41 protein-coding genes and 1 pseudogene (1 of these 42 only partly in view) are annotated in these 45838 nt (G+C 73.9%); 27 read left to right on the forward strand and 15 right to left on the reverse strand.

The window, feature by feature from the left end; translation table 11 throughout:
* The 3 genes from ACZ5WK_RS11610 to ACZ5WK_RS11620 form a co-directional block, all read left to right on the forward strand.
* On the forward strand, positions 1-414 hold the 3' portion of the coding sequence (locus ACZ5WK_RS11610) for a thiamine pyrophosphate-dependent dehydrogenase E1 component subunit alpha (protein WP_465547154.1). The gene continues 528 nt to the left of window position 1, outside the view; 414 of the gene's 942 nt are visible here — the last part of the coding sequence; its start codon lies off the left edge, out of view; it ends in the stop codon at positions 412-414.
* On the forward strand, positions 411-1373 hold the full coding sequence (locus ACZ5WK_RS11615; protein ID WP_465547155.1) for an alpha-ketoacid dehydrogenase subunit beta: 963 nt from the start codon (positions 411-413) through the stop codon (positions 1371-1373). The genes ACZ5WK_RS11610 and ACZ5WK_RS11615 overlap by 4 nt, the downstream gene beginning before the upstream one ends.
* 124 nt (positions 1374-1497) lie before the next feature.
* Positions 1498-2289: a DUF3050 domain-containing protein gene (locus ACZ5WK_RS11620; RefSeq protein WP_465547156.1), complete on the forward strand. Its 792-nt coding sequence runs from the start codon at positions 1498-1500 to the stop codon at positions 2287-2289.
* A gap of 168 nt (positions 2290-2457) precedes the next feature.
* On the opposite strand, the gene ACZ5WK_RS11625 is transcribed toward ACZ5WK_RS11620, so the two are convergent.
* Positions 2458-3807 (reverse strand): acyltransferase, encoded by a 1350-nt coding sequence (locus tag ACZ5WK_RS11625; protein ID WP_465547157.1) that lies wholly within the window; start codon positions 3805-3807, stop codon positions 2458-2460.
* A gap of 186 nt (positions 3808-3993) precedes the next feature.
* On the opposite strand from ACZ5WK_RS11625, the gene ACZ5WK_RS11630 reads away from it, so the two are divergent.
* From ACZ5WK_RS11630 to ACZ5WK_RS11645, 4 genes are all read left to right on the forward strand, one after another.
* On the forward strand, positions 3994-6357 hold the full coding sequence (locus ACZ5WK_RS11630) for an ABC transporter ATP-binding protein/permease (protein ID WP_465547158.1): 2364 nt from the start codon (positions 3994-3996) through the stop codon (positions 6355-6357).
* 80 nt (positions 6358-6437) lie between these two features.
* Complete coding sequence (locus ACZ5WK_RS11635; RefSeq protein ID WP_396322231.1) at positions 6438-6980, forward strand: hypothetical protein; 543 nt, start codon at positions 6438-6440, stop codon at positions 6978-6980.
* 257 nt (positions 6981-7237) lie between these two features.
* Positions 7238-8227, forward strand: a complete 990-nt coding sequence (locus tag ACZ5WK_RS11640; RefSeq protein WP_465547159.1) for a serine/threonine-protein kinase — start codon at positions 7238-7240, stop codon at positions 8225-8227.
* A gap of 44 nt (positions 8228-8271) precedes the next feature.
* The gene (locus tag ACZ5WK_RS11645) at positions 8272-8646 is read left to right on the forward strand and encodes a DUF1304 domain-containing protein (protein WP_465547160.1); all 375 of its coding nucleotides are present in this window, start codon (positions 8272-8274) and stop codon (positions 8644-8646) included.
* Between the two features lie 52 nt (positions 8647-8698).
* Here ACZ5WK_RS11645 and ACZ5WK_RS11650 read toward each other — a convergent pair whose 3' ends face one another.
* Together ACZ5WK_RS11650 and ACZ5WK_RS11655 are read right to left on the reverse strand one after the other, a co-directional pair.
* Positions 8699-10036, reverse strand: coding sequence for a streptophobe family protein (locus tag ACZ5WK_RS11650; protein ID WP_465547161.1), 1338 nt, complete (start codon positions 10034-10036; stop codon positions 8699-8701).
* A 119-nt stretch (positions 10037-10155) separates the two neighbouring features.
* Positions 10156-10746, reverse strand: a complete 591-nt coding sequence (locus ACZ5WK_RS11655) for a hypothetical protein (RefSeq protein ID WP_465547247.1) — start codon at positions 10744-10746, stop codon at positions 10156-10158.
* A 64-nt stretch (positions 10747-10810) separates the two neighbouring features.
* On the opposite strand from ACZ5WK_RS11655, the gene ACZ5WK_RS11660 reads away from it, so the two are divergent.
* Positions 10811-11803 carry a DUF6777 domain-containing protein gene (locus ACZ5WK_RS11660; protein ID WP_465547241.1) on the forward strand — a complete coding sequence of 331 codons (993 nt, stop codon included), beginning with the start codon at positions 10811-10813 and terminating at the stop codon, positions 11801-11803.
* A 204-nt stretch (positions 11804-12007) separates the two neighbouring features.
* Positions 12008-13528: an MFS transporter gene (locus ACZ5WK_RS11665; protein WP_465547162.1), complete on the forward strand. Its 1521-nt coding sequence runs from the start codon at positions 12008-12010 to the stop codon at positions 13526-13528.
* A gap of 81 nt (positions 13529-13609) precedes the next feature.
* Here ACZ5WK_RS11665 and ACZ5WK_RS11670 read toward each other — a convergent pair whose 3' ends face one another.
* From ACZ5WK_RS11670 to ACZ5WK_RS11685, 4 genes are all read right to left on the reverse strand, one after another.
* A complete protein-coding gene (locus ACZ5WK_RS11670; protein ID WP_465547163.1) occupies positions 13610-14149 on the reverse strand; it encodes a hypothetical protein in 540 nt (179 codons plus the stop codon).
* Positions 14146-14442 carry an Ada metal-binding domain-containing protein gene (locus tag ACZ5WK_RS11675; protein WP_465547164.1) on the reverse strand — a complete coding sequence of 99 codons (297 nt, stop codon included), beginning with the start codon at positions 14440-14442 and terminating at the stop codon, positions 14146-14148. The genes ACZ5WK_RS11670 and ACZ5WK_RS11675 overlap by 4 nt, the downstream gene beginning before the upstream one ends.
* A gap of 12 nt (positions 14443-14454) precedes the next feature.
* The gene (locus ACZ5WK_RS11680; protein ID WP_465547165.1) at positions 14455-15174 is read right to left on the reverse strand and encodes a 2OG-Fe(II) oxygenase; all 720 of its coding nucleotides are present in this window, start codon (positions 15172-15174) and stop codon (positions 14455-14457) included.
* Positions 15175-15257: 83 nt separating this feature from the next.
* Complete coding sequence (locus ACZ5WK_RS11685) at positions 15258-15764, reverse strand: methylated-DNA--[protein]-cysteine S-methyltransferase (RefSeq protein WP_465547166.1); 507 nt, start codon at positions 15762-15764, stop codon at positions 15258-15260.
* A 314-nt stretch (positions 15765-16078) separates the two neighbouring features.
* On the opposite strand from ACZ5WK_RS11685, the gene ACZ5WK_RS11690 reads away from it, so the two are divergent.
* From ACZ5WK_RS11690 to ACZ5WK_RS11705, 4 genes and pseudogenes are all read left to right on the forward strand, one after another.
* A complete protein-coding gene (locus ACZ5WK_RS11690; RefSeq protein WP_465547167.1) occupies positions 16079-16861 on the forward strand; it encodes a DUF1775 domain-containing protein in 783 nt (260 codons plus the stop codon).
* A 238-nt stretch (positions 16862-17099) separates the two neighbouring features.
* Positions 17100-17705: a DUF5134 domain-containing protein gene (locus tag ACZ5WK_RS11695; protein WP_465547168.1), complete on the forward strand. Its 606-nt coding sequence runs from the start codon at positions 17100-17102 to the stop codon at positions 17703-17705.
* 374 nt (positions 17706-18079) lie between these two features.
* On the forward strand, positions 18080-19552 hold the full coding sequence (locus tag ACZ5WK_RS11700) for a tyrosinase family protein (RefSeq protein ID WP_465547242.1): 1473 nt from the start codon (positions 18080-18082) through the stop codon (positions 19550-19552).
* Between the two features lie 90 nt (positions 19553-19642).
* Positions 19643-19738, forward strand: a pseudogene (locus tag ACZ5WK_RS11705) (NADP-dependent oxidoreductase); the annotation flags it as partial.
* 16 nt (positions 19739-19754) lie between these two features.
* Here ACZ5WK_RS11705 and ACZ5WK_RS11710 read toward each other — a convergent pair.
* Entirely contained in the window at positions 19755-20159 is a 405-nt protein-coding gene (locus ACZ5WK_RS11710) for a hypothetical protein (RefSeq protein ID WP_465547248.1), read from the reverse strand.
* Between the two features lie 452 nt (positions 20160-20611).
* Here ACZ5WK_RS11710 and ACZ5WK_RS11715 point away from each other — a divergent pair, with 452 nt between their 5' ends.
* Positions 20612-21685 carry an ATP-binding cassette domain-containing protein gene (locus ACZ5WK_RS11715; RefSeq protein WP_465547169.1) on the forward strand — a complete coding sequence of 358 codons (1074 nt, stop codon included), beginning with the start codon at positions 20612-20614 and terminating at the stop codon, positions 21683-21685.
* The gene (locus tag ACZ5WK_RS11720) at positions 21682-22494 is read left to right on the forward strand and encodes an ABC transporter permease (RefSeq protein WP_465547170.1); all 813 of its coding nucleotides are present in this window, start codon (positions 21682-21684) and stop codon (positions 22492-22494) included. The genes ACZ5WK_RS11715 and ACZ5WK_RS11720 overlap by 4 nt, the downstream gene beginning before the upstream one ends.
* 89 nt (positions 22495-22583) lie before the next feature.
* Here ACZ5WK_RS11720 and ACZ5WK_RS11725 read toward each other — a convergent pair whose 3' ends face one another.
* Complete coding sequence (locus ACZ5WK_RS11725; RefSeq protein WP_465547171.1) at positions 22584-23810, reverse strand: cytochrome P450 family protein; 1227 nt, start codon at positions 23808-23810, stop codon at positions 22584-22586.
* 592 nt (positions 23811-24402) lie between these two features.
* Between ACZ5WK_RS11725 and ACZ5WK_RS11730 the strand changes: the two genes are divergently transcribed.
* Positions 24403-27915: a S8 family serine peptidase gene (locus tag ACZ5WK_RS11730; protein WP_465547172.1), complete on the forward strand. Its 3513-nt coding sequence runs from the start codon at positions 24403-24405 to the stop codon at positions 27913-27915.
* A gap of 201 nt (positions 27916-28116) precedes the next feature.
* Here ACZ5WK_RS11730 and ACZ5WK_RS11735 read toward each other — a convergent pair whose 3' ends face one another.
* The 3 genes from ACZ5WK_RS11735 to ACZ5WK_RS11745 form a co-directional block, all read right to left on the reverse strand.
* Positions 28117-28461 carry a hypothetical protein gene (locus ACZ5WK_RS11735; protein ID WP_465547173.1) on the reverse strand — a complete coding sequence of 115 codons (345 nt, stop codon included), beginning with the start codon at positions 28459-28461 and terminating at the stop codon, positions 28117-28119.
* A gap of 162 nt (positions 28462-28623) precedes the next feature.
* Entirely contained in the window at positions 28624-29094 is a 471-nt protein-coding gene (locus ACZ5WK_RS11740; protein ID WP_396322213.1) for a hypothetical protein, read from the reverse strand.
* A 226-nt stretch (positions 29095-29320) separates the two neighbouring features.
* Complete coding sequence (locus ACZ5WK_RS11745) at positions 29321-30364, reverse strand: LacI family DNA-binding transcriptional regulator (protein WP_465547174.1); 1044 nt, start codon at positions 30362-30364, stop codon at positions 29321-29323.
* A gap of 158 nt (positions 30365-30522) precedes the next feature.
* Between ACZ5WK_RS11745 and ACZ5WK_RS11750 the strand changes: the two genes are divergently transcribed.
* The 6 genes from ACZ5WK_RS11750 to ACZ5WK_RS11775 are packed head-to-tail and all read left to right on the forward strand — an operon-like array spanning position 30523 to position 37204.
* Positions 30523-32157, forward strand: a complete 1635-nt coding sequence (locus ACZ5WK_RS11750; protein ID WP_465547175.1) for an ABC transporter substrate-binding protein — start codon at positions 30523-30525, stop codon at positions 32155-32157.
* Positions 32154-33107 (forward strand): ABC transporter permease, encoded by a 954-nt coding sequence (locus tag ACZ5WK_RS11755; RefSeq protein WP_465547176.1) that lies wholly within the window; start codon positions 32154-32156, stop codon positions 33105-33107. Before ACZ5WK_RS11750 ends, ACZ5WK_RS11755 begins: the two co-directional genes overlap by 4 nt.
* Positions 33104-33970: an ABC transporter permease gene (locus ACZ5WK_RS11760; RefSeq protein ID WP_465547177.1), complete on the forward strand. Its 867-nt coding sequence runs from the start codon at positions 33104-33106 to the stop codon at positions 33968-33970. The genes ACZ5WK_RS11755 and ACZ5WK_RS11760 overlap by 4 nt, the downstream gene beginning before the upstream one ends.
* Positions 33971-33975: 5 nt before the next feature.
* On the forward strand, positions 33976-34947 hold the full coding sequence (locus tag ACZ5WK_RS11765) for an ABC transporter ATP-binding protein (RefSeq protein ID WP_465547178.1): 972 nt from the start codon (positions 33976-33978) through the stop codon (positions 34945-34947).
* A complete protein-coding gene (locus ACZ5WK_RS11770) occupies positions 34944-35780 on the forward strand; it encodes an ABC transporter ATP-binding protein (RefSeq protein WP_465547179.1) in 837 nt (278 codons plus the stop codon). Before ACZ5WK_RS11765 ends, ACZ5WK_RS11770 begins: the two co-directional genes overlap by 4 nt.
* Positions 35777-37204 carry an amidase gene (locus tag ACZ5WK_RS11775; protein WP_465547180.1) on the forward strand — a complete coding sequence of 476 codons (1428 nt, stop codon included), beginning with the start codon at positions 35777-35779 and terminating at the stop codon, positions 37202-37204. The genes ACZ5WK_RS11770 and ACZ5WK_RS11775 overlap by 4 nt, the downstream gene beginning before the upstream one ends.
* Before the next feature lie 142 nt (positions 37205-37346).
* Here ACZ5WK_RS11775 and ACZ5WK_RS11780 read toward each other — a convergent pair whose 3' ends face one another.
* The gene (locus ACZ5WK_RS11780; RefSeq protein WP_396322205.1) at positions 37347-38054 is read right to left on the reverse strand and encodes a TetR/AcrR family transcriptional regulator; all 708 of its coding nucleotides are present in this window, start codon (positions 38052-38054) and stop codon (positions 37347-37349) included.
* Positions 38055-38235: 181 nt separating this feature from the next.
* Between ACZ5WK_RS11780 and ACZ5WK_RS11785 the strand changes: the two genes are divergently transcribed.
* From ACZ5WK_RS11785 to ACZ5WK_RS11805, 5 genes are all read left to right on the forward strand, one after another.
* Positions 38236-39732: an APC family permease gene (locus ACZ5WK_RS11785; RefSeq protein WP_465547181.1), complete on the forward strand. Its 1497-nt coding sequence runs from the start codon at positions 38236-38238 to the stop codon at positions 39730-39732.
* A gap of 162 nt (positions 39733-39894) precedes the next feature.
* Positions 39895-40188 (forward strand): hypothetical protein, encoded by a 294-nt coding sequence (locus ACZ5WK_RS11790; RefSeq protein ID WP_465547182.1) that lies wholly within the window; start codon positions 39895-39897, stop codon positions 40186-40188.
* Between the two features lie 226 nt (positions 40189-40414).
* On the forward strand, positions 40415-41527 hold the full coding sequence (locus tag ACZ5WK_RS11795; protein ID WP_465547183.1) for a substrate-binding domain-containing protein: 1113 nt from the start codon (positions 40415-40417) through the stop codon (positions 41525-41527).
* 23 nt (positions 41528-41550) lie between these two features.
* Entirely contained in the window at positions 41551-42375 is an 825-nt protein-coding gene (locus ACZ5WK_RS11800; protein WP_405364757.1) for an ATP-binding cassette domain-containing protein, read from the forward strand.
* Between the two features lie 71 nt (positions 42376-42446).
* Entirely contained in the window at positions 42447-43715 is a 1269-nt protein-coding gene (locus ACZ5WK_RS11805) for a sugar ABC transporter permease (protein ID WP_465547243.1), read from the forward strand.
* A gap of 162 nt (positions 43716-43877) precedes the next feature.
* Here the strand turns inward: ACZ5WK_RS11805 and galE are convergent, their stop codons facing one another.
* Entirely contained in the window at positions 43878-44894 is a 1017-nt protein-coding gene (gene galE, locus ACZ5WK_RS11810; RefSeq protein ID WP_465547184.1) for a UDP-glucose 4-epimerase GalE, read from the reverse strand.
* Positions 44895-45010: 116 nt separating this feature from the next.
* On the reverse strand, positions 45011-45694 hold the full coding sequence (locus ACZ5WK_RS11815; RefSeq protein ID WP_465547185.1) for a hypothetical protein: 684 nt from the start codon (positions 45692-45694) through the stop codon (positions 45011-45013).
* Positions 45695-45838: the final 144 nt, after the last annotated feature.

Here is a 45838-nt window from a genome sequence, read left to right on the forward strand (position 1 = left end):
GCGGTCGGCCGGGCGGCCGCCTTCGGCATCCCGGCCGTGACGGTCGACGGGATGGACACCGAGGCCGTCCGGGCCGCCGCCGAGGAGGCCGTGGACCGGGCACGCAGCGGCGGCGGCCCCGGCTTCGTGGAGTGCCGCACCTACCGCTTCGAGGGCCACCACACCATGGAGCGCCGGATGAAGCTGCGCTATCGGACGGCGGAGGAGGTGGACACCTGGCGGGCCCGCGACCCGCTGCTCCGGGCCGCCGCCGCGATCGGCGAGGCCCGGGCCGCCGGCCTGGACGCCGAGGTGGCCGCCGAGTTGGCGGAGGCCGAGCGGTTCGCGCTCGCCTCCGGACATCCGGACCCGGCGGGCGCGTCGGCCTACCTGTACGCCGACGGACGGCAGCCGCGGGCGGGGGCGGTGACATGACCAGGCTCTCGTACACCAAGGCGCTCAACCGGGCGCTGGCCGACGAACTCGCGGCCGACCCGGCGGTCTGCGTCTTCGGCGAGGACATCGGCGCCGGCATGGCCGGTCCGACGCTCGGGCTGCTGGACCGGTTCGGCCCGGAGCGGATCGTCGACACCCCGCTCTCCGAGCAGGCCTTCACGGCGATGGCGATCGGCGCGGCCCTGGCCGGCCGGCGGCCGGTACTGGAGTTCCAGATCCCGTCGCTGCTCTTCCTGGTCTTCGAGCAACTCGCCAACCAGGCCCACAAGTTCTCGCTGATGACCGGCGGCCAGGCGGGTGTCCCGCTGACCTGCCTGGCACCGGGCTCCGGCTCGCGGGACGGCTGGGCGGGCCAGCACTCCGACCACCCGTACAGCCTCTTCGCGCACGCCGGGGTGAAGACCGTCGTGCCCGCCACCCCGACCGATGCCTACGGCCTGCTCCGCTCGGCCGTCCGTGACCCGGACCCGGTGATCGTGTTCGCGCCGGCCGCCGCGCTGCCCGTCCGCGAGACCGTCACCTGGGAGCCGGCGCCGATCCCGCTCGGCTGTGCCCGCGTGCACCGGGCCGGCGGGGACGTCACCCTGGTCGCCGTCGGCCACCTGGTGCACGACGCCCTGGCGGTCGCCGAGGAGCTGGCCGACGAGGTTTCCGTCGAGGTGCTCGACCCGCGCACCCTGTACCCCTTCGACTGGGCGGCGCTGGCCGCCTCGCTGGAGCGCACCGGCCGGCTGGTGGTCGTCGACGACTCCAACCGCAGCTGCGGCATCGGCGCCGAGATACTGGCCACCGCCGCCGAGGAGATGCGGCTCATCGCGCCACCTCGCCGGATCACCCGCCCGGACGGCGCGGTGCTCCCCTTCGCCCCCGCGCTCGACCGCGCCCTCCAGCCCGGCCGCGAGCAGTTGCGGCACGCGCTGCGCGCCGTCATGAAGTAGCGCCGTCATGAAGTAGCGCTGCCGTGGACCCGCGCCGTCAGGAAGTAACTCGGTTGCGGCGCAACCTCTTTGCGATGTGTCTTCAGCGTGACAGAATCCTGCCCCACCCGTGAAGGAGCTTCACATGTCCAACAACCGTTACCACTGGGATCGTTCGCACCCCGGCCTGACCAGCCTCCAGCAGGCGATCGACCCGCTGCGCCGCGAGGTCGTCGGCCACACCGTCTACGGCGGCCTGAACAGCATCGGGCGGGTCCGCACGTTCCTGGACCGCCACGTCTTCGCCGTCTGGGACTTCATGTCGCTGCTGAAGAGCCTCCAGCGCGAGCTCACCAACGTCGACGTGCCCTGGGTCCCGGACGGCCCGACCGCCAGCCGGCGGCTGATCAACGAGATCGTCCTGGTGGAGGAGAGCGACGAGCTCGGCGAGGGCTACACCAGCCACTTCGAGCTCTACGTCGAGGGCATGCGGCAGGCCGGCGCCGACCCGAAGCCGGTCGAGGACTTCCTGGAGCTGCTGCGCGCCGGTACCCCGGTGCCGGAGGCGCTGAAGAGCGCCGGGGTGCCGCAGGCCGCCGTCGACTTCACCTCGACCACCTGGGAGATCATCGAGAACGCGCCGGTGCACTGCCGCGCCGCCGCCTTCGCGTTCGGCCGGGAGGACCTGATCCCCGACATGTTCGCCCAGGTCATCACGATCGAGGACCCGGACGGCGCGCTGACCGTCTTCAAGGACTACCTGGCCCGGCACATCGAGGTCGACGGCGAGCAGCACACGCCGATGGCGATGCAGATGCTGATCGACCTCAACGGCGACGACGACGCCAAGTGGGCCGCCTGCGCGGAGACCGTCCGCCTCGCGCTGAAGGCCCGGGTGCAGCTCTGGACGGCGATCGAGGACGCCTTCCCGGCCTGATCACACCGCGTGAACGAACGGGGGGCGGCCGAACGGGACGGCCGTGCCCCGTTCCGGCGCATCCCGTTCACCGCCTCGCCTTCGGGCGCCTCCCGTTCACCGCGCCGCGTTCACCGCGTCCCGCGTCCAATGCCTCCCGCACTTCCGCACCCCCCTTTTCGGCGCCCCTCAGAGCACCTTGGGCACCATGGCGGCCACCGCGGGCCGCACGTCGGCCGGGCCGCGGTAGCGGTGCAGCGCGGCCCGGCCCTCGGTGCCGCGCAGCCGGGCGGCCAGCCGGGCGGGGAGCACCACGGTGGTGAGCAGACCGGTGCCGTGGAAGCCCTCGACCGTCCAGGAGACCCACGGCAGGGGGTAGTTGGCGGCCGGACTGAAGAAGACCGGACGGTGCCCCTGGAAGGCGATCCGGTACGCACCGAACCTGCTCCAGTTGGAGAAGCTGAACCGGCGCCGCTCCGGATCGAAGCCGATCGGCACGCAGTCGCGCAGCCGCTCGCGCCCGATCGACTCCAGGAAGGCCAGGTTGGAGCGGAGGTTGAGGTGCTCCTCGGTGAAGCCCTCGACCGCGGTCCGCAGGGCTGCCGCGAGCGCGGCCGGGCCGTCCTGCGGCACCTGCGGGAGGTGGATCTCGCTGAGCAGGTTGCCCACCAGGGCCGCCGGCAGGCCGAGCGGGCCACGCGCGTTGACCGGGACGGTCAGCCCGCGCTCCTCCCGGTCACCGTCCAACTCCCGGATCACCGAGGCCACATGGGCGCACAGGACGTCGCCGGAGGAGAGCCTCCGCCCGGTCGCCGCGCCGAACTCGTCCCGCATCCTGGCGAGCTCGTCGTCTCCGAAGTAGACCTGCACGGTCCGGTTGGCTCGTGGACCGGCCGCCACCTCGCGGGCCAGCGCCGCGGCCTCCGCCGGCGAGGGCAGCCGGAATCCGGCGCGGCCGCAGTCTGTGGCAGGCAACACCTTGTCCAGCAGCGCATCCTGATCCTCCGTCAGTTCTGCCTCCGGGAGCTCCTCGCCCTCCACCGCGGCGGACCAGGCGTGCATCAGCAGCATGAAGCTCTGCAGGTCACCGATCGCGTGGTGCCAGGAGCAGCCGAGCACTGTACCGCCGCCCGAGGGCCGGGTGAGCCGGACGGTCAGCAGCGGGACGCCGCCGGCCCGCGCGGCCGGCGCGTCCACCGGGTCGACCAGTTGCGCGCCGGCGGAGGTGACCCGGCCCATCGCCTCGGCGAGGGTGCCGTCCACGTCGTAACTCTCCACCGGAACACCGGAGTCGCCACAGACGGCCTCCAGCGCGCCGCCGACGGTGCGCAGCCGTCCGGCGAACACCGGGACCCGCTCCAGCGCCCGGGCCAGCCCTGCGGCGAGCCGGTCCTCATCCAGGGCCTGTTCGAAGAAGAGGACGACCGAGACGGAGAGGTCGGCCAGCATGGTGTCCATCAGCCCGCAGCGCAGGACCGTTCCGGGAGCCCGTCCGACCCGGACGAGCCGGGAGTCGCGCAACTGCGGCCAGACGCTCATGTGTCCATCCCGGGGCTCGCGAGGAGTCGTGCACGGCAATGACAGGGCGGCACCCCCGAAGGGCGGGGCGGCACCCCGAACGATAGGGCAGCGGCCCGGTACACATCCAGTGGTCCAGTCCAATTCCCCAGCCTGCCGGGCCTGCTCCACCCTGCTGCGCCCGCCCCGCCGGACTAGACTCCAACTATGGGAGAGCGCGCTGGCGCGCCCGTCGCGCCGCCAATGGTTCTTGTCACCGACACGGACTCGCAGCTGATCGACCCGGGCCGGGCGTACCACGTCGGCCGCGACCCGACCAGCGAGATAGTCCTCGACGACCCCCGGGTGTCCTGGCACCACGCCGTGCTGCACACCACCGACGGCCACTGGCAGCTGGAGGACGTCGGCAGCACCAACGGCACCTTCGCCGACGGCCGCCGGATCCAGCAGGAGGACGTCGTCCCCGGCACCCGGCTGCGGTTCGGCGACCCGGCCGAGGGCCCGGCCGCGACCTTCGCCGGCCTGCCCGCGCCCGCCGCCGCCGAGCGGCCCTCGCTGATCGCCCCGCAGGCCTCCGGCGTCTTCCGCCAGCCCAGCGCGATCATCCGGCTGCCGGGCCGGACGGTACGGATCGGCCGAGCGGGCGACAACGACCTCGTCCTGGACGACCTCCTCGTCTCCCGCCACCACGCCGAGCTGCGCACCCTCCCCGACGGCGGCCACGAGATCGTCGACCTCACCAGCCACAACGGCACCTACCTCAACGGCCGCCCGGTGACCCGGGCCCCGGTCGGCCCCGCCGACATCATCGGCATCGGCCACTCCGCGCTCTGCCTCTCCGGCGACGAGCTGGTCGAGTACACCGACACCGGCGAGATCTCGCTCAACGTCCAGGGCCTGGTGGTGCGGGTCGGCCCCGACCACCGGGTACTGCTGGACGACGTCGGCTTCCCGCTCGCCGAGAAGGCCCTGCTCGCGGTGGCCGGCCCGAGCGGCGCCGGGAAGTCCACCCTGCTCAACGCCCTCACCGGCCTGCGCCCGGCCGACGAGGGCACCGTCCTCTACGACGGGCGCGACCTCTACCGCGACTACGCCGAGCTGCGCCGCCGGATCGGCCTGGTGCCGCAGGACGACATCCTGCACACCCAGCTCACCGTCCGCCGCGCGCTCTCCTACGCGGCCGAACTGCGCTTCCCCGGCGACACCACCAAGGAGGAGCGGGAGGCCCGGGTCGACCAGGTGATCCACGAACTCGGTCTGGACGGCCGCGCCGACCTGGTGATCTCCAGTCTCTCCGGCGGCCAGCGCAAGCGCGTCAGCGTCGCCCTGGAGCTGCTCACCAAGCCCTCGCTGCTCTTCCTGGACGAGCCGACCTCCGGCCTGGACCCGGGCATGGAGCGCTCGGTGATGACGATGCTGCGCAGCCTCGCCGACGACGGCCGCACGGTCGTCGTGGTCACCCACAGCGTGCTGAGCCTGTCCGTCTGCGACCGGCTGCTGGTGCTGGCCCCCGGCGGCCGCACCGCCTACTACGGCCCGCCCGGCGAGGCGCTGGAGTTCTTCGGCTACTCCGAGTGGCCGGAGGCCTTCGAGGCGTTCGAGAGCGAGGACCACGCCGCCTGGCAGCGCCGGTACCGGGAGTCCCCGCAATACCAGCGGTACGTGGCCACCGGCTCCGTGCCGGTCGTCCCCGCCGCCCACCCGGCCGAAGCCGGGAGCCCCTTCGGGCGGGAGAAGCCGCAGGGCTGGTTCTCCCAGCTGGCCACGCTGGTCCGCCGCTACACCTCCGTGCTGGCCGCGGACCGGCTCTTCCTCACCGTGATGATCGCCCTGCCGTTCATCATCGGCGTGATGTGCCGGGCGATGGCCGGCTCCCGGATCTCCTCCGACAACGCCATCAACGTCGTCCTCACCCTCTGCATCGGCGGGCTGCTCACGGGCTCCGCCAACGCCGTCCGCGAGGTGGTCAAGGAGCGGCCGATCTACCAGCGCGAACGGGTGGTCGGACTGTCCAGATCGGCGTACCTGGTCTCCAAGGTGGTGGTGCTCGGCACGATCACGGTGGCCCAGGCCGCCGTGCTGACCACCGTCGGCCTGGCCGGGGTGAACCTCAGCCCGACGCTGGCCACCGGGGTCCGGGTGCACAGCGGCGTCGTGCTGCCGCCGCTGGCCGAGCTGATCCTGGCCGTCGCCATGCTCTCCTTCTCGGCCATGATGCTGGGCCTGCTGGTCTCGGCGCTGGTCCGCAAGGAGGAGGCCACCATGCCGATGCTGGTGCTCCTCTCGGTGGTGCAGATCGTCTTCAGCGGCGCCATGCTGAAGCTGCACGGGGTGCCCGGCCTGGAGCAGTTCGCCTGGCTGGTGCCCTCCCGCTGGGGTCTGGCCGCCATGGCCCAGACCGTCGACCTGCACACGATCTTCCCGACCGCCATCACCGCGGACCCGCTGTTCCGCCCCGACCGCGCCCGCTGGCTGCGCTGTATGGGCATCCTGGTGGGCCTCTCGACGGTGCTGTTCTTCGCCGTGCTGGCTCTGCTGCGCCGGCAGGAGCCGGCGATCATGCGGAAATAGCGGGAGCAACGGAAGCAACGAAGTAGCGAGAACACCGGAAGCAGCCCGACGAGAAGCAGCCGGGAGACAGGCAGCCGCCCATGGACGAGTTCGCGTTCCGCCCGACCCACGTCGCCCCGCCCGACGGGATGGCCACCTGGGCGGCGCCGGACCCGGGCATGCCCTCCACCCCGCTGGACCCACTGCTGCCGGTCCGGCTGATCGGCCGGCAGGGCGACTGGGGGCAGGTGCTCTGCTCCAACGGCTGGTCCACCTGGGTGGACGGCCGACTGCTGGTCGCCCTCCCCGACGCGCCGCCCGCCGCCACCGGCCCGCCCGCCCGGACGGCCGACCCGCGCCCGGCGCTGGCCGAGGCCGAGGGGGTGCTGGCCCGCTACCGCTCCCTGCTGGAGGACCTCGCCGCCGGCGGCGCCGACCTGGCGACCTTCCAGGAACGCTCGCGCGGGCTGCGGATCGGGCTGGTGATCGCCGGCGAGGCGCTCTGGGTGTTCGACCCTGTGCACGACCGCTGGTGCTACTGCGACGGCCTCCAGCTCCAGACCTACGCCGTGTCCGGGCACCCGAAGTCGGTGCCGCCAGCCCCGCCCGGCGCGTACGAACCGACCCGGACGGGCGAGCCGTGATCCCCCACGACCGGCCCGGCGGCGCGAAGCCGGACGGACCCGAGCCCAGCGGCCCGAACCCGGCCCGCCCGAACGAGGCCGACCCGGACCACGTCGGCACGGAACCGAACGGGCCAAATGAGCCGAACGGGCCAAATAGGCCGAACGGTCCGAACGGCACGGCACCGAACGGCCGGGACCAGGACGGCCCGGACCGCGACGGAACGGCGTCCGCTCCCCCGCGCGCCACGGAGAGCGCCCCGAGCCTGCCGTCCGGCATGGTCGGCCGCCAGGTGGCCGGCTACCGGCTGGAGGCCGAGATCGGGCGGGGCGGCATGGCGGTCGTCTACCGGGCCAAGGACCTGCGGCTGGGCCGGACGGTCGCGGTCAAGCTGCTGGCGCCCGAACTGGCCCGCAACGAGGTCTTCCGCCAGCGGTTCATGCACGAGTCGGAGGCCGCCGCCGCGATCGACCATCCGCACATCATCCCGGTGTTCGAGGCGGGCGAGGCCGACGGCATCCTGTTCATCGCGATGCGCTACGTCGAGAACGGCGACCTGCGCGGCCTGATGAACCGTGGCGGCCCGTTCCCCGCCGAACGGGCGGCCCGGCTGGCGCTGCAGATCGCCTCGGCGCTCGACGCCGCGCACGACCGCGACCTGGTCCACCGGGACGTGAAGCCCGGCAACGTGCTGGTCGCCGCCGGGACGGACGCCGACCACCCCGAGCACCTCTACCTGGCCGACTTCGGCCTCACCAAGAAGTCGCTCTCGCTCAGCGGGCTGACCAGCGTCGGCCAGATCGTCGGCACCCTGGACTACGCGGCGCCCGAGCAGATCTCCGGCCGGCCGCTGGACGGCCGCTGCGACCAGTACAGCCTGGGCTGCGTGGTGTTCGAGATGCTCGCCGGGGCGCCGCCGTTCCGCCGCGAGAGCGACCTCGCGCTGCTCTGGGCCCACCTCAACGACCCGCCGCCCGCGCTGCGCGACCACCGCCCCGACCTGTCCGCCGCCGTGGACGCCGTGGTGGCCCGGGCGCTCGCCAAGGCCCCCGACCAGCGCTACACCGGCTGCCTGGCGTTCGTCGCCGACCTGCGGGCGGCGATCGCCGGCGGCCCCGCGTCCGGGCCGGACGACGCCTGGCAGTCGGGCGGGCCGCCGACCCAGGTCGTCCCCGTCCAGGGCCCGGCCACGCCCGGCGGACCGTCCGCCGTCCCCGAGCCCCCGTCCTGGGCGTTCCCGGTCGTCCACCCGCCGCCGCGGCGCTGAGCCCCCGCCCGGCCCGAGCCCGTCCCCCTGAACGCGGAGCCCCCATGAACGCCGTCAGCCAGCTCTTCGCCCTGCTCGCCGCCGCGATCCACGTGATCGTGTGGCCGCTGGAGAGCTTCCTCTACGGGCACCCACGGGTCCGCTACCTGCTCACCGGCAGTACGGCGGACGCGCCCGAGGTGCGGCTCTGGCGCTTCAACGTCGGCTTCTACAACCTGTTCCTGGCGCTCGGCCTCGGCGCCGGCGTCACCGCCCTGCACACCCGCCACGAGACGGCCGGCCGCGCGGTGGTCGTCTACGTCAGCGCCTTCATGATCGCCGGCGGGATCACCCTCTTCGTCTCCGAGCCCAGGCTCTGGCGCGGCGCCCTCGGCCAGGCGGTGCCCCCGGCGGTGGTCCTGATCGCCCACCTGGCCTGAGACCGGTCGGGCACCTGGCCCGAGACCGGTCACCCACCTGGCCCGAGACCGGTCAGGTGCCGCCGACCTCGCCGCGCCGCCCCAGCCGCGCCGCCAGCAGGCCGCCCAGCCAGCCCGCCACCAGGCCCCACGCCGCAGCCAGGGGGACGGCCACCCAGAACTGGAGGCTCAGTGTGAGCGCGCCGCCGCCGAGTCCGGCCAGCGGGTTGCTGCCGCCGAGGACGGACCCGAGGAGCCCGCCCAGCCCGTCCTCGCCGACGCCGACGCCCAGCACCGAGAGGCCGTAGTCGGCGGAGACCCGCGTCCAGACGCCGACCAGCAGCATGGTGACGGCCGCCGCCACGCCCAGCCGGACGGCGTGGCGCCAGAGCCGGATGCCACGCGGCGAGCGGTACGCGGTGAGGACGCCGGCGGCGAGCATCAGCGCGGCGGCCAGCGGCAGCAGCCACCAGGCGCGGGCGTCCTGGTCGGCGAGGGTGCCGAGGCTGACGGTGGCCTCCTGGCCGTCCGGCACGCGGAGCACCTCGGCCAGCACCTTGGGAACCGGCAGGCCGACCGCGCCGGTCAGGTGGCCGTGCCACTGCGCGCCGAGCCCGACGCCGAACGCGAGCCAGGCCAGGTTGGGCAGGGCCAGCAGCAGGACGGCCATCGTCTCCCGGGCGTTGCCGTGCACGGCGGCGGTGAGCAGGCCCACGACCACCCCGATCGCCACGTAGACGAGCAGCACCAGCAGCATCGCGAACGCGGCCGGGCGGACGGCCTGTTGGAACGGCACCAGGGCGCGCGGCAGCGGCGCCCGGCGGGAGACCGCGAAGGCGGCCGCCAGGACGACCAGCAGCCAGAGCAGCCCGAGGCCGATGGTGCTCGCCGCCTCGGCGTGGAAGCCGATCTGGGGGGTCAGGCCCAGGGCGCCCCCGAGCTGCTGGGCGAGGTCGTTGCCCACCGCGACGGTGAAGGTGTGCCGGGCACCGAGGGTGAGCAGGACGAGCGCCACCACCCAGACGGCGGCCGTCCGGGCCACCCGGCCGAGCAGCTCACCGCCGTGGGCGACGGCCCGGAAGCGCAGCTGCCGCAGGAACACCTCGGCCATGGCCAGCGCGCCGAGCAGGCCGACGGTCAGCGGCATCGCCGTGATCCCCGCGTCCACCTGGGCGAAGAAACCGGCGCCGCCGTCGAGCTGGACGGACCCGCCCACGGCCAGCGCCAGCGCGGCGGCCAGCACGGACGGGAATCCGCCGCCCGGGAGCTCGTCGGCGCCGGCCGCCCAGAGGCCGAGCGCGGCGACGGCCGCCATCGTGGCGAGCCCGGCGAGGACGACTGCGAGCGCGTCCAGCCAGCCGCGCAGGACGCCGGGCGGACCGGCCGCCGCGGTGGGGGGCTCCGGATGCATACGGGCTCCTGGTGGACTCGGGTACCCCCCTCGCGTCTGCTCCCAGATTGACCCAGGACGGTCCGCCGCGCGCTGCGTACGGACGGTCACGACGACGCCTACCGACGGGTTCGACCGCTTCACCTGCTGTTGCGGCGTCCGGTCGGCGGGGGCAGAAATGGAAGCGGTGGGGGAGCCTGCTGTGCCGGCCGTTTCGCCGGCCGCCTGCGAAACGGAGCCTCGATGAGTTCCCAACCGCCTTCCGGCCCGCCCTCCGGGCCGCCTTCCGGCCCCCCGTCCGGCCCGCTCTCCGGGCCGCCCTCGGGCGGACAGTCGGGCCCGCCGTCCGTTCCCCCGTCCGGGCCTTCCGGGCCTTCCGGTTTCTCGGGCGGCGGCGGCTCGTCCGGTGGTGCGCCGGGTGGGCCGTCCGGCGGGCGTCCGACGCCGTGGTGGCGTTCCGGCAAGAAGCTGGCGCTGGCGGCGGGCACGGCGGCGCTGGCCGTGGTGGCGACGGTGCTGATCGTCAACAGCAACAGCGGCAACAGCGGCCAGGCCAGCGACGCCATCCCGGCCGCCAACGAGGTGGCGCTGCAGGCTCCGAGCGATCCGGGCCCGGCGCCGTTCACTCCGTCGGTGGAGACCGCCGGCGTCTCCGCGCCGGCACCGACCTCCGCCCCCGCCCAGCCGACCGGCACCACGAAGACCACCGCAGCGGCCTCACCGACCGGCATCCACAACGTGCAGGGCTCGTCGGCCGGGCTCTACGCGGGCACCGAGTCCAAGCCGGCCTGTGACGTGGAGCGGCTGATCTCCATGACGTCGACCGGGGACACCGGCCGGGCCTGGGCGTCCGCCCAGGGGATCGAACAGTCCGCCATCCCCAGCTACATGCGCTCGCTGACCTCGGCCTACCTGCGGACGGACACCCGGGTCACCAACCACGGCTACAAGGGCGGCGCTTCGGTCGCCTACCAGTCGGTGCTGCAGGCCGGCACCTCCGTCCTGGTGGACTCCCAGGGCGTGCCCCGGGTGCGCTGCAGCTGCGGCAATCCGCTGACGCCTCCGGCGCTGGTGAGCAACGCCAAGTACACCGGCAAGTCCTGGACGGGCTTCCAGCCGTCCACGCTGGTCATTGTGGTGCCGGCGCCGAAGCCGGTGAGCGAGTTCGTCATGGTGAACGTCTCCACCGGCGGTTGGTTCGCCCGGGTGACGGGGCAGATCAAGGTGGTGGACCGGCCGGTCCAGCCGCCGAAGGAGCTGGCTCCGGGGATTCCGCCGGCCGCGCCGATGAAGCCGGCCTCTCCGTCGGCCTCGATGTCGGGCTCCACCTCGGCCAGTACGTCGGGTTCGGGCTCGCCCTCGACCTCGGGCGCCAGTTCCGGTTCGACCTCGGGTTCGACCGGTCCCTCGACCAAGTCGTCCTCGGCCTCCAGCTCCTCCGGTTCGCCGTCCGGCCCGTCGTCCTCGGCGAGCAAGGGCTCGGCATCGGCCTCGTCGTCGACCTCCTCCGCCGGCCCCACCTCGTCCTCGCCGCCGGGCCCGTCCTCCGCGAGCGTGACGCCGTCCACGGCGACGACGACCGCGAAGACGGCGACGGCGAGCACGGCGACGGGCACGACGACGGCGAGCACGGCGACGGGCACGACGACGGCGAGCACGGCGACGGGCACGACGACGGGCACGACGACGGCGGCCCAGCGGTCGGCCACGGCGACGGCGACCTGCGCGACCGTCTCGCCCTCGACCCTCCCGCCGTGCACCACCCCCACGGGCGGCACACCCAGCTGACCCGGCCGTTCCCACGGCGGCGGGGCGCCCCGGACCCACCGAGGCGCCCCGCCGCCGTTCTGTCGGAACCGACCTGGCGGTTGGATATTCAAACGCACTGACGCTAGGGTGAGTCGCGATTTCAAACCCACTAACCCTCCACCGCCCGGGAGCCCCTCGTGACCCTCCCCCGCCCTGCCACGACCCGCGTCCGGGAGGTGCCCGATGCCGCGCACTGACCGCAGCGGGACCGTCCTGCTGGCCGCCTGCCTCGGCCTGTTCACCGTCTTCGTGCAGACCACCCAGACCATCGGCACCCTCGGCGCCGTCCGCGCCGACCTCGGCCTGGACGCCGCCGAGCTGGTCTGGATCCCGAGCATGTACACCCTGGTGGTGGCATCCGTGGTGCTCGGCGCCGGTGCCTTCGCCGACCGCTGGGGGCGGCGGCGGATCTTCCTGCTGGGCACGGTGGCGATGGCCGCCGGCGGCCTGCTGCTGGTCTCGGCCGACAGCCTCGCCGCCGTACTCGCCGGGCAGGCGGTCGCCGGCCTCGGCGGCGCGCTGATCACCCCCAGCTCGCTCGCCCTCGTCACCCACGCCTTCCCGGACCCGCGCCGCCGGGCCGGGGCGATCTCCGCCTGGGCCGCCGCCTCCGGCCTCGGCCTCGCGCTCGGACCGATCGCCGGTGGGCTGGCGCTGCGCTGGTCGACCTGGCACACCGCCTTCTGGCTCGGCCCGGCGGTCGCCGCAGCCGCCGCGGCAGCCGCCCTGTGGGGCGTGCCGGAGTCCCGGGTCGAGGGCGGCCGGCTGGACTGGCCGGGGCAGCTCCTCGCCACCGCCGGGCTGGCCCTGCTGATCTACTGGCTGATCGACGGCGGCCACCACGGCTACCTCGCGGGCGCACCGCTGGCCGCCGCCGTCGCCGCGGTCGTCCTGCTCGCCGTCTTCGCCGTGGTCGAGCTGCGCCGCGACCACCCGTTGCTCGACCTGCGGCTGATGCGCAACCCCTCGTACAGCGCCGCCCTCCTGCTGGCCGCCACGGTGCTGTTCGGCTTCGTCGGCCTCTCGCTGCTCCAGGTGCTCTGGCTGCAGCAGGTGCGCGGGCTGACCGCGCTGCAGGTGGGCGTCCAACTCCTTGCCGAGTTCGGCATGTTCATCGCCGCCTCGGTGCTGGCCGGGGTGCTCGGACGGCGGGTCGGGGCCACACCGCTGATCTTCACCGGACTGCTGCTGGCGGCGGCCGGCGCCGCACTGTTCGCCGGCGTCGGACCGGCCGACGGATTCGGCGGCTACGCCCCGGCGCTGGTGGTCTTCGGCTTCGGCTGCGGCCTGGCCAACGCGCCGTCCACCGCGCTGGCCGTCGGCCATGTGCCGCGTGGCAAGGAGGGCGTGGCGGCCGGCACGGTCAACGCCGCCCGCCAGGTCGGCGCGGTCCTCGGCACCAGCATCCTCGGCACCCTGATGACCACCCGCTTCGAGGACCGGCTCGGCAGCCTGAAGCGCCCCCGACCCCAGGACGTGGCGCAGGCGTTCACCGGGGCCGTCGGCCACGCGGCCACGGTCGGCGCCGTCGTCCTGCTCGCCGGAGTGGCGGCCGGCGCAGCACTGCCGGCCCTGGCCCGCCGCAACCGGCCCGCTCCGGCCCCGGCGTCGGCTTCGGTCCCGACCCCGGTTCCCGATTCCACTCCCGCTCCCACTCCCACTCCCGCTCCCGCTCCGACGGAGACGGTCGTCGCGCCGAACTGAGCTGCCGTCAACCGGCGTACTGCCAGGCGCCGGTGCTCCGGACCGGCCCTGGATCGCCGCCCGGGAGTCACCACCCGGGAGTCACCGCCCGGCCGGCTCCGGCGGGTAGTAGGCGATGAGTTCGCCGCCGATGCGCCATGAGCCTCCGTCGGCGGCGGCTCCCCGCATGCCCGAGAGGGTTGCGGCACCGGCCGGTTCGATGGCGGTGATACTGCCGGCGGAGGCGAAACCGAAGGTCCGGGCCGGATCCCAGTCGGTGCTGTGGCGCAGCCGCCCGCTCATCTGGGACCAGCCCTGCGGCCCGCCGGCGACGACCCACGCGTCCGGGGTGGCGGCGGTGAAGCGGCGCGCGGGCCGCAGCCAGGAGGCGGCGTCCTCGGGCCAGTCCACGACGGCGAGGACGGTCCTGCCGGCCCCGCGCCAGGCGCCGGCGAATGCGTTCGCGGCGGCCACCGAGGCGGCGTCGCGGCCGTGGCCGATCACGACCATGCCGATCCGCGGCCGAGGCGACGCCAACAGGCCTAGAAGTGCGGAGAGTTCGGCCTCGGTGTGCGGCTCGGGCAGTGGCGGGTGGCCTCCCGGACGCGGGGCGAGGGGCGAACGGCTGCGCGCGGTGCTCATGTTTCCTCCTTCCTCCGGGCCTTCCAGGCCGCGTACTTGGCGGGCAGACAGACCGCGCACGGGCGGTAGCCGGCCGCGACGGCCGCCGGCTCGTCGGCGAAGAACACCCGGTGCCGCACGTACCCGCCGGCGGCGAGGGCGCGCAGCGCGGACGGGCAGTCGAGCCGTCCGTACAGGCGGGCCCGGCGGTGGCCGCCGAGCGTGCCGGGAGTGGTGCTGCGGTAGCTGCGGCCGTCCGCGCCGAGCAGCGTGAACGCCGGTCTGGCGGGCGGGGGCGGGGGTGCTTCGGTCACGGCCACGGCGGGTCAGGCGGCATCGTGGAAGACGAGCCCGAGGGTGTGGCGGCGCCCGCTGCGGACGGTGCTCACCCCGTGGCGCATCGGTGCGGCCGACCATCCGCGCGCGGAGGCCACGGGCCGGTCACGGGTGGTGAAGACCAGGCCGTGGCCCTGGCGGAGAGTGACGGACGTCCCGCGGGACTGGGCGCGCGGGCGCTGCTCGACCATCAGGAACTCCCCTCCGGTGTAGTCGGCCCCGGCGGCGTCGAGGCCGATCACCACCTGGAGCGGGAAGACGAGGTCGCCGTAGAGGTCCCGGTGCAGGGCGTTCCAGTCGCCGCGGCCGTAGCGCAGCAGGATCGGGGTCGGCCTGGTCTGCCCGGCCTCGTGGCACAGGTCCAGCCACTCGGCGAGGCCGTCCGGCCACGGGGCCGGACGGCCGAGCCTGGCGGCCCAGTCACGGGCCACGGGCAGCAGACGTGGGTAGAGCGCCTCGCGCAACTCGGCCAGCAGCGCGGGGAAGGGCTCCTGGAAGTAGCGGTACCGGCCGGAACCGAACCGGTAGCGGGCCATGTCGACGGTGGAGCGGAAGTGCCCCACCTCGTCGTAGAGGCCGGCGATCACGGCGCACTCCTCGGGAGTGAGCAGCGGCCCGGTCGGGGCGCAGCCGAAGGCGTCGAGCTCGCCGGCCAGCGCCGGCCAGTCGGTGGCGGCCAGGCGGTCGGTGGGCTGGGTGGTGAGGGTCATGGGTTCGTCTCGTCCGAGGTCAGGGGCGGGTTCCGAAGGGGGTGGGCGGGCGGCGCCCGTTCGAGGGCCGCCCGGTGCCGCTCTCAGGCCGCCAGGGTCGCGCCCTCGTGGGCGAGGAGCTGCTGCTTGCGGTCGAGGCCACCGGCGTAGCCGGTCAGCGAGCCGTCCGCGCCGATCACCCGGTGGCACGGGCGGACCAGCAGCAGCGGGTTGGCGCCGATCGCCGCCCCGATCGCGCGCACGGCCGAGCGCGGGATGCCGGCCCTTTCGGCCAGGCGGCCGTAGGTGGTGGTCGTGCCGTACGGGATGGTCTCCAGCGCCGCCCAGACCTGTCGCTGGAAGTCGGTGCCGCGAGTGGCGTACTCCAGCTCGAACGTGCTCCGCCCGCCGGCGAAGTACGCCCGGATCTGCCGGGCGATCTCGGCGAAGGCCTCCGGCCGGTGCGTCCAGCCGTCCTGGACGACGGCGGCGTTCCTCTGCCCCGTCATGGACACCGAGACGAGCGCGGTGCCGCCGGTGGCGGTGGCGGAGGGCTCGCCGACCAGCAGCAGCTCCCCCACCGGGGTGTCGATCGTGGTGTAGGCGGTCATCGTGGCGCGCCCCTTTCTCAACTGTCCGTCTTTTCCGTGTCGTTCTGCATCCACTCTGCGGGTCGTCGCGCGTGGTGTCCGGCGGGATTCGGACACGGCGTTGCGGCCGACCGGCGTTGATCACCGGCCGCAAGCGGACCATCGCGGCGACGGCCGGTCTCCCGGGAGCGGAGCGTGAAGCGCGACGTCGGGTGCGCGTGGCCGCTGTGCGACGTGAGGGCCGAGCACCGCGTCCTCGCTGCCACCGCCTCGGTGCCGCTGCGGGGTCAGCACGGCATCGATCCCTCCGCTTCCCCGGTCCGGTCCGGCCCGTCGTGGAGGCGAGCCGGACCCGGCTGGTGCACGATGGCTGCGTCACGGCCGTACTCGGAGCGGCCACCGTCGCCCGGGAGAACGCCGTGTCCGTCCTCTGCTCACGCGCTGTCGCCCGCGCCGCAACCATTGCTGCGTCGACCGCCGCCGCCGTCGCACTGACCGCCACCGCGGCTCTCGCGCACGTCGAGGTCGAGTCGGACAACGCCAGGGCCCTGGCCACGAACGTCACGGTCACCTTCACCGCCGAGGCGGAGTCGAGCACCGCGGGTCTGGCGGACTTCCGGGTCGTCCTTCCGGAGGGCGTCAGCCCGGGCGACGTCACGCTCGCGGACGCCCCCGCCGGCTGGACGTTCGCCGCCACCACCGACGGCTACACGGTGGGCGGACCGGCCCTCGCGGTGGGCCAGGACGCCGTGTACAAGGTCACGATCAGCCGGCTGCCCAACACGGGCGAACTGGTCTTCAAGACCCTGGAGACGTACAGCGACGGCCATGTCGACCGCTGGATCGAACTGCCGCAGAACGGCTCGGAGCCCGCGCACCCGGCCCCCGTCCTGAAGCTCACGCCGGCGTCGCCCGGTACCACGCCGCCGGCCACGTCCACCGCTGTGACAAGCAACGGCCCCACGGGCTCCGTCACGGCCGTCGCGAGCACCGCCGGTGACGGGGACGGCTCCTCACCCGCTGTCCCCATCGCCGTCGGCGTCGGCGTCGCCGTCATCGTCCTAGCCGTCGCCGGCGCCCGGTGGTGGCGGCGCGGACGGGGCCGCTCCACAGGCTGACCGGTTGCCCGAGCGAAGCGGTGTCGCCTTGCACGGTGGGTGAGTTGGGCGCGGAAACGGACGGTCACCGGATCGCCTCCGCACCCGTGCGGTCCCCGCGAGCGTCGAACGGCACCCCGGCCTACCGTGGTGGTAGGAGAGCCGGCAACCCGCGGCCGGCTGCCCCGCAGTGCGAGGGCGGCTCCGCTGCCGGCGGCTCCTCACCGGGCCGGAGTACGGCCATGGAACGGGGGTTCCCGTGCAAGAACCCGTGATAGCCACCGCCCTCCTGATCACCCTGACCTGCTGGTGCGCGGTCCACTGCGTGCTCGTCATCGCAGGGCGTCGCTGCCCGGACCGCCGGCTGGAAGCGACCGAGATCGTGATGGCGCTCGCCATGGTCGCGATGATGGCTCCTGCGTTCGACCCGCTGCCGAACGTCCTGTGGGCGGCCCTGCTCGCCGCCTCTGCGGTCTGGCCGGCACTCCTCCTGGCGGAACGGGTGGGCCACCACTCCGGCTCGGCGTCGGCCGGTACCTGGCACCACTACCCCCACCACGTTCTCAGCGCGGCCGCGATGGCCGCGCTGATGCTCTTCATGGCGCCGGCGCACCATCACGCCGGTGGCGGTGCCGCCCACGTGGGCACCCATGCGGCGGTGCCGGAATGGACGCTGCTCACCCTGGCCGCGTACTTCCTGGGCTACGCCCTCTGTGGGGTCGGCTCACTGCTGCCGCGCCCGGCCGCCGGCGTCCGGCTCATCAGCGCCAGTGAACCGGTCCTCCTGACCTCACCCGGGCCCGTTGCTGCGCGGCGGACGGTGATGGCCATCGGCATGTTCTACATGCTGGTCGGCATGAGCTGACCGCCGAGCAATCCCCGGCACGACCGGCAGGAGGTAAGGCAACGTCGCACCCCACCGGCGGGAAGCGGGACGGCTCCGGCGGTGCGTGGACGCCGTGTGCGAGGGCTCGCCCTTCTCGAACGAGTGGATTCCGCCGGCCTCGCCGCCGCTCGTCCGGATGGTGAGGCAGATTCACTCCCCTGAAGGGTTGTGGACGAATCCTGATGGGTCCGGCCACCGGCCCCGGTAAGGATCTGGGGCGCCCCACTCGGGCTCCCCACACAGAACTTAGGAGCAGCATGGCGAACGGTGTCGCGTTTGTGCGGCAGGACGCTACCAAGACGGACTCCGCCTGGGATCCGGTGCTGTACTGGTACGCCCGGGGCGTGGGAAGGATGCAGCAGCGGCCGGCGACGGACCCGACCAGCTGGGTGTTCCAAGCGTGTATCCACGGCGTTCCGCCCACCATGACGGAGACGAACGAGGCCTTCAACCAGTGCCCGCACGGTGGCTGGTTCTTCCTCCCGTGGCACCGGGGCTACCTCTGGTACTTCGAGCGGATCGTCCGCGCGGCCATCAAGGAGATCGCCGCCGAGGAGAACATCACCCCCGACCCCTCCACCACCTGGGCCCTGCCCTACTGGGACTACGCGCTGGGCGGCCCCGGCCGGGACCCGGCCACCGGCTTCACCCCGCGTGCCCTTCCGGAGGCCTTCCGCCACCCGAAGATGCCGTCCAGCCCGGACGGCGACGACCTGACGCTCGACAACCCCCTCTTCCTTCCGGACGGGCCGGTGCCCGACTCGGAGTTCTGGGACACCCCGCATCGCGGTCTGGGCAAGAACGGGGTCTTCGAGGTGGTCCGCTACACGGACGTCAATCCCTTCACCGCCATGAGCCAGCCGGTCTTCGCCGCCACCCGCAGCCATCAGACGACTCACCAGCCGAGCTTCGGCAGCGAAATCAGCTACACCACCCTGGACCACTTCCGCCGTGGCGGCTTCGGTGAGCTGGAGCACGTTCCGCACAACCAGGTCCACAGTGGTCTCGGCGGTTGGATGGGCATGGTGTCCGGCTCCCCCCGTGATCCGATCTTCTGGCTGCACCACAGCAACATCGACCGGCTCTGGTCGAGCTGGCTGAGCCGGGACAACGTCAACCCGAACCACACGTCCTGGCTGGACAAGCAGTTCATCTTCTTCGACGAGAACGGGCAGATTCAGCAGCCCACGCCCAAGGAGCTCCTGGGCATCGATCCACTCGACTACGCGTACGACTCGCTGACCGACGGGACGGGGACCCCGCGCGCCATCGTGCCGCCCGCTCCGGTCATCCGAGCGGGCGAGCGGGTGCTGGCGACCGCCGCGGCCAACCCCCGGCAGCTTCTCAGCGTCCAGGGGCCGACCGAGGTGAGCCTGGAGCCGGCCGGCGACGCCGGCCGAGCCATGGCGGCCGCGGTCGCCGGCGACGTGCCGGAATCCGGCCTGATCCTCACTGTGCACGGTGTGCGCACGAACGTGCCGCCCGGAACGCCGTTCCACGTCTTCCTCAACGATCCCGGGGGCGAACTCGACCCGGACGGACCCTACTTCGTCGGCTGGATCTCCTTCTTCGGTGCGGCGGACCTCGACGGCCTCCATCACGACCACGGCGGCCACGACGTGAGCTTCGACGTCACCGAGCAGGTCCACCGGCTGCGGGAACAGGGTCTGCTGCCGGACGGGCCGGTCACCGTCTCGATCGTGCCGTCCATCCCCCAGCCGGTGCCGGGTGCCGTCGCGGGCGCCGCCGAAGGCGCGGCTGCTGCGGAGGCCGTCGTGGCCGGCCCGCAGCCCAGCTTCGAACGCATCAGCCTCACCACCCTGTAACCGCTGCACACCCGCGGGCCGTCGACTGACTCGGCATCCGTCGACGGCCCGCGGTCGGCACTGGTGGGAGCGAGTGAGGGTCGGCCCCCGCTGATCGAAGCCGGGCGATGCGCACCCCCGGCCGTGCAGACCTTCCCGCTCACCGGCATCGCCGAGGCGCACCGCGTCGGTGAGGGAGGCCACGTAGCGAGGGAAGCCCGTGCTACCGGTCGGCTGGGCCTGCCGCCGGACCGGCGCAGCCGTCAGGGCCGGCCGGACAGGTCGTGTCCGCGCCCCGGCCGGTCCGTTCGTCCCCGAGGACCGCATCGACCTCGGCGGCGGACTGTTCGGGGCTCTCGTCGAGTCCGTTCCCGGCCCGCACCTTGTCGGGGTAGAACTGCTCGTCGGTGCCGAAGCGGGGGGAGCTGTCGGGGGCCGTTGTGACCGTCGGCTTCTGCCGGCCGACGTCGTCCGGGCTCCACGGATGCCACGACAGCAGGCCGGCGGGCGCGGCGGCGATCACCACCACGGCGAGCGCATCCCTCCAGACCCTCCACTGGCGGATGCGCCCGCTCGCACGGTCCAGCGGGTAGGCATCGCTGCGACAGGATCCGGCGAAGGCCCGCACCGCCCCTTCCCCGGACCGGGGCGACCGGGCGAGCGGCAGGTTCCCCGCCGGTGGGCGGGCAGCGGCACCCGGGACCGCGGGAGGCCGGTGGAGACCGGTCAGGGGCAGCGGGCTGGAGGCCTGGACAGACATGCGGCGCGATGACTCCTGTACGGGGACGGACAAGAACACGGTTGTGTAGGAGATAACGCCCCGGATCCGACCACCGGTTCAGCCGACCGCGGGGGCGGGCAACGGTGGAACCGGCTGTTCGCCGGGCTCCGGCCCTCCTGCGGGCAGCGGACACGTCCGGCGGGATTCGGCGCGGCGTTGCGGCCGGCCGGGGTGGCCGACGGGGCGAACGCGGGGCCGCGGTGCTGCCGTGGGCGTGGAGCGCGGGGGAGGCGACAATGGAGGAAGGTCCGGCCGGGCCGGTCCCGGCGGCAACCGTCATCGCGAGTGGGGACGTGCCCATGGGACAGGCAGCCATCAGCGTCGTCGGTCTCAGCAAGCGGTTCGGGTCGGTGACCGCCCTGCACGGGGTGGACTTCGACGTCCCGGCCGGAACGGTGTTCGGCCTGCTGGGGCCCAACGGCGCGGGGAAGACGACGGCGATCCGGATCCTGACCACCATCCTGCGGCCGAGCGGCGGCCACGCCAGCGTCCTCGGGCACGACGTGGTCCGCGAGGCGGCGACGGTGCGGCGGCTGATCGGCCTGGCCGGCCAGTACGCGGCCGTCGACCCGAACCTCACCGGGCGGGAGAACCTGCGCCTGATCGGGCGCCTCACCCAGCTCCCCCGCGCCCGTCGGCGCCCCCGGGCGGCCGAGCTGCTGGACCGCTTCGACCTCGCCGAGGCCGCCGACCGCCCCGTCCGCACCTACTCGGGCGGAATGCGGCGCCGGCTCGACGTCGCCGCGGCCCTCGTGCCGGAGCCGCCGGTGCTCTTCCTCGACGAACCGACCACCGGCCTGGACCCGCAGAGCCGCACCGCCCTCTGGGAACTGATCCGCGAACTGGTCCGGGACGGTACGACCGTCCTGCTCACCACCCAGTACCTGGAGGAGGCGGACCGGCTCGCCACCCGGGTCGTGGTCGTCAACGAGGGCCGCATCATCGCCGACGACACCCCCGCCGTCCTGAAGACCCGGCTCGGGAACACGGTGATCGAGCTGGGCATGGGCGACGAGGCCCGGGCCGTCCGGGCCGCCTCCCTGATCGCGAACCGCGTCGGCGAACCGCCCGAGCGCGAGGGCGCGCTGCTCCGGCTGGCCTCCCGGGACGGGTCGCGGCTGCTGCTCGACGTCCTGCACTCACTGGAGGCCGGCCGTCTCGTCCCGCACACGGTGACCGTCCGCGAGTCCAGCCTGGACGACGTCTTCCTGGCCCTGACCGGACGCAGGACGCGTGATGCGGGGCCGGCCGGGGCGCCCGCGCCGGGCGAGGCCTCCGCCCCCACCGGCGACCCCGCGTCCGCCGGTTCCCCCGCGCCCACCGGCGACTCCGCACCCGTCGACGGCCCCGCCTCTCCCGGAGGCCCGTCGTGACCGTGATCGACGCCGGGCAGCTCGGGCAGCTCGGCACCCGCATCGCCGCGCCGGTGCGGGACGGCCTCGCGGTGGCCTGGCGCAACCTGATCGCGTTGCGCCGGGTGCCGCGGCTGCTCGTCTTCTCCACCATCCAGCCGCTGGTCTTCGTGCTGATGTTCCGCTACGTCTTCGGCGGAGTGGTCGGGCCCGCGCTGCCGCCCGGGGTCGACTACGTGGACTTCCTGATCCCGGGCATCTTCGTGCAGACCGCCGTCTTCGGCTCGATGAACACGGCGATCGGTCTGGCGACCGACATGCAGACCGGGCTGATGGAGCGGTTCCGTTCGCTGCCGATGGCGCGGTCGGCGGTGCTGTCCGGCCGCACGACGGCCGACCTGGCGCGGAGCGTGTTCGTGGTGACGCTGATGACCGCCGTCGGTTTCGCCCTCGGGTTCCGGATCCACGCGGGCGTGGCCTCGTTCCTCGGCGGGGTCCTGCTGGTGCTGGCGTTCGGCTTCGCGATGTCGTGGATCTTCGCGGTGGTGGGTCTGGCGGTCGGCGATCCGGAGACCGCCCAGGCCGCCGCGTTCCCCGTGCTGGCGCCGCTGGTCTTCGCCTCCGCGGCCTTCGTCCCGGTGAGCACCATGCCCGGCTGGCTCCAGGCCTTCGCCGACCACCAGCCCGTCTCCAAGACCGCCGAGGCGGTCCGGGTCCTGGTGCTCGGCGGACCGGCCGTCTCCGCGGTCTGGGAGGCGCTCGCCTGGGACGCCGGGATCGTCGCGGTCTTCGCGCCGCTCGGCGTCTGGTTCTACCGCCGGGCGGTTTAGGTCCTGTCCGGCCGAGAGCGGCGGGGAGGTACGGGCGGCGGACCCCCGGCCCGGCTGCCGGGGGTGCCCGGAGCGGGGGCGGCTGCGCCTCACCCCCGCAGGCGCACCGGAAGGCTCTGCACGCCGCGCAGGAGTGTGCTCGCCCGCCAGCGGAGGTCGGCGGGCTCGGCGTCGAGGGCGAGGTCGGGGAAGCGTCCGAGGAGGGAGCGCAGGGCGATGGCGGCCTCCGTCCGGGCGAGCGGGGCACCGAGGCAGTGGTGGATGCCGTGGCCGAAGGCGAGGTGCCCGCGGGGTTCGCGGCGGATGTCGAAGCGGTCGGGGTCGGGGAAGTGGCGCGGGTCGCGGGAGGCCGCGGCGAGTGAGACGAGGACGCTGTCGCCGGCGGGGATGGCGGTGCCGCCGATCTCCAGTGGTTCGGCCGCGAAACGGAAGGCGGCGGCGCCGACCGGCCCGTCGTAGCGCAGGGTCTCCTCGATCGCGGCGTCGACCAGGCCGGGATCGGCTCGCAGGGCGGCGAGTTGGCCAGGGTGGGTGAGGAGGGCGAGGGTGGCGCGGGAGATGAGGTTGACGGTCGTCTCGTGCCCCGCGACGAGCAGCAGGAAGGCCATGCCGAGGAGTTCTTCGGCCGACAACTGGGGCACGCGGTCGCCCCCGGGCCCGTCGCCGGTGGCCGGTGCGGCGACCAGTGCGCTCAGCAGGTCCCTGCCGGGGGTGGAGCGCCGGGCCTCGATGAGGGCGCCCAGGTAGTGGGTCATGCCGGCGACCGCCGCACCGGCGGCCTCGGCGGAGCCGGGCGCGACGATCTCCGCCGACCAGGCGTGGAAGTCGCCGTGGTCGGCCGCCGGTACGCCGAGCAGTTCGCAGATGACGGTCATCGGCAGCGGCAGGGCGTAGGAGGCGACGAGGTCGGCGCGGCCGGCCGGCGGCAGGGCGTCGGACAGCGCGTCGAGCAGGCCGTCCGCGATCTCCTGGATGCGGGGGCGCAGCGCCTGGATCCGGCCGGGGGTGAAGTCGCGGGCGACGAGCGTGCGGAGCCGGGTGTGCCGGGGCGCGTCGGTCTGGAGCATGTTGAGGCCGATGGCGTGGCCGCCGTCGTCGTTCCAGGAGGAGGAGTGGCGGATGTCGTTGCGCAGCCGGGGGTCGGTGAGGGCGGCCCGGGCCTCGTCGCGGGCGACGACCAGCCAGACCTCCCCGGACTCCGGCACCAGGACGCGGTGGACGGGCCCCTCGGCGCGGAGTGCGGCGTAGACGGGGTACGGGTCGGTGGTGACGTCGAGGCCTGCGGGGGCGAGGTCCTGAAGCGTTGGAGCGGTCACGGGGGTCCCTCCCGGCGAAGCAAGCGGGGACTGTTCCCCGCTTAACGGTCCGACCGTACCAGGAAACGGGGATCGCTCCCCAGTTCGGATGCCTCGGACCCGCGCCCGCCCGCCGGCGCCGGCCTCGGAGGAGGCGGCCGCGGTCGCGCGTGACGCGCCCCCGGGCCGATCGCCCCGTCACCGTCCTTACGATGACTCCGCGCCAGATGACCGGCAATCCGATCGCCGGAATCCCGCCCGACTTGGCGCCGGGGCTCGCCGCGGGCGAGCCGGCCCACCCCCGGATGGCCCCATGGGGCGACCCGCGACGGACCCGGGTGGCGGGTGTTCGCCGCCGTCCGGAGTCCGCCACTTCTTCCTGCTCGCGACCCGGCGATGCCCCCGGCTCCGCGTGACGAGAACGTCTGCAAATAGCCGGATTTCCTTCTCCTTTCTTTACTTTCCGATGGCATGAGCCCCCTTGTTGCCTTGGTGTTCGATGCGCTGGAATTCGAGCGTTGTCGGGACGCGCGGTCCGGAGGCATCGCGCGTCCTACCGGATCCGCGCGCCCGGGCCATGCAACCTGACGTCTCATCAGACGAAAGGATGTCCATGATCGGCTGGCGGAAATCCCAGCTGGCAACTGCCGTCACGGTCACCGCCGCGTCCATGGTCCTGACCTTCGGGACCAGTGCGAACGGCGCGCCCGTCCCGGACTCCGCGAACGCCCAGGCGGCTCCGGCGGCCTCGGCGGACGGAGCTCCGGCACCGGTGATCGTGATTCTCAGGGACCAGATCACCGAGGCCCCGGCGGACGCCGGGCACCTGGGCGCACGGAAGCAGAAGGCGGCGTCCGCCCAGGCGCCACTGCTGGATCGGGTCAGGGCCGGCGGCGGCACCAACATCAAGAGCTTCGTGGTCGGAAACGCCTTCTCCGCCACGGTCGGCCCGGTACTGCGGGCGGCGTTGCAGGCCGACCCGGAGGTCGCCTCGGTGGTGACGGACGACCAGGTCGCCGTCGCCCCGCCGACCGGGGGCAAGGGCACGGGCAAGGACCGGACGGACGCCCCCGCGGCCGCCCCCGGTGCCCAGGCGCCGAAGGCGGCCGCCGCCGCTCCCGGAGCGGCCGGGGGCGGGAAGGGCGGCGAGGAGAACGCGACCAACACGGTCTGCCCGTCCGACCCGGCCAAGCCGCTGCTGGAGCCGGAGGCGCTGTACTCCACCCGCACGGTCGGCACCGCCGGTTCGCCCGGAGCCGCCGATCTGGCCACCGGCAAGGGCGTGAAGGTCGCGTACATCGCGGACGGGCTCGACCCGGACAACCCGGACTTCATCCGGGCCGACGGCTCGCACGCGGTCGTCGACTACCAGGACTTCTCGGGCGAGGGCACCGACGCACCGACCGGCGGTGCGGAGGCCTTCGGTGACGCCTCGGCGGTGATCGCCCAGGGCCGCCAGGTGTACGACGTCTCGAAGTTCGTCAACCCCGCGCTCCCGCTGCCGGCCGGTTGCAACATCCGGGTCCGGGGCATCGCCCCCGACGCCTCGCTGGTCGCGCTGAGGGCCGGCGGCGAGATCCTGCCGAACTCCGCGATCCTTCAGGCCATCGACTACGCGGTCACCAACCACGTCGACGTCCTGAACGAGTCCTTCGGGGGCAACGTCACCCCCGACAGCGGTGCGCACGACACCATCTCGCTCTTCAACGACCAGGCCGTCAGGGCCGGCGTGACCGTCGCCGTGTCCACCGGCGACGCCGGGATCAGCGGCACCATCGGCACCCCGGCCACCGACCCGAACGTGATCGCGGTCGGTGCCTCCACCGACAACCAGAACTACCAGCAGACCGGGTACGCGGCGGCCCGGTTCTCCAACGGCACGTGGGACGACAACCGGATCTCCGCGCTCTCCTCGGGCGGTTTCACCCAGGCCGGCCGGACGGTCGACCTGGTCGCCCCGGGTGAGTCGGACTGGGCGCTGTGCTCGCCGGACACCGCCAGGTACACCGACTGCAAGGGCTTCAGCGGCGCCGGCTCCCCGATCCAGCCGTTCGGCGGGACCAGCCAGTCCGCGCCGATGGTCACCGGAGCCGCGGCCCTGGTCATCCAGGCGTACCGCGACACCCACAAGGGGGACTCGCCCGCTCCCGCGCTGGTGAAGAAGCTCCTCACCGGCACCGCCCAGGACCTGGGGCTGCCGGCCGAGGAGCAGGGCGCGGGCCTGCTGAACGTCCGCGCGGCGGTCGAGGCCGCCCGGGGCTACCAGAGCGGCGCGGGCGCGAAGGACGGCAACACCGTCGTCGTCACCACCGGCCAGATCGACGTCACCGGTGCCCCCGGCTCAGCCCACACCGCCGACGTGACGGTCACCAACACCGGTTCCACCCCGCAGACGGTGAGCGGAGCCACCCGCAGCTTCGCCCCGCTCTCCGACGACCGGCGGACCGTCCGGCTGGACTCCTCCTCCGACCAGACCTTCCCGTACGCCACCAACGGCGCCACCTGGGTCCAGCAGAAGGTCAGCTTCAGCGTTCCGGCCGGCGCCGACCGCCTGGCCGCGTCGATCGCCTGGCAGGGCGCGGCCGGCCCGGCCGGCAACGGCCCGGTGGTCCGGATGACGCTGCTCGACCCGTCCGGACGGTTCGAGACCAACACCCGTCCACAGGGCGGTGCGACCCCGGCCGACTTCGGCCTGGTGGACGTCCCGCACCCGGTGGCGGGTGACTGGACCGCGGTCCTCTACACCCCGGCCGGCACGAACGGCTACACCGGCCCGGTCCTCCTGGACACCGCCACCCAGCGCGCGGTGCCGGCCGGCGGCGTGAGCCCGCAGGTGGTCGAGCTGGCGCCGGGCGCCAGCAGGACCCTTCACGTCCAGGTCACCACGCCGGCGACCGGCGGCGACTCCAGCGAGTCGGTCACCGTCGCCACCTCCGACGGCCGCACCACCAGCGTGCCGGTGGTCCTGCGCAGCCTGGTCCCGGTCAGCCAGGGCACCGGCAGCTTCACCGGCACCCTCACCGGCGGCAACGCCCGCGGCAGCTCGCCCACCCAGAGCTTCGCCTACGCCTTCGACGTCCCGAAGGGCCGGCACGACCTGCGGGTCGGCGTGACGGTCGCCAAGGACCCGAAGCTGCTCATGCAGGGAGCGCTGATCAGCCCGAACGGCACACCGGTCGACATCGAGGGCAACGCGCTCCTCGACGCGAGCGGCCACCTCACCGGCACCACCGCCGGTGTCTCGGCGACCACGGTCGACCCGGTCGCGGGCCGCTGGCGGTTCGTCCTGACCGTGGTCGGCCCGGTCAGCGGTGCGGAGCTCAGCCAGCAGTTCACCGGTACGATCGGCCTCGACCTCGACCGGGCCACCGCGGCCGGCCTGCCGAACGACCCGCGGACGAAGCTGGCGGCGGGCAAGCCGGTGACGGTGAGCGTGAACTACACCAACAACACCGTCGCCACCCAGAACGTCGCGACCAACGCCCGGCTCGACGGCCGGGTCGACCTTCCGCTGGTGCCGCAGGGCACCTCGGCGACGGTCGGCCTGCCGCTGACCGCCGATTCGACCACCCCGTCGTTCCTGGTCCCGCCGGGCACCGACGCGCTGACGGCCGTGTCGGCGTCCTCCGTGCCGGCCCACCTGGAGATCAGCGGCGCCGCCGGCTCGCCCGACCTGTTCGGCGACCTGAAGAAGGCCCGCAACGGCTCGACCGTCTCGGTCGCCAGGGACGCCGGCAGCCCCGCGCAGCCGGTCGTCCCGGGCAGGTGGAGCACCTTCGTGCAGCAGATCGGCCCGTTCGGCGCCGCCGGCGCCCCGGCCGGTACGGCCACCATCACCGCCACCGCCCACACCCGGGCGTTCGACCCGGCGGTGGCCTCCAGCACCGGCGATCCGTTCGCCGCCGCGGTCAGCGCCACCGCCCCGGCCGCCGTCCCGGTGACCGTCCGGCCCGGCGCCACGGGCACACTGCAGGTCACGCTCACCCCGACCGGCCCGAAGGGCGGCACCGTCCACGGCGTGCTGTACCTGGTCTCCGGCCCGACCACCGTGGCCACCGCCAACAACCAGCTCGGCACCACGGGTTCGGTCCTGGCGGCGATCCCGTACACCTACACGGTGAACTGACACCTCGTCGGACCGGCCGAGGCCGCCCCGGGTTCCGGGGCGGCCTCGGCTGCTCTCCGGCCGCCGGAGATCGGCCGGGGCGGAGAACAGCCGGGGGCCGGGGCCGGCCGCCCGGCACACCGACGCCGGATTGCCGCGGTCTTCGCGCGCTCGGCGTCCGGTACCACCGCCGGGCGGTGGAGCGCTGCAAGGGGGCCCGGTCTACGGGTGCTCCTCGTGGTGGCCGCAGAGCCAGGCCAGCGCCCCGTAAGCGCCCAGGGCGTAGTCGGCGTCCACGCCACGCCCGGCGCCCGCGCGGATCTGGACGGCGGCGGCCTGGAACTCCGCCAGCAGCTGGGCCCGGCACGGCCCGACGGCGCCGACGGCCGCGGACGCGGTCACCGGGGCGCCCACCTGGGCACCCACCGCCCAGCGGTAGGCACCCAGCACGCCGTGCTCGTAACGCGTCCACGGCTGGCGGCGGTTGTTCGCCGCCTCCAGGGCGGCGAACACCTCCGCCGCGGAACGCACCCCCACCGCCACCATCGTCGTCTCGTCGGCAGTCATGCCCCCGACGCTACGACCGCGCCCGCCCCGGCGCCCGGGCACCCTCGCGTTCCGGCCGGCGGACACGCCGTGGAACCGCCCTCCCGCGCGGTCGTACCGGGGCCACCGCGGCCCCCTCGGCATTGACCCGGCCGGGTGAGCCGCTCCGCCGGCGGCGGCCGTTCACCGGCTCTCGATACCCACCGTCCCGTGCAGCAGCCGGCCCGCCGCCCGCGCCTCGTCCAGGCTCCGGGTGAAGGCCGCGACCCGCTCCTGCGGCTCCAGGCTCATCAGGCCCGCCGGCCACGTACCGGGCGGGACCACGATCACCACCACGCCACCGCGCCCCTCGGCGGCCGCCAGCCAGCCGGGCGAGACCGCCACCCCCGCGGCCGGCTCCCAGACCTGCCGGCCGCCCACCAGCACCAGCCGCTCGAACCGCTGCCCGCCCACCTCCACCACGCCGGTGGTCGGCGGCGGCTCCCCCGCCGCGAGGACGAAGCCGCTGTCCACGGCGTCCACCACCAGCTCCCCGTGCAGCCGCACACCGACCTCCACGATCGCCTCGGCGACCAGGGCGCCCGCCGACTCGCGCACCGCGAACGCCCACACCATCGGCGCCCGCCGGGCACCACCATCCGCCTCGTCTGCCACACCCTGACCAACGAGCGGGCCGCCCCTTCGGCTTCCCCGCGGCCAGACCTTTCGCGGGAAGTCCCCCGCCCCGGGGCGTCGGCGGCCCCGCCGCAGGCCCCCGCCGACGGCCGGCCGATCCGGCACGGCGCCCGCGAGCCGGCTCCGGGCGCACCAGGCGCGCCCCGACCGGCGGCGGGGCGGGCCGCGGCGGGCCGTCCGCCGCCACCGCGCCCGGCTGCAACCGCTACGGCCCGGAGCGCCGGGAGGAGGCCCTGATCTCCAGCCTGGTCTCCACCAGCGTGCCCGTCGGCTCCTGGCTGCCGCTCTCCAACGCGGCCACCAGCAGCTCGATCCCGGCCACCGCGACCCGCTCCGGCTGGAGGCTGAGGGTGGTCACCGGCGGGTCGGCGTGCTCGGCCGAAGCGTCCTCGCTGACGCAGACCAGCAGCAGGTCACCGGGCACCGAACGGCCGTGCCGCCGGGCCGCGTCGAGCACCAGCGGCGGGCTCGCCTCGCTGGCGACCAGCAGCGCGTCCGGTGGCTCGGCGCCGCTCAGCGCCTGCTCCACCGCCGCGATCGCCGGGCCGCTGCCGGGCGCGGTGGAGAGCACCACCTGCGGCTCGGCCCCGTGCCGGGCGCACCAGCCGCGGTAGGCGTTCAGCAGTTCGATGTGGAAGCGGATCGCGGTGTCCGGCACGACGGCCGCCACCCGTCGCGCGCCCTCGGCGCGCAGGTGGTCCAGCACCTCGGTCACGGCGGCCTCGGTGTCGATGTCCACCCAGTGCGCGCCGGGGCGGCCCTCGACCGAGCGGTCGGTGAACACCGGGATGCGGGCCGCGATGAAGTCCTCCACCAGCGGGTCGCCGGCCACCGGGTCGGCGACGATCGCGGCCTCCAACGGCAGGTCGGCCCAGGCCTCCGGCGCCGAGCCGGTGGGCAGCATCACCAGTGCGTAGCCGTGCCGCAGCGCCTCCCGCGCGGTGGCACCGGTCAGCTGCGCGTAGTACGGCGAGTCGAGGCAGGCCCACGGCTCGGTGGCGAACTCCCCGACCGCGCAGCCGATCAGCCGGGCGTGCCCGGCGCGCAGCAGGCGCGCGGTGGCGTTCGGCCGGTAGCCGAGCCGGCGGGCGGCCTCGCGGGCGCGCTCGCGCACCGCGTCCGACATCCGGCCGGTGCCGTTGAGCGCGGCCGAGACCGTCGTCTTGGAGAGGCCGGCCTCGCGGGCGACGTCGACGAGGCGGACGCGGGGCACGGCCGCCGGGCCGCCGGGGCGGGGGGTATCGGTCATGTGCTGATGCTGCCAGCCCCGAGGGCTCCGCGTCACCCTCCCGTGACCTGTGGAAAATCGTTCCCGCAAACCCTTGTGCGGGAACGTTCCCGCATCAATACTCGCCACCAACTCCCAGCGCCCCCACAACCCCCTGAAAGGGGTGGGTCTCCTTGCGCATGCCCAGATCCGCCGGCCTGCTCGCCACCGCCGTCCTGGTCGCCTCGGCGGCCACCGGCTGCTCCGGTGCCACCAGGAGCGGCACCGACTCCGCGAGCGGCGCCGCCTACCAGGTCACCCCGGACACCCCCGCCGCCCAGGGCCCGATCCCGTCCTTCACCTGGTCGCTGTACGCGGAACCGCAGACCCTCGACTACGCGCTGGCCTACGACTACCCCCCGAACACCGTGCTGGCCAACGTCTGCGAGCAGCTGTTCCGGGTCACCCCGGACATGAAGACCGTGCCGGCCCTGGCCGCCGGATTCGCCCACCCCGACGCGCTGACCTGGGTGTACACCCTGCGCTCGGGCGTGAAGTTCCACGACGGCTCGACCATGACGGCGGACGACGTGGTCGCCTCCCTGCAGCGTCACCTCGACCCGGACACCGGCTCGGCCTGGGGCACCGCCTTCAAGAACGTCGCCTCGATCGAGAAGTCCGGCCCGCTGGAGGTGACGGTCAGGCTCACCAAGCCCGACGTCCTGCTGAACGAGCTGCTGGCGGCCTCCCCCGGCACCATCGAGAGCGCCGCCTTCCTCGCCAAGGCCGGCAAGGACTACGGCACCCCGAAGGGCGGGGTCGACTGCACCGGCCCGTTCGCGGTCGACAAGTGGGCGCAGGGCGACAGCCTCACCCTGAAGAAGTTCCCCGGCTACTGGGACACCTCGCTCGCCCCCAAGTCGGACAGCGTCAGGTTCGTCTTCATCCAGGACCCGGCCGCCCGCGCCAACGCCTTCCTCTCCGGATCGGTCGACGGCGGCTACATGGTGCCGTCCGCCTCGCTCGCGCAGCTCAAGGCCTCCGCGCAGGGCACGGTGCACTTCGGCCCGAACACCGCCGCCACCGACCTCGCCGTCCTCGACCTCAAGGGCACCCTCGGCGACCCGAAGGTCCGTCAGGCGCTCTCCGAGGCGCTCGACCGGCCCGGCATCATCAAGGCCGCGATCGGCGGGATCGGCACCCCGGCCAAGGCCCCGGCCGCGCAGGCCGCCTGGGGCATCGCGCCGGACCGCACCGCCGGCTACTTCGCCGCTCTGCCGGAACCGGCCTACGACCCGGCGGCGGCCAGGAAACTGGTCCAGGAGGCCGGCGCCGCGGGCAGGAAGGTCGTCATGGCCACCAGCACGCTCGCCCCCGAGATCGGCGTGGTCGCCAACGCCGTGCAGGCGGCCGGCAAGCAGATCGGCCTGGACGTCGAGCTCAGGCCCGTCGCTCCCGACGCGTACACCGCGCTCTTCACCGACCCGGCCGCGCGGGAGGGCATCGACCTGGTGGTCACCAACGGCTACGACAGCACCCCCGACCCGCTGGAGTTCTACCAGTCGCTGCACACCGGCGACTTCGCCAACTACGGCAGCTGGTCGAACGCCGAGTACGACGCGCTCTTCGACCAGGCGATCGCCTCCACCGACCCGGTCACCCGCGCCGACCTGACCGCGAAACTCCAGCAGATCGCCGTGCGCGAACTCCCCGGCATCCCGCTGTACGAGCAGCCGTACTCGGTGTTCCTCAACAAGCGGATCACCGGCGCGCCGACCGGCATCGCCCAGCTGTACTACCCGTGGGCGGCCACGATCGGCGCCGCGAAGCGATGACCCGCTACCTCCTCGGCCGGCTCCTCGGCCTGGCGGGTGTGCTGCTCGCGACCTCCTTCGTGGTCTTCAGCGCCGTGCACCTCGCCCCCGGGGACCCAGTGGCCTTCCTGCTCAAGGGTCATCCGGCGACGCCCGAGGCCCGGGCCGCGATCACCGCCCAGTACCACCTGGACGACCCGTTCCTCACCCAGTACCTGAAGTGGCTCGGCGGGGTCGTGCACGGGGACTTCGGCCGCTCGGTGCAGTTCCGCCAGGACGTCGGCGCGCTGATCTCCTCCCGGCTGCCCGGCACCACCCTGCTGATCGGGTACGCCGCGGCGCTGGTCTGCGTGGTCGGCGTGCCGGCCGGCGTCCTCGCCGCGCTGCGCGGAGGCTGGTTCGACCGGGCCGTGCTGCTGGGCACCGGCGTCACCACCGCGACCCCGCCGTTCGTCTCCGCGATCGCGCTGGTCTCGCTCTTCTCGGTGCAGCTCGGCTGGTTCCCCGGCCCCGGCTCCCAGGGCACCGGCCTCGCGGACCGGCTCTACCACCTGACGCTGCCCGCCGCCGCGCTGGCGGTGACCCTGGCCGGCCTGCTGGCCCGGGTGACCCGCTCGGCGATGCTCGACGAACTCGGCCGCGAACACGTCGAAGTGGCCCGCTCGCGCGGGGTCCCGGAGCGCACGGTGGTCCGCCGCCACGTGCTGCGCAACGCGCTCGGCCCGATCGTCACCGTCGGCGGCACCATGCTGGCCGGCCTGCTGGTCTCCACCTCGATCGTGGAGACCGCCTTCAACGTCCCCGGCATCGGCTCGCTGCTGGTGCAGTCGGTGACGGTCAAGGACTTCCCCGTCGTCCAGGCACTCACCCTGCTCACCGTGACCGGCTTCGTCGTGGTCAACCTGGCCGTGGACCTCCTCGCGCCGCTGGTCGACCCCCGGCTCTCCCTCACCCGCCGAGGTGCCTCATGACCACAGCCACCCTGGCCCCGCCGGGCCGCCCCGGCCTGCGCCGCCTCCGGGCCTTCGGACAGGGCCCGCTGTTCACCGCGGCCGTCGTGGTCCTGGCCGCGCTCGTCCTGGCCGCGGCCCTCGCGCCGCTGCTCGCCCCGTACGAGCCGGACCTGATCGACCTGCAGTCCGGCCTGGCCGGCAGCAGCGCCGACCACCTGCTCGGCACCGACCAGTCCGGCCGCGACATCCTCTCCCGGCTGCTGTACGGCGCACGCACCGGCCTGCTCGGGCCGCTGCTGGTGGTCGGGGTGTCGACCCTGCTGGGCATCCTGCTCGGCGTGGTGGCCGGCTGGCGGGGCGGCTGGGCCGACGCCCTGCTGTCACGCGCGCTGGACGTGGTGTTCTCGTTCCCCGGGCTCCTGCTGGCGATCATGTTCGTCGCGGTCACCGGCCCGGGCATGACCGCACCGGTCATCGCCATGGCGGTCGCCTACACCCCGTACGTGGGGCGGCTGGTGCGCGGGATCGCCCGGCAGGAGAAGAGCCGGCCGTACATCGAGTCCTACCTGGTCCAGGGCTGGTCGGGCCGGACCATCTGCCTGCGGCACCTGCTGCCCAACATCGCCCCGACGGTCCTCGCGCAGTCCGCGGTCAACTTCGGGTACGCGCTGATGGACCTGGCGGCGCTCTCCTTCCTCGGCTTCGGCGTGCAACCGCCGACCGCCGACTGGGGCGCGATGATCAACGAGGGCCAGTCGGCCGTCCAGCAGGGAGCGATGCTGCCCGCGCTGGCGCCGTCCGCGTGCATCGTGATCGCCGTCGTGGCGTTCGGAATCGTCGGCGAGGGCATCGCCGACCGGGTCGCGAAGCGGGAGCGGTGAGAGCCATGACCACACCCCTGTTGGAGATCGAGAACCTCTGCGTACGGCTGCCGGACGGGCGGGCCGCCCGCCCGATCCTGGACGGCGTCTCGCTGCACGTCGGGGCCGGCGAGACGGTCGCGCTGGTGGGCGAGTCCGGCTCCGGGAAGTCGGTCGCCTGTCGCAGCGTCCTCGGCCTGCTGCCCGAACACGCCCGCACCGAGGGACAGGTCCGGGTCGGGGGCCGCGACGTGCTGACCCTGGACCGGGCGGGCCTGCGCGAACTCCGGGCCCGTCAGGTCGCCATGGTGTTCCAGGACCCGCGGGCCTGCGTCAACCCGCTGCGGCGGGTCGGCGACTTCCTCACCGAGGGCCTGCGGGCGGCCGGCACACCCGCCGACCGGGCCGCCGGGCGGGCCGAGGAGCTGCTGGAGGCGGTCGGCATCCGCGATCCGCGCGGCGCCCTGCGGCGTTACCCGCACCAGTTCTCCGGCGGCATGCTGCAACGCGTCGTCATCGCGGCGGCGCTGGCCGGCGAGCCGTCCCTGCTGCTCGCCGACGAGCCGACCACCGCACTCGACGTCACCACCCAGGCCGAGGTCATCGCGATCCTCACCCGGCTGCAGGCCGAGCGCGGCACCGGGATGCTCTTCGTCACCCACGACCTGGAGCTGGCCTCGGCGATCTGCGACCGCGTCTACGTCATGTACGCGGGGCGGATCGTGGAGACCCGGTCAGCCCGGGCCCTCTTCGACCGCCCCCGCCACCCGTACACCGCGGGCCTGCTCGCCTGCACGCCGCGGCTCGGGCCCGACGCCGCACCGCCGCGCCCCGTCCCCGGCCGGCCGGTCTCGCTCGCCGAGTCCCCGCCGGGCTGCGCCTTCGCCCCGCGCTGCGGCTTCGCCGAGGAGCGCTGCACGGCCGCGCGGCCCGTCCTGGAACCGCACGACGACGGCCTCGTCGCGTGCCTGCGCGCCGACGAAGGGATCCTGTCGTGAGCTCCTCCCCCGGCCTGGTCGTGGACGGGTTGCGGAAACGGTTCGGCGATCACCCGGCGGTCGACGGGGTCTCCTTCACCCTGCCGCCGGGCGGCTCGCTCGGCATCGTGGGCGAGTCCGGCTGCGGCAAGACCACCACCGCCCGGATGCTGGTCGGCCTGGAGCGGCCCGACGGCGGCACCGTCCACCTGGACGGGCGCGACCGCTCGGCCCGCGCCCGTGGCCGCACCGAACGGCTGGCCCGCGCCCGGGAGATCCAGATGGTCTTCCAGGACCCGTATCTCTCGCTCGACCCGCGGATCAGCGTCGCCGCCTGCGTCGGCGAGGTGCTGCGGCTGCACACCGCACTGGACGCCTCCGCACGGCGCGCGCGGGTCGCCGAACTCCTCGACCAGGTCGGGCTGGGAGCCCGCGAGGCCGCCGCACTGCCGCGCGGGCTCTCCGGCGGGCAGCGCCAACGGGTCGCCATCGCACGGGCGTTGGCCGCCGAACCCCGGGTGCTGATCCTGGACGAGGCGGTCGCCGCGCTCGACGTCTCCATCCAGGCCCAGATCCTCGACCTACTGGCCGGCATCCGCCGGGAGGCCGGCATCGGCTTCCTCTTCGTCAGCCACGACCTCGCGGTCGTCCGGCACATCACCGACCGGGTCGTGGTGCTCCGGGACGGCCGGGTGGTCGAGTCCGGCCCGACCGCCGACGTGCTCGGCAACCCGCAGCACGCCTACACCCGACTGCTGCTCGACTCGGTCCCGCAGCCCGGCTGGGCCCCGGCCCGCATCGCCGAGGGCCGCCGCGCACTGAACCACCCGTCCGACCGGAAGAGCCTCGCATGACCGACTCCACCGAACTCGCCCACCTGTCCGCCACCGAGGCGCTGCGCCGCTTCCGGGACCGCTCGCTGTCGCCGGTCGAGCTGATGACCGCCGTCATCGAGCGCGCCGAGGCGGTCGAGCCCCGGGTCAACGCGCTCGCCGAGCGCACCTTCGAGCAGGCGCTCGCCGCCGCCCGCACCGCCGAGGCGCGGTACGCGGGCAGGGGTGGGCCGCCGCGCCCCCTGGAGGGCCTGGCCGTCGCCACCAAGGAGGAGCAGCCGATCGCCGGGCGCCGCGCCACCGACGGCTCGCTGGCCCTCGCGCACGAGACCGCCGACCGCACCCACCCGGTGGTCGAGCGCATCCTCGACGCCGGCGGGATCGTGCACGCCCGTACCACCACACCGGAGTTCAGCTGCGCGGCATTCACCCAGTCCCGGCTCTGGGGCGTCACCCGCAATCCGTGGAACCTCGCCTACTCCCCCGGCGGCTCCTCCGGTGGCTCGGCCGCCGCCCTCGCGGCCGGCGAGACCACCCTCGCCACCGGCTCGGACATCGGCGGCTCGATCCGGCTCCCCGCCTCGTGCACCGGCACGGTCGGCTTCAAGCCCCCGTACGGCCGGGTGCCCGCGATGGCGCCGTTCAACCTCGACACCTACTGCCACGACGGCCCGATGGCCCGCACCGTCGCCGACTGCGCGCTGCTGCAGAACGTCATCGCCGGACCGCACCCGCTGGACGGCGTCTCGCTGCGGCCCAAGCTGGTGCTGCCCGAGCGGTTCGAGGGCGTCGCGGGCCTGCGGATCGCCCTCTCCGTCGACCTCGGCGACTGGCCCGTCGACCCCGAGGTCGAGGCCAACACCCGCGCCGTCGCACAGGCGCTGCGCGCGGCGGGCGCCGTGGTGGAGGAGGTGGACGTCAAACTCTCCCGGGCCGAGGTGCGGGAGGCCGCGATGATCCACTTCGGGGCGATCTTCGGCCCGTACGTCTCCTCGGTCGCGGCCGAGCACCGCGAGCTGCTCACCCCCTACGCGCTGGCCTTCGCCGAGGAGGTGAGCGAGGCCTGCCGGGAGCCGGGGATGTTCCTGGCCGGCCTGGAGATCGAGGCGCGGATCCAGGCGGTGCTCGGCGACCTGCTCGACCGCTACGACCTGCTGCTCTGCCCGACCATCGGCACTCCGGCCCTGCCGGCCGACGACGACTACACCGTGACCAGGCTGTCGGTCGGGGGCCAGGAACTGGAGCACTACATGGACGCCGCGCTGACCACGGTGTTCAACATCGCCGGGCGCTGCCCGGTGCTGAGCGTACCGTCCGGGGTGGCCTCGACCGGGGTGCCGACCGGCGTTCAGCTGGTCGGGCGGACGTACGACGACGTGACGGTCTTCCGCGCGGCGGCGGCCCTGGAGGCCGTCCGGCCCTGGCAGCGCATCGCCCGGCTCTGAGCCTGCGCAAGGGCGTCGGGGTCCGGCCGCCCGGCCGGGCCCGCTCCACCCGCCGTCGCCTGCCTCGCCCGCCTCGACCGCTCCACCCGCCGTCGCCCGCCTCGACCGCCTCGACCGCCTCGACCGGGGCCGACCCGGCAGCTCACCCGGCCGGCGGCTCCAGCCGGGCGGCGGCGGCGTCCAGCAGCAGCTCCAGCGCGAACGGGTACCCGCTGCGCCGCATGTCGGCCGCGAGCAGCCGGGCCGTCGCGGCGATGTTCGGGTGGGTGGCGGCCGGCAGCGTCGCGTAACTCGCCCGCCAGACCCCGAGGTCGGCCGCCTGCGCCTGCGACGGGAGGGCCAGTGCGGCCGCGTCCAGGGCGGCGAAGGCGAGCGCCTGGTCCACGAAGGCGTGGTAGATCCGCACCGCCTCACCGTCCGGGAACCCGGCCGTCCGCAACACCCCGAGGATCGCCTCGACCGCCCGCGTCTCGTTCTCCCGGCCCGTCGTCCGGTGTGCCGCCAGCATGGCCGCCTGGGGGTGCGCCTGGTACGCGGCGTGAATGCGCAGCCCGATGTCCCGCAGGTCGGCCCGCCAGTCGCCGGTGGCCTGCCGGCCGTGCTGGGCGCGTCCGATCAGTTCGTCGGCGATGGCCAGCAGCAGGTCGTCGGTGCTGCGGAAGTACCGGTACAGCGAGCTGGGGTCGGCGCCGAGGGCCGCGCCGAGCCTGCGCACGGTGAGGGCGTCCGCGCCGTGCTGCCCGATCAGCTTCAGCGCCGTCTCCACGATCACCTGCGCGGACAGCACCGTGCCGTGGCGGGTCGGTCGTCTGCGCCGCCGCTGCGACTCCGGGACCACTCGTTCGCTCATGCCGCGGAGCTTATGACAACGGCATTGACGTGTGAAGCGCGCGGACGGTTTCATTTCCAGCCACCGGCCGCCCCCGAGTCCGGCCGGTTCCCCCCACACGCGAGGCGGTACACCCTTGGCACCATCGGTCCGGGACCGGGGCCACGCCCGGAGAACCCAGGTCGCGCGCTCCCACGCGACCATGCGCAGGTCGGTCGGCATCCAGGACGGCGTGGTCATCGCCGCCTCGACCACGGCGGCCACCACCAGCATCGGCATCGGCCTGGGGCTGACGGCGGGCGTGGTCGGCCTGCACCTGCCGGCGCTGACGCTGCTGGCGTTCCTGCCGGTGCTCGCGATCGCCGGCGGCTACGGCCGGCTCAGCCGGGTCGAGCCCAACGCCGGAAACAGCTACAGCTGGGTCGGCCGCACCCTCAGCCCCTGGCTGGGCTTCCTGTCGGGCTGGGCGAGCATCGTCGGCACGCTCCTCTTCATGGCCTACACGACGGCGGTCACCGGCTCGGCCGTCCTCCAACTGGCCGGCCAGGCCGGACTGCACCGCCTCGCGGGCCTCGCCCTCGACCCGGACTCCACCCTGCAGACCACCCTGATCGGCCTGGCGGTGCTGGCCGCCGCCACGGTCGTCGCGGTCCGCGGCCTCGACCTCGCCGCCCGGCTGCAGAAGTACCTGCTGGTCTTCGAGTACGCGGTGCTGCTGGGCTTCTGCGGCTACGGCCTGGTCGCCGGCGACCAGCCGTTCTCGCTCGACTGGTACAACCCGTTCGCCATCCCCTCGCTCTCCGCCCTGGCCCAGGGCATGGTGCTGGCGGTGTTCTGCTACTGGGGCTTCGAGTCGGTGTTCTCGATCGGCGAGGAGGTCCGTGACCCGCGCGACGCCTCCCGGGGCGGGTTCATCGCCCTCACGATGATCATGCTGCTGCTCCTCCTCGCCGGCACCGCCTTCCAGCGCGTCCTGCCGCTGGACGAGCTCGCCGGCAACGGCGCCCAGGGCCTCAGCTACTTCGGCGCCAAGCTCGCCGGCCAGCCGCTCGCTGCGCTGCCGCTGGTCGCGCTCACCCTCTCCGCCGCCGCCTCCCTCCAGGCCTCGGTCATCCCGACCGCCCGCGGCATGTTCGCCATGGGCCGCGACGGCACCCTCGGCCCGGTGTGGACCCGGCTCCACCCCCGGTTCGCCACACCCGCCACCGGCACGGTCCTGATCAGCGCGCTGGCGACCGCGATCGCCCTGGCCTCGCTCACCGTCCCGACCGTGAGCGACCTGATCTCCGCCGCGGTCAACGCCAGCGGCATCGTGGTCGCCTTCTCCTACGCGCTGACCGCCGTCGCGGCCGCGGTGCGCTTCCGGCACCTGCTGCGCACCTCCCCGTGGGAGGGCCTGCGGGCGGTGGTGGCACCGCTGCTCGGCGCGGCCGTGCTGCTCGCCGTCGGCGGCTACCTCGCCTGGACGTTCTACCGCTCGGCCGACCACTTCGAGCTCAGCGCCGACAACGGCTGGTTCCAGCTGCTGGTGCCCGCGCTGATGATCGGCTCCGGGCTGCCGGCCGCGGCCTGGGCCCGGTGGGTCCGCAAGTCCCCGTACTTCGCCGGCGGCCACGGCGCCGGGCCCGGCGCACGCGACACGCCCGGGACACCCGACACGCCGGGGGCCGACGTGCAGCGACCCGCCGTAAAGGCCTAGACCATTGACGCCGGCGCCCGGGCCGGTTTAGATGGCGGGACCTCCGGTGCAGCAGGGGGCCGCACCGCCCGAGTCCGGTGCGACGCACCGGAACACGAGACGGCCTCCTGCCGAGCACCCTCGCCGAGGGCGGAAGGAGTCCCCGAACAGGCGGTGCCATCCGTGGACGCTGTTGCCTCCGAAGTGCCCTGGACCTCCGGCCGCACTTCCCCCGCCACCCGTCCGAACCGGGCCGAGCCGGCCGGGCCGCTCTGGATCGTCGAGATCCCGGTGGCCGCCCGCACCGGGAACGGCCGGCAGATCTGCGCCGTCCACGCGCGATCCGAACGGGAGGCCCTCCACGAGGCCCTGCGGCGGGCCCTGGACCCCGCATCCGTGGCCCGCCGCCGCGGCGCCGCCCTGGACCCGGGCAGAGCCACGGTCACCGCGTGGGACTGGCGGCAGACGCTCCTCTGACCGGCGGGCCCGCCATCCGTCCGGTGGTGGACGACGACGCCCGGCCGCGTCCGGCCCGCGGACACGGCGGTCCGCGGGCCGTCGCCGCCGGCGGACGACGGCGGACCCTCCGGCAGCGGCCGTCCGGGGTACACGCCCTACCCGTTCGGCGCAATCCGAATCGTGGGGACGGCCCGGTGTTCACAGACTCGTAGGCGGGGGTGGACTCAACCGGAGAGGCATCCTCATGAGCATCGCTCTTCGCCGCGCCCTCGCGGTGGCCGCAGTGGTTTCCGTCGGAGTCGGCCTGACTTCCTGCGGCAGCGCCAAGCAGTCGACCGGCAGCACGTCCTCGGGCAGCGCGAGCGGAACCTCGGTCGGGGCGGTCAAGATCGGCCTGCTGCTGCCGGAGACCAAGACCACCCGGTACGAGCAGTTCGACCGCCCGCTGATCGAGCAGAAGATCAAGGAACTGGCGCCGGACGCGCAGATCGACTACTACAACGCCAACCAGGACGCGACGACCCAGCAGACCCAGGTCGACACCGCCCTGACCAAGGGCGACAAGGTCCTCATCCTGGACCCGGTGGACTCCAAGTCGATCCAGTCCTCCGTCCAGAAGGCCCACGACGCGGGTGTCAAGGTGGTCTCCTACGACCGCCTGGCCCAGGGCCCGGTCGACACGTACGTGTCCTTCGACAACCACAAGGTCGGCCAGCTGCAGGGCCAGGCCCTGGTGGCAGCGGTGGGCGACAAGGCCAGCGCCGGACAGATCATCATGATCAACGGCTCGCCCACCGACCCGAACGCGGCCGACTTCAAGGCCGGCGCACACAGCGCCATCGACGGCAAGCTGAAGATCGGCAAGGAGTACGACACTCCCCAGTGGGATCCGAACACCGCCAACCAGGAGGCCGCCGCGGGCATCACCGCGCTCGGTGCGAACAACGTCGTCGGCATCTACTCCGCCAACGACGGTATGGCCGCCGGCGTCGCCACCGCGCAGAAGGCGGCCGGGATCAACGTCCCGCTCACCGGTCAGGACGCCCAGCTCGACGCCATCCAGCGCATCCTGATCAACACCCAGACCATGACGATCTACAAGCCCTTCAAGCCGGAGGCCGACGCCGCGGCCGAGATGGCCGTCAGCCTGGCCAGCGGTGCGTCCCTCAACCCCACTGTCGTGCCGACGACGGCGACCAACGGCAGCAACAACAAGACGTTGGCCAACCTGATCACGCCGATCGTCGTGAACAAGGACAACATCAAGACCACCGTGGTCCAGGACGGCCTCTACACCGTCGCCCAGATCTGCACGCCGGACTACGCCGCCGCCTGCACCGCGGCCGGCCTCCAGTAGCCCGACGCTACCCCGTCACGAGCATGCCCCGTCTCCAAACCGGAGACGGGGCAAGGGAGTTGGTCACTGTGGCAGGTGAGACCGTACTGGCCCTGCGCGGGGTCTCCAAACGGTTCGGCGCCGTCCAGGCGCTCACCGACATCGAGTTGGAGGTACACGCGGGCGAGGTCTTGGCACTGGTCGGCGACAACGGCGCCGGCAAGTCGACGCTGGTCAAGGCGATCGCCGGCGTGCACCAGCCGGACGACGGCGTCATCGAGTGGCACGGCAAGCCGGTCGCCATCCACCGCCCCCAGGACGCCCAGCAGTTGGGCATCGCCACCGTCTACCAGGACCTCGCGCTCTGCGACAACCTCGACGTGGTCGGGAACCTCTTCCTCGGCCGCGAGATCCGGCGCTTCACCATCCTCGACGAGGTCGCGATGGAGAAGCGCTCCCGCACGCTGCTGGACACCCTGTCCATCCGTATCCCCAGCGTGCGGATCCCCGTCGCCTCGCTCTCCGGTGGTCAGCGCCAGGTGGTCGCGATCGCCCGCGCGCTGATCGGCTCGCCGAAGGTCGTGATGCTGGACGAACCCACCGCAGCCCTCGGCGTCGAGCAGACCGCCCAGGTCCTCGACCTGGTCGAGCGGCTCCGCGAACAGGACCACGGCGTGATCCTCATCAGCCACAACATGGCCGACGTGATGGCCGTCGCGGACACCGTCGCGGTGCTGCGCCTGGGCCGCAACAACGGGGTCTTCGACAGGCGTTACACCAACCAGGAAGAGATCATCTCGGCCATCACTGGAGCCACGGACAACGCCGTGACCCGTCGGAAGGCCCGTGGCCAGGAGGATTCCCAGTGAGCGAGAACTTCCCCGGGGGCACTGGAGGCGGCGAGCCCGAGCGCCACCACGTCCCACTGCCCGAGGACAGCATGCCCAAGGGCGGCGTCAACGCGCCCGTCCCGGTGGCGGCCGAGGCCACCCCAGCCGTCGACCCCCGGCTGATCGTCCGCCAGGAGGGCATCAAGGGGTACCTCAGCGAGTTCCGCCGCCGCCTCGGCAGCGGCGAACTCGGCTCACTGCCGGTGGTGCTGGCCCTGATCGTGATCTGGGCCGTGTTCGGCAGCCTCGACAGCAGCTTCCTCTCCGCCCAGAACCTCTCCAACCTGTCCCAGCAGATCGTCGGCACCGGCATGATCGCGATCGGCGTGGTCTTCGTACTGCTGCTCGGCGAGATCGACCTCTCGGTCGGCTCGGTCAGCGGCCTGTGCGCGGCGATCTACGCCGTCCTGAGTGTCACCGACGGCGTCAACCAGTACGTCGCGCTGCTCACCGCCCTCGTCGGCGGTGCGGTGGTCGGCTGCATCCAGGGCGTCTTCTTCGCCAAGGTCGGCGTCCCCGCCTTCGTGGTCACCCTCGCCGGTAACCTCGGCTGGAACGGCCTGATGCTGCAGATTCTCGGCACCACCGGCACGGTCAACCTGCCCGGCAACGACATCGTCTCCCGGCTCTACAGCACGATCTACGGGCAGCAGATCGCCGCCTACGGCACGGCGGCGATCGGCGTCCTGATCTTCCTGGGGGCCTCGCTGTTCGACGCGCGCCGCCGCCAGGCCGCGGGCGTGCCGTCCCGCCCTGCGTCGGACATCGCGGTACGGACCGTGGTGCTGGCGATCATCGCCTTTCTCGCCGCCTACACGCTCAACCAGTACAAGGGGCTGCCGCTGGCGCTCCTGATCTTCCTGATCTTCATCGTGGTGCTGGACTTCGTGCTGCGCCGCACCGGCTACGGCCGGCAGGTCTTCGCACTCGGCGGCAACATCGAGGGCGCCCGCCGGGCCGGTATCAACGTGTCCGGGATCCGGATCAGCGTCTTCATGATCTGTTCCACGATGGCGGCCGTCGGCGGTCTCTTCCTCGCCGCGCAGATCCAGTCGGCCAGCCAGACCTCCGGCGGCGGCAACCTGCTGATGAACGCCATCGCGGCGGCCGTCATCGGCGGGACCAGCCTCTTCGGCGGACGCGGCTCGACCTGGTCGGCCCTGCTCGGCGCGCTGGTGATCGGCTCGATCCAGTCCGGGATGAACATCGAAGGCCTCAGCAACGCCATCCAGTTCATGGTCACCGGCGCGGTGCTGCTGGCCGCGGTGGTCATCGACTCGCTGGCCCGCCGCTCCCAGAAGGCGGCCGGCCGGGCCTGACGGCAGGCCTTCGCCCTCAGCCGGTGACGGCCGGTTCGGGCACCACCGCCCTCGTCGTCCGGCCCGGCGCCCCCCGGTCGCGGGCGGGCGCCGGGCCGGACGGGCGCCGGTGGCGGGCGGCGGGCACAGGGCCAGGCGGGCGCCGGGCCGGGGCCCGTTGGGTCAGGCGGAGGCGAGGCGGGCCGACCACTTGGCGCGCCAGGCGAGGGCGTCGGTCACGCCGTCGGCGATGGTGCGCCGCGCGGTCCAGCCGAGCAGCTCGCGGGCGGTGTCGACGGCGGCGTAGCAGCCGATGACGTCGCCGGGGCGCGGGTCGGCCTCGCGGACGTCGAGCTTCGTACCGGCGGCCGCTTCGAAGGCGGCGATCAGTTCGCGGACGGTGGTGCCCTCGCCGGTGCCGACGTTGATCACCCGGTAGCGGTCGTCGGCGGTGGGCTTGACCACCTCGTCGAAGCGGATGAGCGCGGCGACATGGGCCTCGGCGAGGTCCTGCACGTGGATGTAGTCGCGGATGCCCGAACCGTCCCTGGTCGCCCAGTCGGTGCCGGTGACGGTGAACGGCGTGCCGTCGGTGTGGGCCTCGATCAGCTTGCCGAGCGCGTGGGTGGGGTTGAGGTCCTGGAGGCCGGTGCGCAACTGCGGGTCGGCGCCGACGGGGTTGAAGTACCGCAGGGCGATGACGCGGATCCCCTCGGCGCCGTCACCCCGGGTCCAGTCCTGGAGGACGTGCTCCATCATCTGCTTGGTGCGCGCGTACGGGCTGTTCGCGTCGACGGCGCAGGTCTCGTCCACCCGGGCGTCCGGGGTGGGCGCGTAGATGGAGGCCGAGCTGCTGAAGACGACCCGGGTGCAGCCGTTGCGCTGGAGGGAGTCGAGCAGTTCGACGGTCTTGGCCACGTTCTCGCGGTAGTAGAAGAGCGGCTTGGCGACCGACTCCGGGACGACGATCCGGGCGGCGCAGTGCAGGGCGGCGTCGATGTCCGGGTGCTCGGCGAAGATCCGGTCGAGCAGCGCGCCGTCGGCGATGTCGCCCTGGTAGAACGCCCGGTCCTCGACGAACTCCGCCCGGCCCTTGGACAGGTCGTCGAGGATGACGGGCGTGATGCCCTGGTCGAGCAGCGCGGACGCCACCGTGCTGCCGATGTAACCCGCGCCACCGGTGATCAGGACCTTCTTCATATGCGGTCGCTCCCTTGCCTGGTCGGACGTCTCGGTCGTCGTCCGGTGACAGTGGGGACTGCCGGGCGGGAACGATCGGTTCCACCGGGCCGCGGATCACTCCGTGGGGCTGCGGGTCAGTTCCTGCGGCAGCGCCGGCGAAGCCAGTATCCGAGGCCGACCAGGAAGACGGCCGCGACGGCGGTACCGATGGCCGCCCAGGTGGCCGCGTCCGGGGTGCTGTCCGATTCCGACCGCTGCGGGGGCTGCGCGGCGGTGCCGGACGGGCCGGCGCTCTGGGCCGGGGTGGGGCCGACGGTGACGGCCGGGGTGGGGCCGACGGTGACGGCCGGGGTGGGCGCGGCGGTGACGGCCTGGGTGGGCGCGGCCGTGGTCGTCGGGGTCGGCACGGCGGCCGTGGGGGTCGGCAGCGGCGGGTCGGTGATGGCCGCCGCCTCGACGTCGAGTTCGCGCTCGCCGTGCCCGAGCGAGGGGAAGGCGCAGTCGACGCTGATCCGCCAGTGGCCGGCCGGCAGGATCTCCCGGGTGGTGTAGGAGCCGGGGTGGCCGGGGACGGCGACCAGCCGCCACGGGCCGGCCGAGCGGCCGTCGGCGGAGGTGGCCGCGAGTGATCCGGCGAACTCCTCGACGACCGGCTCGTGGTCGTTCTCGAAGGTGGCGACGGTGGTGACGTGCCCGCCCTCCTGGCCGGTGACGTCGAGGTGGACGGTGTCGCCGTGGGCGGCGGCGGGGAGGGCGGCGGGTCCGAGGACGACCGCCCCGGCGAGGGCGAGGGCGGCGGCGAGCGGTCGGGTACGCATGGCGGGGTTCCTCGTGGGGGTGACCCGGGTGGGGGGGGGGGGGGGGGGGGGGGGGGGGGGGGGGGGGGGGGGGGGGGGGGGGGGGGGGGGGGGGGGGGGGGGGGGGGGGGGAGGGGGGGGGGGGGGGGGGGGGGGACGACTGCT

It is taken from the genome of Kitasatospora sp. NPDC032757 (assembly GCF_055579305.1).

Excerpts from the sequence above, each read along its gene's own strand:
- ACZ5WK_RS11630 (WP_465547158.1), top strand. The coding sequence starts at position 3,994 with ATGGGAGAGCGCGCTGGCGCGCCCGTCGCGCCGCCAATGGTTCTTGTC.
- ACZ5WK_RS11715 (WP_465547169.1), top strand. The coding sequence starts at position 20,612 with ATGGGACAGGCAGCCATCAGCGTCGTCGGTCTCAGCAAGCGGTTCGGG.
- ACZ5WK_RS11645 (WP_465547160.1), top strand. The coding sequence starts at position 8,272 with ATGAACGCCGTCAGCCAGCTCTTCGCCCTGCTCGCCGCCGCGATCCAC.
- ACZ5WK_RS11685 (WP_465547166.1), bottom strand. The coding sequence starts at position 15,764 with ATGACCGCCTACACCACGATCGACACCCCGGTGGGGGAGCTGCTGCTG.
- ACZ5WK_RS11730 (WP_465547172.1), top strand. The coding sequence starts at position 24,403 with ATGATCGGCTGGCGGAAATCCCAGCTGGCAACTGCCGTCACGGTCACC.
- ACZ5WK_RS11765 (WP_465547178.1), top strand. The coding sequence starts at position 33,976 with ATGACCACACCCCTGTTGGAGATCGAGAACCTCTGCGTACGGCTGCCG.
- ACZ5WK_RS11665 (WP_465547162.1), top strand. The coding sequence starts at position 12,008 with ATGCCGCGCACTGACCGCAGCGGGACCGTCCTGCTGGCCGCCTGCCTC.
- ACZ5WK_RS11655 (WP_465547247.1), bottom strand. The coding sequence starts at position 10,746 with ATGCCGGTCGGTGAGGCCGCTGCGGTGGTCTTCGTGGTGCCGGTCGGC.
- ACZ5WK_RS11635 (WP_396322231.1), top strand. The coding sequence starts at position 6,438 with ATGGACGAGTTCGCGTTCCGCCCGACCCACGTCGCCCCGCCCGACGGG.
- ACZ5WK_RS11760 (WP_465547177.1), top strand. The coding sequence starts at position 33,104 with ATGACCACAGCCACCCTGGCCCCGCCGGGCCGCCCCGGCCTGCGCCGC.
- ACZ5WK_RS11785 (WP_465547181.1), top strand. The coding sequence starts at position 38,236 with ATGCGCAGGTCGGTCGGCATCCAGGACGGCGTGGTCATCGCCGCCTCG.
- ACZ5WK_RS11680 (WP_465547165.1), bottom strand. The coding sequence starts at position 15,174 with ATGACCCTCACCACCCAGCCCACCGACCGCCTGGCCGCCACCGACTGG.
- ACZ5WK_RS11670 (WP_465547163.1), bottom strand. The coding sequence starts at position 14,149 with ATGAGCACCGCGCGCAGCCGTTCGCCCCTCGCCCCGCGTCCGGGAGGC.
- ACZ5WK_RS11750 (WP_465547175.1), top strand. The coding sequence starts at position 30,523 with ATGCCCAGATCCGCCGGCCTGCTCGCCACCGCCGTCCTGGTCGCCTCG.
- ACZ5WK_RS11815 (WP_465547185.1), bottom strand. The coding sequence starts at position 45,694 with ATGCGTACCCGACCGCTCGCCGCCGCCCTCGCCCTCGCCGGGGCGGTC.
- ACZ5WK_RS11745 (WP_465547174.1), bottom strand. The coding sequence starts at position 30,364 with ATGACCGATACCCCCCGCCCCGGCGGCCCGGCGGCCGTGCCCCGCGTC.
- ACZ5WK_RS11795 (WP_465547183.1), top strand. The coding sequence starts at position 40,415 with ATGAGCATCGCTCTTCGCCGCGCCCTCGCGGTGGCCGCAGTGGTTTCC.
- ACZ5WK_RS11625 (WP_465547157.1), bottom strand. The coding sequence starts at position 3,807 with ATGAGCGTCTGGCCGCAGTTGCGCGACTCCCGGCTCGTCCGGGTCGGA.
- ACZ5WK_RS11775 (WP_465547180.1), top strand. The coding sequence starts at position 35,777 with ATGACCGACTCCACCGAACTCGCCCACCTGTCCGCCACCGAGGCGCTG.
- ACZ5WK_RS11800 (WP_405364757.1), top strand. The coding sequence starts at position 41,551 with ATGCCCCGTCTCCAAACCGGAGACGGGGCAAGGGAGTTGGTCACTGTG.
- galE (WP_465547184.1), bottom strand. The coding sequence starts at position 44,894 with ATGAAGAAGGTCCTGATCACCGGTGGCGCGGGTTACATCGGCAGCACG.
- ACZ5WK_RS11700 (WP_465547242.1), top strand. The coding sequence starts at position 18,080 with ATGCAGCAGCGGCCGGCGACGGACCCGACCAGCTGGGTGTTCCAAGCG.
- ACZ5WK_RS11640 (WP_465547159.1), top strand. The coding sequence starts at position 7,238 with ATGGTCGGCCGCCAGGTGGCCGGCTACCGGCTGGAGGCCGAGATCGGG.
- ACZ5WK_RS11615 (WP_465547155.1), top strand. The coding sequence starts at position 411 with ATGACCAGGCTCTCGTACACCAAGGCGCTCAACCGGGCGCTGGCCGAC.
- ACZ5WK_RS11735 (WP_465547173.1), bottom strand. The coding sequence starts at position 28,461 with ATGACTGCCGACGAGACGACGATGGTGGCGGTGGGGGTGCGTTCCGCG.
- ACZ5WK_RS11805 (WP_465547243.1), top strand. The coding sequence starts at position 42,447 with ATGCCCAAGGGCGGCGTCAACGCGCCCGTCCCGGTGGCGGCCGAGGCC.
- ACZ5WK_RS11780 (WP_396322205.1), bottom strand. The coding sequence starts at position 38,054 with ATGAGCGAACGAGTGGTCCCGGAGTCGCAGCGGCGGCGCAGACGACCG.
- ACZ5WK_RS11650 (WP_465547161.1), bottom strand. The coding sequence starts at position 10,036 with ATGCATCCGGAGCCCCCCACCGCGGCGGCCGGTCCGCCCGGCGTCCTG.
- ACZ5WK_RS11620 (WP_465547156.1), top strand. The coding sequence starts at position 1,498 with ATGTCCAACAACCGTTACCACTGGGATCGTTCGCACCCCGGCCTGACC.
- ACZ5WK_RS11755 (WP_465547176.1), top strand. The coding sequence starts at position 32,154 with ATGACCCGCTACCTCCTCGGCCGGCTCCTCGGCCTGGCGGGTGTGCTG.